Source organism: Enterobacter sp. 50793107 (genome assembly GCF_001463365.1).
Lineage (GTDB): Bacteria > Pseudomonadota > Gammaproteobacteria > Enterobacterales > Enterobacteriaceae > Enterobacter > Enterobacter cloacae.
This window is the reverse complement of the sequence record NZ_LNII01000166.1, coordinates 1-55878: the sequence shown is the minus strand read 5'-3', so window position 1 is coordinate 55878 and position 55878 is coordinate 1. Positions and strand designations below refer to the sequence as shown.

The 55878-nt window shown below is 56.1% G+C and carries 59 protein-coding genes (1 of these 59 only partly in view); 41 read left to right on the top strand and 18 right to left on the bottom strand.

The annotated features are described in order from the left end of the window. Nucleotides 1-872, top strand: the final stretch of a protein-coding gene (locus APU11_RS23630) for a DUF4153 domain-containing protein (RefSeq protein WP_058650513.1). It extends 877 nt beyond the left edge of the window; the window shows 872 of its 1749 coding nt (coding positions 878-1749); the start codon falls outside the window, past its left edge; the stop codon is at nucleotides 870-872. Nucleotides 873-906: 34 nt separating this feature from the next. Here APU11_RS23630 and hslO read toward each other — a convergent pair whose 3' ends face one another. The 4 genes from hslO to APU11_RS23610 all read right to left on the bottom strand — a co-directional run bounded on the left by hslO (nucleotide 907) and on the right by APU11_RS23610 (nucleotide 5092). Then, nucleotides 907-1785: an Hsp33 family molecular chaperone HslO gene (gene hslO / locus APU11_RS23625; protein WP_040022722.1), complete on the bottom strand. Its 879-nt coding sequence runs from the start codon at nucleotides 1783-1785 to the stop codon at nucleotides 907-909. 24 nt (nucleotides 1786-1809) lie between these two features. Then, nucleotides 1810-2211 (bottom strand): ribosome-associated heat shock protein Hsp15, encoded by a 402-nt coding sequence (gene hslR / locus APU11_RS23620; protein ID WP_013099083.1) that lies wholly within the window; start codon nucleotides 2209-2211, stop codon nucleotides 1810-1812. Then, nucleotides 2208-2891 carry a GMP/IMP nucleotidase gene (gene yrfG / locus APU11_RS23615; protein WP_013099082.1) on the bottom strand — a complete coding sequence of 228 codons (684 nt, stop codon included), beginning with the start codon at nucleotides 2889-2891 and terminating at the stop codon, nucleotides 2208-2210. The genes hslR and yrfG overlap by 4 nt, the downstream gene beginning before the upstream one ends. Before the next feature lie 62 nt (nucleotides 2892-2953). Continuing rightward, nucleotides 2954-5092, bottom strand: a complete 2139-nt coding sequence (locus APU11_RS23610; protein WP_013099081.1) for an intracellular growth attenuator family protein — start codon at nucleotides 5090-5092, stop codon at nucleotides 2954-2956. 325 nt (nucleotides 5093-5417) lie between these two features. On the opposite strand from APU11_RS23610, the gene nudE reads away from it, so the two are divergent. After that, on the top strand, nucleotides 5418-5978 hold the full coding sequence (gene nudE / locus APU11_RS23605) for an ADP compounds hydrolase NudE (RefSeq protein ID WP_029882167.1): 561 nt from the start codon (nucleotides 5418-5420) through the stop codon (nucleotides 5976-5978). Between the two features lie 82 nt (nucleotides 5979-6060). Here the strand turns inward: nudE and mrcA are convergent, their stop codons facing one another. Further along, a complete protein-coding gene (gene mrcA, locus APU11_RS23600; RefSeq protein ID WP_013099079.1) occupies nucleotides 6061-8613 on the bottom strand; it encodes a peptidoglycan glycosyltransferase/peptidoglycan DD-transpeptidase MrcA in 2553 nt (850 codons plus the stop codon). Between the two features lie 120 nt (nucleotides 8614-8733). Between mrcA and APU11_RS23595 the strand changes: the two genes are divergently transcribed. From APU11_RS23595 to trpS, 12 genes are all read left to right on the top strand, one after another. Next, entirely contained in the window at nucleotides 8734-9510 is a 777-nt protein-coding gene (locus APU11_RS23595; RefSeq protein WP_058650512.1) for a hypothetical protein, read from the top strand. Beyond that, nucleotides 9507-9995 (top strand): PilN domain-containing protein, encoded by a 489-nt coding sequence (locus APU11_RS23590; RefSeq protein ID WP_058650511.1) that lies wholly within the window; start codon nucleotides 9507-9509, stop codon nucleotides 9993-9995. The genes APU11_RS23595 and APU11_RS23590 overlap by 4 nt, the downstream gene beginning before the upstream one ends. 3 nt (nucleotides 9996-9998) lie before the next feature. After that, nucleotides 9999-10460: a HofO gene (locus APU11_RS23585; RefSeq protein ID WP_058650510.1), complete on the top strand. Its 462-nt coding sequence runs from the start codon at nucleotides 9999-10001 to the stop codon at nucleotides 10458-10460. Further along, a complete protein-coding gene (locus APU11_RS23580) occupies nucleotides 10450-10842 on the top strand; it encodes a HofP DNA utilization family protein (protein WP_058650509.1) in 393 nt (130 codons plus the stop codon). The genes APU11_RS23585 and APU11_RS23580 overlap by 11 nt, the downstream gene beginning before the upstream one ends. Then, complete coding sequence (hofQ, locus tag APU11_RS27805; RefSeq protein ID WP_058650508.1) at nucleotides 10757-11992, top strand: DNA uptake porin HofQ; 1236 nt, start codon at nucleotides 10757-10759, stop codon at nucleotides 11990-11992. The genes APU11_RS23580 and hofQ overlap by 86 nt, the downstream gene beginning before the upstream one ends. A gap of 286 nt (nucleotides 11993-12278) precedes the next feature. Further along, nucleotides 12279-12800, top strand: coding sequence for a shikimate kinase AroK (gene aroK / locus APU11_RS23570; protein ID WP_003861630.1), 522 nt, complete (start codon nucleotides 12279-12281; stop codon nucleotides 12798-12800). 57 nt (nucleotides 12801-12857) lie between these two features. Next, a complete protein-coding gene (gene aroB, locus APU11_RS23565; RefSeq protein WP_029882162.1) occupies nucleotides 12858-13946 on the top strand; it encodes a 3-dehydroquinate synthase in 1089 nt (362 codons plus the stop codon). A 92-nt stretch (nucleotides 13947-14038) separates the two neighbouring features. Then, nucleotides 14039-15340, top strand: a complete 1302-nt coding sequence (gene damX, locus APU11_RS23560; RefSeq protein WP_029882161.1) for a cell division protein DamX — start codon at nucleotides 14039-14041, stop codon at nucleotides 15338-15340. Nucleotides 15341-15407: 67 nt separating this feature from the next. Further along, a complete protein-coding gene (gene dam, locus APU11_RS23555) occupies nucleotides 15408-16220 on the top strand; it encodes an adenine-specific DNA-methyltransferase (protein WP_013099069.1) in 813 nt (270 codons plus the stop codon). 41 nt (nucleotides 16221-16261) lie between these two features. Then, a complete protein-coding gene (gene rpe / locus APU11_RS23550; protein WP_008503032.1) occupies nucleotides 16262-16939 on the top strand; it encodes a ribulose-phosphate 3-epimerase in 678 nt (225 codons plus the stop codon). Then, nucleotides 16932-17693 (top strand): phosphoglycolate phosphatase, encoded by a 762-nt coding sequence (gph, locus tag APU11_RS23545; RefSeq protein WP_038981450.1) that lies wholly within the window; start codon nucleotides 16932-16934, stop codon nucleotides 17691-17693. The genes rpe and gph overlap by 8 nt, the downstream gene beginning before the upstream one ends. Continuing rightward, entirely contained in the window at nucleotides 17686-18690 is a 1005-nt protein-coding gene (trpS, locus tag APU11_RS23540; protein ID WP_058650507.1) for a tryptophan--tRNA ligase, read from the top strand. Before gph ends, trpS begins: the two co-directional genes overlap by 8 nt. Nucleotides 18691-18835: 145 nt before the next feature. Here trpS and APU11_RS23535 read toward each other — a convergent pair whose 3' ends face one another. The 4 genes from APU11_RS23535 to nirB form a co-directional block, all read right to left on the bottom strand. Continuing rightward, on the bottom strand, nucleotides 18836-19006 hold the full coding sequence (locus APU11_RS23535) for a YhfL family protein (RefSeq protein WP_008503029.1): 171 nt from the start codon (nucleotides 19004-19006) through the stop codon (nucleotides 18836-18838). 145 nt (nucleotides 19007-19151) lie between these two features. Next, entirely contained in the window at nucleotides 19152-20525 is a 1374-nt protein-coding gene (gene cysG / locus APU11_RS23530; RefSeq protein ID WP_045902142.1) for a siroheme synthase CysG, read from the bottom strand. Between the two features lie 135 nt (nucleotides 20526-20660). Then, nucleotides 20661-20987: a nitrite reductase small subunit NirD gene (gene nirD / locus APU11_RS23525; protein ID WP_013099065.1), complete on the bottom strand. Its 327-nt coding sequence runs from the start codon at nucleotides 20985-20987 to the stop codon at nucleotides 20661-20663. Next, nucleotides 20984-23527: a nitrite reductase large subunit NirB gene (gene nirB, locus APU11_RS23520; protein WP_013099064.1), complete on the bottom strand. Its 2544-nt coding sequence runs from the start codon at nucleotides 23525-23527 to the stop codon at nucleotides 20984-20986. The genes nirD and nirB overlap by 4 nt, the downstream gene beginning before the upstream one ends. A 241-nt stretch (nucleotides 23528-23768) precedes the next feature. On the opposite strand from nirB, the gene APU11_RS23515 reads away from it, so the two are divergent. Further along, nucleotides 23769-25070 (top strand): cytosine deaminase, encoded by a 1302-nt coding sequence (locus tag APU11_RS23515; protein WP_029882157.1) that lies wholly within the window; start codon nucleotides 23769-23771, stop codon nucleotides 25068-25070. Nucleotides 25071-25088: 18 nt separating this feature from the next. On the opposite strand, the gene tsgA is transcribed toward APU11_RS23515, so the two are convergent. After that, nucleotides 25089-26273: an MFS transporter TsgA gene (tsgA, locus tag APU11_RS23510; protein ID WP_013099062.1), complete on the bottom strand. Its 1185-nt coding sequence runs from the start codon at nucleotides 26271-26273 to the stop codon at nucleotides 25089-25091. Nucleotides 26274-26551: 278 nt separating this feature from the next. On the opposite strand from tsgA, the gene ppiA reads away from it, so the two are divergent. From ppiA to APU11_RS23490, 4 genes are all read left to right on the top strand, one after another. Further along, on the top strand, nucleotides 26552-27124 hold the full coding sequence (gene ppiA / locus APU11_RS23505) for a peptidylprolyl isomerase A (RefSeq protein WP_013099061.1): 573 nt from the start codon (nucleotides 26552-26554) through the stop codon (nucleotides 27122-27124). Between the two features lie 105 nt (nucleotides 27125-27229). Further along, nucleotides 27230-27814 (top strand): putative adenosine monophosphate-protein transferase Fic, encoded by a 585-nt coding sequence (locus APU11_RS23500; RefSeq protein WP_013099060.1) that lies wholly within the window; start codon nucleotides 27230-27232, stop codon nucleotides 27812-27814. A gap of 30 nt (nucleotides 27815-27844) precedes the next feature. Then, complete coding sequence (gene pabA, locus APU11_RS23495; RefSeq protein ID WP_038981460.1) at nucleotides 27845-28408, top strand: aminodeoxychorismate synthase component 2; 564 nt, start codon at nucleotides 27845-27847, stop codon at nucleotides 28406-28408. Between the two features lie 86 nt (nucleotides 28409-28494). Then, nucleotides 28495-29715 (top strand): aspartate aminotransferase family protein, encoded by a 1221-nt coding sequence (locus APU11_RS23490; RefSeq protein WP_014833535.1) that lies wholly within the window; start codon nucleotides 28495-28497, stop codon nucleotides 29713-29715. On the opposite strand, the gene APU11_RS23485 is transcribed toward APU11_RS23490, so the two are convergent. After that, nucleotides 29712-31799 carry a YccS/YhfK family putative transporter gene (locus tag APU11_RS23485; RefSeq protein WP_058650506.1) on the bottom strand — a complete coding sequence of 696 codons (2088 nt, stop codon included), beginning with the start codon at nucleotides 31797-31799 and terminating at the stop codon, nucleotides 29712-29714. The two genes, APU11_RS23490 and APU11_RS23485, sit on opposite strands and share 4 nt — an antisense overlap. Before the next feature lie 57 nt (nucleotides 31800-31856). Beyond that, nucleotides 31857-32489, bottom strand: coding sequence for a cAMP-activated global transcriptional regulator CRP (gene crp, locus APU11_RS23480; RefSeq protein ID WP_000242758.1), 633 nt, complete (start codon nucleotides 32487-32489; stop codon nucleotides 31857-31859). A 310-nt stretch (nucleotides 32490-32799) separates the two neighbouring features. Here crp and APU11_RS23475 point away from each other — a divergent pair, with 310 nt between their 5' ends. Beyond that, nucleotides 32800-33204: an OsmC family protein gene (locus APU11_RS23475; RefSeq protein ID WP_058650505.1), complete on the top strand. Its 405-nt coding sequence runs from the start codon at nucleotides 32800-32802 to the stop codon at nucleotides 33202-33204. A 66-nt stretch (nucleotides 33205-33270) separates the two neighbouring features. Here the strand turns inward: APU11_RS23475 and APU11_RS23470 are convergent, their stop codons facing one another. From APU11_RS23470 to APU11_RS23460, 3 genes are read right to left on the bottom strand one after another with little or no spacing between them, the layout of a single operon-like run. Further along, nucleotides 33271-34140, bottom strand: coding sequence for a phosphoribulokinase (locus tag APU11_RS23470; protein ID WP_013099054.1), 870 nt, complete (start codon nucleotides 34138-34140; stop codon nucleotides 33271-33273). Nucleotides 34141-34170: 30 nt separating this feature from the next. Continuing rightward, the gene (locus APU11_RS23465; RefSeq protein ID WP_013099053.1) at nucleotides 34171-34389 is read right to left on the bottom strand and encodes a YheU family protein; all 219 of its coding nucleotides are present in this window, start codon (nucleotides 34387-34389) and stop codon (nucleotides 34171-34173) included. Then, nucleotides 34386-35408, bottom strand: coding sequence for a hydrolase (locus tag APU11_RS23460; RefSeq protein ID WP_045295038.1), 1023 nt, complete (start codon nucleotides 35406-35408; stop codon nucleotides 34386-34388). Before APU11_RS23460 ends, APU11_RS23465 begins: the two co-directional genes overlap by 4 nt. Nucleotides 35409-35636: 228 nt before the next feature. On the opposite strand from APU11_RS23460, the gene mdcA reads away from it, so the two are divergent. From mdcA to mdcH, 8 genes are all read left to right on the top strand, one after another. Beyond that, nucleotides 35637-37292 (top strand): malonate decarboxylase subunit alpha, encoded by a 1656-nt coding sequence (gene mdcA, locus APU11_RS23450; protein WP_013099050.1) that lies wholly within the window; start codon nucleotides 35637-35639, stop codon nucleotides 37290-37292. After that, nucleotides 37292-38149: a triphosphoribosyl-dephospho-CoA synthase gene (locus tag APU11_RS23445; RefSeq protein WP_013099049.1), complete on the top strand. Its 858-nt coding sequence runs from the start codon at nucleotides 37292-37294 to the stop codon at nucleotides 38147-38149. Before mdcA ends, APU11_RS23445 begins: the two co-directional genes overlap by 1 nt. Nucleotides 38150-38158: 9 nt before the next feature. Further along, complete coding sequence (mdcC, locus tag APU11_RS23440) at nucleotides 38159-38458, top strand: malonate decarboxylase acyl carrier protein (protein ID WP_029882152.1); 300 nt, start codon at nucleotides 38159-38161, stop codon at nucleotides 38456-38458. Further along, on the top strand, nucleotides 38451-39284 hold the full coding sequence (locus APU11_RS23435) for a biotin-independent malonate decarboxylase subunit beta (protein WP_013099047.1): 834 nt from the start codon (nucleotides 38451-38453) through the stop codon (nucleotides 39282-39284). Before mdcC ends, APU11_RS23435 begins: the two co-directional genes overlap by 8 nt. Beyond that, nucleotides 39284-40084 carry a biotin-independent malonate decarboxylase subunit gamma gene (gene mdcE, locus APU11_RS23430; protein WP_045295074.1) on the top strand — a complete coding sequence of 267 codons (801 nt, stop codon included), beginning with the start codon at nucleotides 39284-39286 and terminating at the stop codon, nucleotides 40082-40084. Before APU11_RS23435 ends, mdcE begins: the two co-directional genes overlap by 1 nt. 123 nt (nucleotides 40085-40207) lie before the next feature. Then, nucleotides 40208-41167, top strand: coding sequence for an AEC family transporter (locus tag APU11_RS23425; protein ID WP_058650504.1), 960 nt, complete (start codon nucleotides 40208-40210; stop codon nucleotides 41165-41167). Between the two features lie 2 nt (nucleotides 41168-41169). Continuing rightward, nucleotides 41170-41787, top strand: a complete 618-nt coding sequence (locus APU11_RS23420) for a malonate decarboxylase holo-ACP synthase (protein ID WP_047024195.1) — start codon at nucleotides 41170-41172, stop codon at nucleotides 41785-41787. After that, on the top strand, nucleotides 41787-42683 hold the full coding sequence (gene mdcH / locus APU11_RS23415) for a malonate decarboxylase subunit epsilon (RefSeq protein ID WP_058650503.1): 897 nt from the start codon (nucleotides 41787-41789) through the stop codon (nucleotides 42681-42683). Before APU11_RS23420 ends, mdcH begins: the two co-directional genes overlap by 1 nt. A 62-nt stretch (nucleotides 42684-42745) precedes the next feature. Here the strand turns inward: mdcH and APU11_RS23410 are convergent, their stop codons facing one another. Next, a complete protein-coding gene (locus APU11_RS23410) occupies nucleotides 42746-43678 on the bottom strand; it encodes a LysR family transcriptional regulator (RefSeq protein ID WP_058650502.1) in 933 nt (310 codons plus the stop codon). Between the two features lie 15 nt (nucleotides 43679-43693). Next, nucleotides 43694-45598, bottom strand: coding sequence for an ABC transporter ATP-binding protein (locus tag APU11_RS23405; RefSeq protein ID WP_013099041.1), 1905 nt, complete (start codon nucleotides 45596-45598; stop codon nucleotides 43694-43696). Nucleotides 45599-45736: 138 nt separating this feature from the next. Here APU11_RS23405 and kefG point away from each other — a divergent pair, with 138 nt between their 5' ends. From kefG to slyD, 4 genes are all read left to right on the top strand, one after another. Next, the gene (kefG, locus tag APU11_RS23400) at nucleotides 45737-46288 is read left to right on the top strand and encodes a glutathione-regulated potassium-efflux system ancillary protein KefG (RefSeq protein WP_029882146.1); all 552 of its coding nucleotides are present in this window, start codon (nucleotides 45737-45739) and stop codon (nucleotides 46286-46288) included. Then, a complete protein-coding gene (gene kefB, locus APU11_RS23395) occupies nucleotides 46288-48093 on the top strand; it encodes a glutathione-regulated potassium-efflux system protein KefB (RefSeq protein ID WP_020690480.1) in 1806 nt (601 codons plus the stop codon). Before kefG ends, kefB begins: the two co-directional genes overlap by 1 nt. Nucleotides 48094-48106: 13 nt before the next feature. Then, the gene (locus APU11_RS23390) at nucleotides 48107-48307 is read left to right on the top strand and encodes a YheV family putative zinc ribbon protein (protein ID WP_013099038.1); all 201 of its coding nucleotides are present in this window, start codon (nucleotides 48107-48109) and stop codon (nucleotides 48305-48307) included. Nucleotides 48308-48401: 94 nt separating this feature from the next. Further along, nucleotides 48402-48986: a peptidylprolyl isomerase gene (slyD, locus tag APU11_RS23385; RefSeq protein ID WP_013099037.1), complete on the top strand. Its 585-nt coding sequence runs from the start codon at nucleotides 48402-48404 to the stop codon at nucleotides 48984-48986. A 51-nt stretch (nucleotides 48987-49037) separates the two neighbouring features. Here slyD and APU11_RS23380 read toward each other — a convergent pair whose 3' ends face one another. Further along, nucleotides 49038-49256 carry a protein SlyX gene (locus tag APU11_RS23380; RefSeq protein ID WP_003861693.1) on the bottom strand — a complete coding sequence of 73 codons (219 nt, stop codon included), beginning with the start codon at nucleotides 49254-49256 and terminating at the stop codon, nucleotides 49038-49040. Between the two features lie 238 nt (nucleotides 49257-49494). On the opposite strand from APU11_RS23380, the gene fkpA reads away from it, so the two are divergent. The 9 genes from fkpA to APU11_RS23335 all read left to right on the top strand — a co-directional run. Then, on the top strand, nucleotides 49495-50316 hold the full coding sequence (gene fkpA / locus APU11_RS23375; protein WP_013099036.1) for an FKBP-type peptidyl-prolyl cis-trans isomerase: 822 nt from the start codon (nucleotides 49495-49497) through the stop codon (nucleotides 50314-50316). A gap of 166 nt (nucleotides 50317-50482) precedes the next feature. Further along, complete coding sequence (locus tag APU11_RS23370; RefSeq protein ID WP_003861697.1) at nucleotides 50483-51205, top strand: transcriptional regulator; 723 nt, start codon at nucleotides 50483-50485, stop codon at nucleotides 51203-51205. Continuing rightward, nucleotides 51205-51591, top strand: a complete 387-nt coding sequence (gene tusD, locus APU11_RS23365) for a sulfurtransferase complex subunit TusD (RefSeq protein WP_048972832.1) — start codon at nucleotides 51205-51207, stop codon at nucleotides 51589-51591. The genes APU11_RS23370 and tusD overlap by 1 nt, the downstream gene beginning before the upstream one ends. Beyond that, on the top strand, nucleotides 51591-51950 hold the full coding sequence (gene tusC, locus APU11_RS23360; RefSeq protein WP_048972831.1) for a sulfurtransferase complex subunit TusC: 360 nt from the start codon (nucleotides 51591-51593) through the stop codon (nucleotides 51948-51950). Before tusD ends, tusC begins: the two co-directional genes overlap by 1 nt. 7 nt (nucleotides 51951-51957) lie before the next feature. Then, nucleotides 51958-52245, top strand: coding sequence for a sulfurtransferase complex subunit TusB (gene tusB, locus APU11_RS23355; RefSeq protein ID WP_013099033.1), 288 nt, complete (start codon nucleotides 51958-51960; stop codon nucleotides 52243-52245). Nucleotides 52246-52369: 124 nt separating this feature from the next. Continuing rightward, on the top strand, nucleotides 52370-52744 hold the full coding sequence (rpsL, locus tag APU11_RS23350; protein WP_000246815.1) for a 30S ribosomal protein S12: 375 nt from the start codon (nucleotides 52370-52372) through the stop codon (nucleotides 52742-52744). 96 nt (nucleotides 52745-52840) lie between these two features. Next, complete coding sequence (gene rpsG / locus APU11_RS23345; RefSeq protein WP_003861706.1) at nucleotides 52841-53311, top strand: 30S ribosomal protein S7; 471 nt, start codon at nucleotides 52841-52843, stop codon at nucleotides 53309-53311. A 96-nt stretch (nucleotides 53312-53407) separates the two neighbouring features. Then, a complete protein-coding gene (fusA, locus tag APU11_RS23340) occupies nucleotides 53408-55522 on the top strand; it encodes an elongation factor G (protein ID WP_029882142.1) in 2115 nt (704 codons plus the stop codon). Between the two features lie 69 nt (nucleotides 55523-55591). Then, the coding region (locus tag APU11_RS23335) for a GTP-binding protein (RefSeq protein WP_029946957.1) at nucleotides 55592-55878 on the top strand (287 nt) is incomplete at its 3' end.

Sequence of the window (55878 nt, the reverse complement as noted above, 5' to 3'; positions counted from 1 at the left end):
TCGCCATCGCTATCGTTCCCGCCTATCCGGTGTTAGCAGGGTGGGCGTTATGGCTGCGCATTTCGCAATATGGCTGGTCGCCGGAGCGTCTGTATGGCGTGCTCATTATGCTGGTAGCGCTGGTCTGGGCGGTAGGATTTTGCATAAGCGTTGTCTTCTGTCGCCGCGAAGCACAAAAGCTGCAGGCGTCCGTTATCCCGCTAACGGGGTTAGTTGCGCTTATTCTCCTGATCCTGATTCATACGCCGGTGCTTGATCCGTGGCGTATCAGCGTTGAAAGCCATATGGTGCGCTACCACGACGGGCGCATCAACGCGGATCAGGTCAGCCTGTATATGCTCAGCAACAGCGGGCGTAAGGGACGCGAAGCCATGCAGACGCTGCAATACGATCGGCAGTTTATGGCTGAGCCAAAGCGCCAGCGTGAGCTGTACGGCCTTCTCAGCGGAAACCGGGACGGAGCAGGGAAGATGACAGCCGGGATGCTTGAGAAGCAGTTCACACTCGCACCGGGTACGTCTCGCCCCGACAAGGGGTTATGGCAGGCGATGCTGAATAACCAGTACCGATTTGATTCCTGCAGCCGCGAGCGGAAAACCTGTTTACTGATGTCACTGGATCTGAACGGCGACGGCAAGCCTGAAGCGGTGATTTATCAGTTTAGCGACCGCACGATTGTGGTGTACACGCAAACCGGTACCGGCTGGAAGCTGGCAGGCGATACCTGGAAAATGCCTGATGGTTTATCACGGGAAGAGCTGGAACGCGCAGTGCAGCAGGGGAAGGTGAAACCCGTTGTGAAGCCGTGGGCAGATATTGAGATCTTCGGTGAACGCGTAGAGATAAACTACGATAATGCACTGGTGCGTTAACAAAACGGCTCCTTGTGGAGCCGTTGCTTTATGATCAGTGAACCTGCGGATCCGCCGGAGAGGCGTTGTTGCGGATCTCAGCGATATCCATCGAGTTGAACACATAGTGCGTACCGCAGTAGTCACAGTGCATATCGATTTCACCGTCTTCAGCCATAATGCTGTCGATCTCTTCATCCGGCAGGGTTTTCAGTGCGCCAGCGCAGCGTTCACGTGAACAGGTGCACTTAAACTCCACGGCTTGTGGATCGTAAACCGTCACCTCTTCTTCATGATACAGACGCCACAGCACATCGGTCGCCGACAGGTTGAACAGCTCTTCCGCCTTGATGGTTTCGGTTAGCGTCGCCAGGTGCTCAAAATCATTGGTCTGCGCATCCTGTGCGGGCAGAACCTGCAGCAGCATACCGCCTGCAGCGGGTTGCCCGTCTACTTCACCGGTACGGATAAACAGGCGAGTTGGCAGCTGTTCTGAACGCATGAAGTAATCTTCCAGGCAGGCGGCCAGGGTATCGCCTTCCAGACCGACCACGCCCTGATAGCGTTCACCTTCTTCCGGGGAGATGGTGATCACCAGGTAGCCATTGCCCACCAGCGTTTTCAGGTCGGCATTATCAGGAACGTCGCCCTGAACGCGCGCGACGCCGCGCATCTGCTGCTGATTGTTACCGTTGATCACGGCCAGCGACATCGGGCCATCACCCTGCAGCTGCACGGTGATATCACCGGCAAACTTCAGCGTGGCGGTCAGCAGGCTGGTGGCAACCAGCAGTTCGCCCAACAGGGTTTTCACCGGCAGCGGGTAGTTGTGGTTTTCCAGAATCTGTTTCCAGGTTTCGGATACGGTGACCAGCTCGCCACGCACGGCGAATTGTTCAAACAGATAGCGGTGTAATTGGTCGTGTTGGGCCATAATAGTCTCTCGTGCAGGTGAGGGTTACTCGGTCTCACCGTGTTTAAATTTCATCAGATCGCGGCGCTCTTTTTTATCCGGTCGCCGGTCCGGGTGGGGCATGGTCAGCGCATTCATTTTGCGCGCCAGCGCGGTCTTCTCGCGCTTTTCAATGCTCTCAGCCGTCTCTTCATAAAGCTGTACGGCTTCAGATGCGGGCCGTCGTTGTTCGGTAATGGCTTTAATCACCACCGTTCGTTCATCGTTGCCCTGACGCAGCGTTAAGGTGGCATTCAGTTCAACCAGCTTACTCGGCTTGCTACGCTGGCCGTTGTAATGCACCTTTCCGCCGTCGATCATCTCGCGGGCAAGGGCGCGCGTTTTATAAAAACGGGCTGCCCACAGCCATTTATCCAGTCTTACCCCATCTGAGGGTTTTTCTTTCATGGCGTCTCCTTCACGGTCAGTGAGGGGATCATCTGACGATAGTCACCCAGCCCCGGATGCCGCAGATAGCTTTTGTCCGCCAGGCCGGAGTCAGGATTGGTCACGCCCAGGCAGTAGCGAATGCCAAACGCCGCGGCGGAATCCAGAATGGGCTCGCTGTCATCAATGAACAGCGTGCGTTCCGGCTGTAAACCGGTCTCTTCCTTCACCGCATGCCACAACCGCTGATCCTCTTTCGGATAACCAAATGTGTGGGTGGAAAGTAATAAATCAAGGTGTGACGCAAGACCCGTATGTTCCAGCTTCACGGCCAGATTATGCGGATGGGCGTTGGTCAGCAAAATACGGCGCTTGCCGCTTGCTTTCAGCGCATCCAGGAAGGGCACGGTGTCCTCACGCAGTACGGCGCGCGGGCCCTGGGCGGTGGTCATGGCACAAATATCCAAACCGAGTCGTTCGCTCCAGTAGTCCAGACAGTACCAGTTTAGCGTATGTTGCACCGCGCTATATTGCGAACGAATGAATTCCTGCGCTTCTGCCGGGGAGATACCCTGCTGTTCGCCATAGGTCTCCGGGACCAGCTTTTGCCAGAAGTAATTATCGAAGGCGAGATCGAGCAGCGTGCCGTCCATATCCAGCAGGACGGTATCAACCTCCTGCCAGGCGATATCAAGATGCATAGGGGAACTCCAGCCAGAAGAAACGTGCGCGACAGGGTAGCACAACTTGTCGCGCAGCGATGTTATCCGATCAGGCTCTCAGAGGAGGGGACCAGCTTAGGATTAAGGCAATTTTCGTAGTATTGCTGGATCTCAGCAAGCCGGGTGCGCGAACGCTGGTAACGGCGCAGAGCCATAATGCCGTTCCAGAAAATAGACACCAGCATGGCGATCATCAGCAGTGATGTACCGATATAACGCCATAAACCCGCGCTGTCAGGCATCCGGTGCAGGCCGATATGGCGCGTACCGTTGGCATCGGTAAAGATACTGGTCACAATCCCTTCGGCACTGAACGGCGTTTGCATCAGCATCTGCGCCAGGCGCTGGAACTGCCCCCATTGTTCCTGAGCCGGGTAGTCGTACAGGGCAATTTGCGGATAAGGCTGATCGACCAGATCGCTGCCTTCATCGCTGACAATCACAAAACCGCCAGGCGCCGGGCTATTCAGCGCCTGGGCCGCACGGGTGGTTTCACGCATCACAAACGGCGCGGTAGAGGTCGCCACCAGGTTATCCAGCGATTCGGCACTCACCGGGCGCAGCAGCACGTTCACCCCGTCCAGTCGACCCGCTTCGGCGCGCTTCACCAGCGAGTCCCAGTCTTTGCTGTTACCCAGGTTCACGAGCGCATTTTTAAGGCGAACGCACTCATCCTGTGCGGAACATAAATCCTGCGTTTTCAATACGATTTCGCCAAAGTCATCCAGCAGTACCATTCCGGATTTCTGAATGGCAGAACGCAGGGCAGGGCTGACGCGTGAATCATCATCGGTTTTCGGGTGCAGCTGGCGGTTGAGCGTCTGGGTGAGCGCAGTGGCTTTATTGACGACATCCGATTCCGGCAGCGGCAACGGCGGCGCATCGTTCCAGACGATTTGCGAGCAGTCGAACGGCATGAACGGCGAGTTCTGACGGGTATTCCAGGCCCCTGGGGTGTGGATGTTACACATCCCGGTACCCTTCAGACGGAGCGTATCACCCACCCGCACGCCAGCGTCATCCAGCTGCTTAACGCTGGTGGCCTCTACGGTTTGTGCCCCTTTGATCCACGACAGGGTGAATTTGATGGGCATATCCAGCGGCACGAACAGCAGCAACAGAGCAAAGACCAGCGCCGCGCCCCCGGCGATAACCGTACTGCGTAGCCAGTGCTGAAGCGGGAAGTTTTTCACTTCATCGTGCAGGGAGAGGAAGCGCCCCTGACGCACAACATGGCGGTCAAGGTAGATATCAATATCGGTTTTATGCCCCAAATCCTGTGCAATCCATGGCTGCCAGTGGCGCGGATAGATAAGGTCAATAATCCCGAGGGAGATATTGTTGATATGTTCCTGATCGTTCTCACCGAACAGGCCCCAGCGCTTAGGGGTGCCGCGCAGGCAGTGAATTTCACGCAAAGAGGTTTTGGCTGGAGGCGCAAACAGCCCCCACAGCCCGGCGGCCAACAGCAGCAGCGCACCGCCCGCGAGCCACGGGACAAACACATCCGGCGTCAGCAGACAGAAGAAAAAGAGCAGGAAGGCGGCCACAATCAGGACCGCCTCGCGAATGCCATCCGGACGACTCAGGGCATGCTCTTCATGAGTCTCCTGACGAATGTTCAGCAGTTCAATTTGCTCGGTCTCTTCACCGCGAATGGAGGCCTGCTTTGAACTCGCGCGTTCCAGCGCAAAGCGCGGTGCTTCATGAATATATTCATTCAGCGTATGGCCGTTCAGGGAGATGACCAGCGGCAGCGAATCGGTATGGATAAGCTCAACGCTGTTTTCGTCATTAATGTACTGCTCCCAGGAGGGAGGCAGATGCACTTCAACGGAGTCGAGGTAGTAACGCCATTTATTGGGATCGTCAGTCGTGATGCCATAACGGGTGATGGAGCGCGTCACGCAGAGCACGGTGTCGCTTTGTGCGTTCAGATTGAGGGTGACCGGCGCAGCCGTAGCCCCCGTTGGCCCGGGCGTTAACTGGGAACGGTTGAGGGTTTCGAGATAGTTCTCAACAGCATCGCGCTCTTCTTGCGTGAGTTTACGCGTTGTGGCACCGGCAAAGGCCGTTAAAAAGGGCAGCCTGAAACGACGCTGTACGCGACGCCTGTATACCCACCCTGCAACTAAAGCGCCGGCCAGCATAGCAGCGAGAACGATCAAAATGGTGCTCATGCTTTCCCCATCTTACTTTATCTTCTTACAGGTGTAGTCAGTGCACCTTTAACAATGAATGAGAGTCTGTGGTTGGCTATCGGCAAGCATGGAGTCGAACTTGAGCATTCTGCAGCGCATCCCAGTGACCGATGATGATAGCAAAGCCTGTCATGGCGCGATATCAGCAAATTCCTGGAAACATTTCAACCTCTTGACATTTGTTTTGATTTGAGGATTGATTCCTGTCAGGTTGCACAAATGTAAATAAAGAACAATTGACATTGCCGAAACCGTGCGGCGTATCGCACAATAAAGTCAGTTCACACTTCAAAGACCCGTCAAGATGAGCAAACCACTACAAAAACCCACCATTCTGAGTGTTGAAACTGTCGCGAAATCCCGGCTGTTTAATGTCGAAAGTGTGGACCTGGAGTTCAGCAACGGCGTGCGTCGCGTTTATGAACGTATGCGCCCCTCATCGCGTGAAGCGGTGATGATCATCCCCATTGTTGATGACCATCTGATTTTGATCCGCGAGTATGCAGTGGGCACGGAATCTTATGAACTGGGTTTCTCGAAAGGGCTTATTGATCCGGGTGAAACGGTCTTTGAAGCAGCAAACCGCGAGCTGAAAGAAGAGGTTGGGTTTGGCGCGAAAGAGCTATCGTTCCTGAAAAAGCTGAGCATGGCTCCCTCCTATTTTTCCAGCAAAATGAATATTGTGGTGGCTGAAGATCTTTACCCTGAATCGCTGGAAGGTGACGAGCCGGAGCCGCTGCCCCAGGTTCGCTGGCCACTGGCGCACCTGATGGATTTGCTGGAAGATCCTGACTTCAATGAGGCGCGTAACGTGAGCGCGCTGTTCCTGGTGCGGGAATGGCTGAAGGGGCAGGGGCGGCTGTAGTGGCCTGATGCCCCAACCCTCTTCCACGGGAGAGGGAGCAAACACAAAAACGGCAACCCGAGGTTGCCGTTTTGCTTTGGTGTCAGAACAGCTCGTGCGTCTCGCCGTTATCAATAATCTCTGTACCCACCTCATGTACCGCCTGCGTGGTTGGCTGCGTACCTTCGATGAAATACTCCTCACGGCTATTGCCACCGTTGGCTAACTGCCCGGTGCTGCGGTCGATATTGACCGTGACCACGCCCGGCGGTGGCGTCAGCGGCTGCTCCGGCACGCCCTCAAGAACGGATTTCATATAGGCATCCCAGGCCGGTTGCGCACTTTTGGCCCCACCTTCGTAGCCGGAAATCTGATCTTTGATCGCGCCAGACGCCGTGGTGCGGCCTAAATCGCGGCGGTGATCGTCAAAGCCGATCCAGACCGAAGTCACCACGCCCGGACCGTAGCCGGAGAACCAGGCATCTTTCGAGCTGTTGGTGGTCCCGGTTTTACCGCCGATATCGTGGCGCTGTAAATCACGCCCGGCACGCCAGCCGGTACCCTGCCAGCCCGGTTCACCGAAGATGTTGGTATTCAACGCGCTCTTGATCAGGAATGACAGCGGGGTGTTGATCACATGCGGGGCATACTCCTGCGCACCGCTCTGCGCCACCAGCGCCTGGTTTGCCTGTTCCAGCTGTGGCTGCGGCACCACGCCGTTCGGCTGCTCCTGCGACACGGCGACATCTTCCATGTCCTTGTTTTCAAGCACGTCAGACTTCGGCGTATTGCCGTAAATCACCGGAATATCGCACTCCGCACAGGCAATTTTCGGTTTCGCTTCGAACAGCACACCACCCTGGTCGTTTTCGATTTTACTGATGAAGTACGGGTCGATCAGGAAGCCGCCGTTGGCCATGACCGAATACCCCCGCGCCACCTGCAGCGGCGTGAACGATGCCGAGCCTAACGCCAGCGATTCGGTGCGCACGATGTTCTGTGCCGGGAAGCCAAAACGTTGCAGATATTCTGCCGCGTAATCGACGCCCATTGCACGCATTGCACGCACCATCACCACGTTTTTCGACTGACCCAGCCCCTGACGAAGGCGAATAGGACCTGCGTATTCCGCCGGCGAGTTCTTCGGCTGCCAGTCGGAACCGGCACCGGCATCCCAGCGAGAGATCGGCACGTCATTGAGGATACTGGCAAGCGTTAAGCCTTTATCCATCGCCGCCGTGTAGAGGAACGGTTTGATATTCGAACCGACCTGACGCAGCGCCTGCGTCGCGCGGTTGAATTTGCTCTGGTTGAAATCAAACCCACCCACCAGCGCCAGCACGGCACCGTTTTGCGGGTTAATGGAGACCAGCGCGGAGTTGACGTCTGGCACCTGCGCCAGCCACCAGGCATCGCCCACCTGACGCACCCAGATTTGTTGTCCGGTTTGTACGACATCGGTCACTTTGCGTGGCGTTGGTCCCTGTAAGGTGTCAGAGCGGTACGGACGCGCCCAGCGGATCCCGTCCATGCGCAAGGAGACTGAGGTGCCATCCGCAAGCGTTGCAACGGCTTCCTGAGGCGTGGCCTGCGTCACCACCGCAGGCAGCAGCGGGCCGTAGGTAGGCAGCGCTTTCAGCGTACTGGTGATTTTTTTACTGTCCCAGGCGCTTTCGCCCACCTTCCACAGCACGTTGGACGGGCCGCGATAGCCGTGACGCATATCGTAGTCCATCACGTTATTTCTCACCGCATCCTGTGCTGCCTGCTGCCCTTTACGGGTAACCGTGGTGTATACGCGATAACCATCTTCATAGGCCTTATCCCCATAACGGCTGACCATTTCCTGGCGAACCATTTCGGTCAGATACGGGGCAGAGAAGGCGATTTCCGGCGCATGGTAGTTAGCGTCGATGACATCGTTGCGTGCCTGCTCATATTCACTCTGGCTGATGTAGCCTTCGCTCAGCATACGTGACAGAACGACATTGCGACGTGCGGTGGCGCGATCGAGCGAGTAGAGCGGGTTAAACGTGGACGGGGCTTTAGGCAGGCCGGCAATGGTCGCCATTTCGCTTAAGGTCAGTTGCTCCACGGGCTTGCCGAAGTACACCTGTGCCGCAGCACCCACGCCATAGGCGCGATAACCGAGATAGATCTTGTTGAGGTAAAGCTCAAGGATTTCGTCTTTACTCAGCAACTGCTCAATGCGGATCGCGAGGAACACCTCTTTTATCTTACGTATCAGCGTCTTTTCAGGGCTGAGGAAGAAGTTACGCGCCAGCTGCTGCGTAATGGTACTTGCCCCCTGAGAGGCATGCCCGGAGAACAGCGCAACGCTTGCGGCACGGAAAATCCCCACCGGGTCAACGCCGTGGTGCTCGTAAAAACGGCTGTCCTCTGTGGCGATGAAGGCCTTCACCATCACAGGGGGAATTTGGTTTAAGGTCAGCGGGATACGGCGTTTTTCGCCGTACTGCGCCATCAGCTCGCCGTCGGCGCTGTAGACCTGCATTGGGATCTGGAGCCGCACATCACGAAGCGTAGCGACATCAGGTAGCTGCGGCTCAATATATTTGTACAAACCATAAATCGAGCCTGCTCCCAGCAGAATGCAACACACTGCAAGGATTAATAAATACTTTACGAACTTCACCGGAGATTTCCCATCTGGTTTCACTTGGGCAGTTTCTAAACAATCGCGCGGTAGTATAAAGGCAAGCCTGATTCATTGATATAGCCGTCACGGCGACGGGCGATAAGGAGATCGTGAAGCATGGCTTTCAAAACATGGCAAACGGGCGTTCATATTCAACAAGATAGGGTGCTGATTGTCGCGCTGGTTCGTGAGCGTCTCAGCTGGTGTCTGCGCCGCTGGTGGGCGATACCGCTGACGGAAGGCATCATCCTCGACGGGAAAATTTGTCAGCCAGAACAATTGCTTGACGCATTACGCGGCTGGCGGCGTACGTTGCCGCATCAGCACCGGGTGTTTCTCTCATTTCCGGCGGCGCGTACCCTGCAAAGATCGTTGCCCCGCCCGGCTATCGCCCTGCGCGACAGCGAACAGCTCTCCTGGCTAGGGGCTGCGCTCTCGCGTGAGCTGGAGATGTCCCCTGATGCGCTGTGCTTCGATTACGCGCAGGACACGTTCAGCAACACATTTCATGTCACCGCAGCGCAAAACAAAGAGGTTGAAACACTTCTGACGCTCGCGAAAACGCTGCATTTACGGCTGGTGACGATTACTCCGGATGCCAGCGCGCTGGCAAATTTTCTTCCTGCGGTGGCACCAGCGCAGTGTGTCGCGTGGCGAGACGAACATCAGTGGTTGTGGGCAATGCGCCACCAGTGGGGGCGCCGCTTCGTTACCGAGGCCAAAAGCGTGGCTGAACTGGCGGCACTGCTGGCTCTCGCGCCGGACGATATCGCGCTGTTTGATAGCCAGCGCGACCCGTGGGAGATCGTCTCTCGCTGTCAGCCCCCGCTGCCGGAGTGCGGTGCCGATTATGCCGTCGCGCTGGCGCTGGCCATGAGCGAGGTGCCTGAATGAGCATGACCAATCTTCTTCCGTGGCGACAGCAACGACGCGCGCGCCGCGTGCGGTTCTGGGGAGGGCTGTCTGCGGCCACCTGTATTCTGACGCTGGCAACGGTCTTCAGTCTGAGCATGCACGCCCACCTGAAACTGCACGGCCTGCAGGCTGAACTGGCGGGCATGCAGACCGTGCAGCGCGCGCTGTCTTCTCGTCTACCTCTTGCCACACCCGCTCCCACGCGCCAGCCACAGCGTATGGCGTGGCACCCGGTGCTGGCGTCACTTTCCGATGCCATTCCGGCGCAGGCCTGGTTCACTGAGCTTCGTTACCAACCGCCCTCTTTGATGATTAACGGCTATGCCTCAGCACTGCCCGCCCTGTCGGCAATGGGTGATGCTCTGCGACAAATAGCGGGTTTTACCCCAGGGTCAGCAGGGGAGATACGGCAGGATAATCACGGGCGCTGGATGTTCACTTTTCAGCTCACAGGCCAGGGGTAACGTGTGAACAGAATATTTGAACGCTGGTCTGAGAGCCGTCGCCGGTACCGGCTCCTGTGCGGTGGGCTGGGCGTTGCCTTGTTGTGGGGAACCGCATGGGGCCTGTTCCTGAGGCCGCTTAATTCACAGCTTGCTGCGCTTCAGAAGCAAATGGCCGACGCCGTCCAGCGCCATGCGACGCTCTGGCCTGTCGCCAGCAACGCGCCGCGCCGGACACCTGAGCCTGACGCACGCCCGGTGGTGCGCTTTTCCCCGCTGGATTTTCAGACTCATGGCGCAACGCTGGTGCACTGGAACCCCCTTCCGGGCGGTGGAGAGCTGGCGCTGGATGCCGAGTGGCCAGCAATCCTGATGGTTTTCGCCCGGCTGGCGCAGCAAGATGTCCGGATTGCCGCCTTTACGCTTGCGCCTCAGGGCGCGGCGTTACGTCTGCGAGTGCAGCTGGAGCAAGACCATGCGAAATAGCCTGCGCTACCTGCTGCTCTGCTCAGTGCTGTTACTCACCGGGATGCGCGATCCGTTTCATCCGCCCGACGACCCCTGTGCCGTTGGCGAGCTGACGCAGTGGCACTATCGCGGCATGGTCGGCGGGGTTGCCCTGTTGCAGGACGGGAAACAGCGCTGGTATCGCCTGCACTTAGAGGAACGTTTACCGGCGGGCTGGCGGGTCAGCGCAATGAATGAGACGCAACTCGTCATAAACGTGGGTGAAACCTGTGAGCCAGCGCAATGGACATGGCAACGAGAAGGAACGAAAAAATATGAATTTAAGGATAACGCTGCTGTTACTGACGATCGTCACTCCGCTGGCCGCCGCACCGAAGCCGGTCACGCTGGTGGTGGATGACGTTCCTGTGGTTCAGGTTCTGCAGGCGCTGGTGGCGCAGGAGAATCGTAATCTGGTGGTGTCACCCGACGTAAGCGGCACTTTATCGCTCAGTCTGACGCATGTTCCGTGGCGACAGGCCTTACAGACGGTGATCGCCAGCGCAGGGCTGGTTCTGCGCGAGGAGGGCGGCATTTTCTATGTCCATACGGCGGCCTGGCAGCGCGAACAGCAGGAGCGTAACGCACAGGACCGGGCCCGCAGGCAGCTTGAGGCTCCGCTGCTCTCGCAAAGCATTTCGTTTTCATACGCAGATGCCGGGGAGCTGCAAAACGCAGCGGAAAAACTGCTCAGTCCTAAGGGCAGTCTGTCTCTTGATAAACGCACCAACCGGCTGCTGGTCAGGGATAATAAAGCCGTACTGGATACGCTACAGCGCTGGGCAACACAGATGGATATTCCCGTCGAGCAGGTCGAACTGGCGGCGCATATCGTCACCATCAACGAAAAAAGTCTGCGGGAGCTGGGGGTGAAATGGAATCTTGCCGAGGCCAGCGAAGCGGGCAAGGTTGGGCAAATGACAACCCTTGGCAGTGATTTGTCCGTGGCCAGCGCCACCAGCCATGTGGGGTTTAACATCGGGCGTATTAACGGCAGGCTGCTGGATCTGGAGCTGTCAGCACTGGAGCAAAAACAGCAGGTCGATATCATCGCCAGCCCGCGACTGCTGGCCTCACATATGCAGCCGGCCAGTATCAAACAGGGCAGTGAGATCCCGTATCAGGTCTCCAGCGGGGAGAGTGGGGCTACCTCTGTGGAGTTCAAAGAGGCGGTATTAGGTATGGAGGTCACCCCAGTGGTGCTACCGGGCGGGCGCGTGCGCCTGAAATTACATATCAGTGAAAATATGCCGGGGCAGGTGTTGCAACAGGCCGATGGCGAAACGCTGGCTATCGACAAACAAGAAATAGAGACTCAGGTGGAGGTAAAAAGTGGAGAAACGCTGGCGCTGGGCGGTATTTTCTCGCAAAAGAATAAAACCGGGAGTGATAGCGTACCCGGGCTCGGTAAAATCCCCTGGCTTGGGCACCTTTTTCGTCATGACGGTAAAGACAACGAACGGCGTGAATTAGTGGTGTTTATAACACCACGTCTGGTGGCTATTCACTGACGGGTAACGATCCCCGCAATGATTTTGCATTCAGTTTGTTGCAGATGTTTGACGTGGGGCATGAATTAGCATACAAGGAGTACCGATTTGAGTTGGACTGACGTCTTGTTGTCTTATGCGTCTGGTGCGGTGATTTAATCAGTTGCCAAACAAGCCGGAGTATTGAGATAATTTTTAGTCTGACTCTCGCTCTATTGCATATGAGGTTTCAGTTCATGTCCTGCTACGCCGGGTGTCTGCGAAGCGGGGATTACCATTAACGAATAGTCTTAGTAGTACCGAAAAAATGGCAGAGAAACGCAATATCTTTCTGGTTGGGCCTATGGGTGCCGGCAAAAGCACTATTGGGCGTCAGTTAGCTCAACAACTCAATATGGAATTTTACGATTCTGATCAAGAGATTGAGAAACGAACCGGAGCTGATGTGGGCTGGGTCTTCGATGTAGAAGGCGAAGAAGGTTTCCGTGACCGAGAAGAAAAAGTGATCAACGAACTCACGGAAAAACAGGGCATCGTGCTGGCGACCGGCGGCGGTTCTGTAAAATCTCGCGAAACCCGCAACCGTCTCTCCGCCCGTGGCGTAGTGGTCTATCTTGAGACGACCATTGAAAAACAGCTGGCACGTACGCAGCGCGATAAAAAGCGCCCGCTGCTGCAGGTTGAAACGCCACCACGCGAAGTTCTGGAAGCGTTGGCCGATGAACGCAATCCTCTGTACGAAGAGATTGCTGATGTGACCATTCGTACTGATGATCAGAGCGCTAAAGTGGTTGCAAACCAGATTATTCATATGCTGGAAAGCAACTGATTCTGGCTTTATATACACTCGCCTGCGGGTAAAAGCATTAAAGGTGGATGTCGCGTCATGGAGAGGATTACAGTTACTCTCGGGGAACGTAGTTACCCTATCACCATCGCGGCTGGTTTGTTTAACGACCCAGCTTCCTTTTTACCACTGAAAGCGGGTGATCAGGCGATGCTGGTCACCAATGAGACGCTGGCTCCGCTTTATCTTGACCGCGTTCGCCACCTGCTTGAGCAGGCGGGCGTGAAAGTCGACAGTGTAATTCTGCCCGATGGCGAGCAGTATAAAAGCCTGACGGTACTGGATACCGTCTTTACCGCATTGTTGCAAAAACCCCATGGTCGCGATACGACACTGCTTGCTCTCGGCGGCGGTGTTGTGGGCGATCTGACGGGCTTTGCGGCAGCAAGCTATCAACGTGGTGTCCGTTTTATTCAGATTCCGACCACCTTACTGTCTCAGGTCGACTCTTCCGTTGGCGGCAAAACCGCGGTCAACCATCCGCTCGGCAAAAACATGATTGGCGCGTTCTACCAGCCTGCTTCGGTGGTGGTGGATCTCGACTGTCTGAAAACCCTGCCAGCACGCGAACTGGCCTCTGGCCTGGCTGAAGTGATCAAATACGGCATTATTCTCGACGGTGAGTTCTTTAACTGGCTGGAAGAGAATATGGATGCGCTGCTGCGCCTGGATGAGGCTAAACTGGCATACTGCATTCGCCGTTGTTGTGAGCTGAAAGCAGAAGTTGTTGCAGCAGACGAGCGTGAAACGGGCTTACGTGCTTTACTGAATCTTGGGCATACGTTTGGCCACGCGATTGAAGCCGAAATGGGTTACGGAAACTGGCTCCACGGTGAAGCTGTCGCTGCTGGCATGGTGATGGCTGCCCGTACCTCCGAACGTCTGGGTCAGTTCAAACCGGAAGAGACGGCACGTATCATCGCACTGCTGGAACGTGCTGGCTTGCCGGTAACCGGGCCGCAGGAGATGTCGGCGCAAGCGTATTTACCCCACATGATGCGCGATAAAAAAGTATTGGCAGGTGAGATGCGTCTTGTACTCCCGCTTGCAATAGGGAAGAGTGAAGTGCGCGGCGGAGTGCCGCACGATGTCGTTCTTGGCGCTATCGCTGATTGTCAGCAGGCGTAACAACTAGAAAGGTCAGGCCACTGTTACCGGTGGTCGTTTAGCTTCAGGCGAAATGCAAAGTCGTAGGCATAAGCCTTTGAGTGGGGTGTTAAATGGATGAATTCAAACCAGAAGACGAGCTGAAACCCGATCCCAGCGATCGTCGTACTGGTCGTTCTCGTCAATCTTCAGAACGTGATAACGAGCCGCAGATCAACTTTGACGATGTTGATCTGGATGCAGACGATCGTCGCCCTTCACGTAGCCGCAATGCGCGTGATGAGCGAGAAGAAGAGGATTATGAGTCCGAAGAAGATTCAATGGACGAAGAGCCAGTAGAGCGTCGCCCGCGTAAACGTAAAAAAGCGGCCGCGCAGAAACCGGCCTCCCGCCAGTACATCATGATGGGACTGGGCGTTCTGGTGCTTGTGCTGCTGATTGTCGGCATTGGCTCCGCGCTGAAAGCGCCTTCCACGAATTCTGGCGAGCAAACGGCTTCCACTGAGAAGAGCATCAACCTCTCCGGTAACGATGCGGCAGATCAGGCAAATGGTGCACAGCCAGCGCCGGGGACCACCTCCGCAGAGCAGACCGCCAGTAACACAACGACGCCGCAGGATGTTTCCCTGCCGCCAGTCTCTTCTACCCCCGCTCAGAATCAGGCACCTGCCACGCCAGAAGGCCAGCAGCGTGTAGAAGTTCAGGGCGATCTGAACAACGCGCTGATGCAGCCGCAAAACCAGCAGCAGGTGGATAACGTCGTGGTGAACTCTACGCTGCCAACTGAACCTGCAACCGTTGCGCCTGTTCGCGGTGGCAACGCTCAGCCACAAACCGCAGCAACGGAAAGCAAGCCGCGTCAGACTCAGACTGCACCACGTCAGGAACGTAAGCAGGCGGTCATTGAACCTAAGCGTGAAACCAAACCTCAGGCTGTGGTAAAAGCACCAGAAGTCAAAGCAACCCCGGTGCAGCCGAAACGGACTGAAACCGCTGCGGCAAGCGAGCCTGCAAAAGCGCCAGTGACGCAGACTGCACCGAAAGCCACGGCCACCACCACTGCACCTGCGGCGACAACGGCTCCAGCTGCAACCGCCACAGCATCGGCTGGCACAACCGGTAAAACGACGGGTAACGTCGGTTCACTGAAATCTGCGCCATCCAGTAACTACACGCTGCAGCTGAGCAGTTCGTCCAACTATGACAACCTCAACGGTTGGGCGAAGAAATCGAATCTGAAAAACTACGTGGTTTATCAGACGACCCGTAACGGGCAGCCGTGGTATGTGCTGGTGAGCGGTGTGTATGCTTCTAAAGATGAAGCGAAACGTGCCGTGGCGACACTGCCAGCAGACGTTCAGGCGAAAAACCCGTGGGCGAAGCCCATTCATCAGGTTCAGGCCGATCTTAAGTAATGTTTAAAGCGCAGGATGCTGTCGGAGCTTTCTCCACAGCCGGAGAAGGTGTAATCAGTTAGTCAGCATGAAAAAAAATCGCGCTTTTCTGAAATGGGCAGGGGGGAAATACCCCCTGCTTGATGATATTAAAAAGCACCTGCCTAAAGGCGAGTGTCTTATCGAGCCCTTTGTGGGCGCAGGATCGGTGTTCCTGAACACCGATTTTTCTCGTTATATCCTGGCGGATATCAACAGCGATCTCATCAGCCTCTATAACATCGTCAAACTGCGTACCGATGAGTATGTGGAAGAGGCGCGCAAGCTGTTTACGCCCGAGAACAATCACCCGGATGTTTACTACCAGCTGCGCACTGAGTTTAACCAGAGCCAGGATCCGTTCCGTCGGGCACTGTTGTTCCTCTATCTCAACCGCCATGGTTACAACGGCCTGTGCCGGTATAATCTGCGTGGGGAATTCAACGTGCCGTTTGGCCGCTATAAGCGCCCTTACTTCCCGCAGGACGAGCTGTATCACTTTGCTGAAAAAGCGCAGAATGCAGAATTCCACTGCCTCTCATATGAAGAGTGTATGGAACTGGCGGGCGTAGACTCGGTGGTTTACTGCGATCCGCCTTACGCCCCGCTGTCTGCGACGGCGAATTTTACCGCCTATCACACCAACAGCTTCAGTCCGGCCGAGCAGGCCCGTCTGGCGGAGATGGCGGAAAAGCTGGTCAGCAAAAGAATTCCGGTGTTAATTTCGAATCACGATACCCCTGATACGCGCGAATGGTACAAAGCCGCGAAGCATTTTCAGGTCAAAGTGCGGCGTAGCATTAGCAGCAACGGCGGCACACGTAAAAAGGTGGACGAACTCCTGGCTCTTTATCGCCCCTGAGCCGTTTTGCCCGCCGGTAAACACATTTCAAGGAGATGCGGATGAAACAGTTTTTGATTGCTCCCTCAATTCTGTCGGCCGATTTTGCCCGCCTGGGTGAGGACACTGCTAACGCGCTCGCCGCGGGTGCGGATGTCGTCCATTTCGACGTTATGGATAACCACTACGTTCCTAATCTGACCATTGGCCCCATGGTGCTCAAGGCGCTGCGTAACTACGGTATTACCGCGCCCATTGACGTCCATCTGATGGTGAAACCGGTTGACCGCATCGTGCCTGATTTTGCCGCGGCGGGCGCCAGTATCATTACTTTCCACCCGGAAGCGTCTGAACACGTTGACCGCACGCTGCAGCTGATTAAAGAAAACGGCTGTAAAGCGGGCCTGGTCTTTAACCCGGCAACGCCGCTGAGCTATCTCGACTATGTGATGGATAAGCTGGACGTTATCTTGCTGATGTCCGTTAACCCGGGCTTTGGCGGGCAGTCATTCATTCCTCACACGCTCGATAAACTGCGTGAAGTGCGCCGTCGTATTGATGAGTCAGGTTATGACATCCGTCTGGAAGTGGATGGTGGCGTGAAGGTGAATAACATTGGTGAAATTGCGGCTGCGGGCGCGGATATGTTCGTTGCAGGTTCGGCAATTTTCGACCAACCGGATTACAAAAAAGTTATAGATGAAATGCGCCGCGAGCTGGCGAAGGTAAGTCATGGATAAATTGCAGGCAACCCGGGGTATTGCATTTGACCTCGATGGCACGCTGGTTGACAGCGCGCCGGGCTTAACGAGCGCCGTCGACCAGGCGCTGTATGCCCTTGAACTGCCCGTCGCGGGCGAAGATCGCGTCGTGACGTGGATTGGTAATGGCGCAGATGTCCTGATGGAGCGCGCCCTGACGTGGGCTCGCCAGGAGCGTGCGTCACAACGTTCCGCACAGGGTAAACCGAGCGTTGATCACGCGGATATCCCGCAGGAAGAACAACTGCGTATTCTGCGCAAACTGTTTGACCGTTTCTACGCAGAAACCGTTGAAGAAGGCAGCTTCCTGTTCCCGGACGTGAAGGAAACGCTGAGCGCGCTGAATGCGAAAGGCATTCCGTTGGGGCTGGTTACCAACAAGCCGACGCCGTTTGTTGCGCCATTGCTGGACGCGCTGGATATCGCGAAATACTTCACCGTGATTGTGGGCGGTGATGACGTACAGAATAAAAAGCCGCACCCGGAACCGCTGTTGCTGGTGGCAGGAAAATTATCCTTAACACCTGCTGAGCTGCTCTTTGTCGGTGATTCACGCAATGATATTCTGGCTGCCAGAGCGGCGGGTTGTCCCTCCGTGGGGTTAACCTATGGCTACAACTACGGTGAGGCCATTACCCTGAGTGAGCCGGACGTCGTGTTCGATCGCTTCAAAGATTTGTTGCCCGCACTCGGGCTTTCATACAGTGAACATCAGGAATTGAAAAATGACTAAGCCCATCGTTTTTAGTGGCGCCCAGCCGTCAGGTGAATTGACCATTGGTAACTACATGGGTGCGTTACGTCAGTGGGTTAGCATGCAGGATGACTACCATTGCATTTACTGCATTGTGGATCTGCATGCTATTACCGCCCGTCAGGATCCTGAGAAGCTGCGTAAAGCCACGCTGGACACCCTGGCGCTCTATCTGGCCTGCGGGATCGATCCTGAAAAGAGCACCATCTTCGTTCAGTCTCACGTGCCGGAGCATGCACAGCTTGGCTGGGCGCTGAACTGCTACACCTACTTTGGTGAACTGAGCCGCATGACGCAGTTCAAGGATAAATCCGCGCGCTATTCCGAGAACATCAACGCCGGTCTGTTTGACTATCCGGTGCTGATGGCGGCTGACATTCTGCTGTATCAGACTAACCAGGTGCCGGTGGGTGAAGACCAGAAGCAACACCTGGAGCTGAGCCGTGATATCGCCCAGCGCTTTAACGCCCTGTATGGCGAAGTGTTCAAAGTGCCAGAGCCATTTATTCCAAAATCTGGTGCACGCGTGATGTCGCTGCTGGAGCCGACCAAAAAGATGTCCAAGTCTGACGATAACCGCAACAACGTTATCGGCCTGCTGGAAGATCCGAAATCGGTGGTTAAAAAGCTCAAGCGTGCCGTGACCGACTCCGACGAGCCGCCTGTTGTGCGCTACGATGTACAGAACAAAGCGGGGGTTTCCAACCTGCTGGATATCCTCTCCGGTGTGACCGGCCAGAGCATTCCTGAGCTGGAGCAGCACTTTGAAGGCAAGATGTACGGCCACCTGAAAGGCGAAGTGGCGGATGCCGTTTCCGGTATGCTGACCGAGCTGCAGGAGCGTTATCACCGCTACCGTAACGATCAAGCCTTCCTGCAGAAGGTGATGAAAGAGGGCGCTGAAAAAGCCAGCGCGCGCGCGTCAGAAACCCTGAAAGCGGTGTACGAAGCGATTGGGTTTGTGGGTAAGCCGTAGGTAAAAGCAAAACGGTAACGACGTTACCGTTTTTAGGGTTTGTACCCTCTCCCTGTGGGAGAGGGCCAGGGTGAGGGCATCAGGCCGCACTTTTCTAAACAAAAAAACCGGGGAATCCCCGGTTTTTTTACACCTGTAAAACAGCTTACTGCTGTGCCGCCGGGCCACAACCCCCGATGATCTTCGAAATGGAGATCGCCGGGTGCAGCAGGTAATCGTAGCTGCAGTTGTTTTTGGTGTTTTGCACGTGGCCAGTGCAGGCCGTCAGAGTCGATAACAGGCCTACCAGAACGGCAGCTTTAGCCAGTTTGAACATACGCATTCCTTGTCTTAAAAAAACTAAATTGGATGTAACACGAGGGAATAAATGGAAAAGTTCCATTTCGCGGGAGGTATGTTATCGACAGCAGTAACAGGGGAGTAGTCCGGTTAAGGACTACTCGAAGAAGGGAGAATATGCGCTAGTGATTTGAGAACCAGTTGAGTTTATCGCGCAGCTCGACCACGCGGCCGACTATTATCAGCGCCGGGCTTTCAACCTGCTGCGCCAGCTCACCCAGCTGTGTCAGCACGCCATTTACCACGCGCTGCTTAATGGAGGTGCCGTTTTCCACCAGCGCGACGGGCATATCCGCTTCCATGCCGTGTTCCAGTAATTTCGCCTGGATCGTAGCGGCCTGATTCAGCCCCATATAGAAGACCAGCGTCTGCTTTTCGGCGGCCAGGTTGTGCCAGTCCAGTTCGCTGCCGGTTTTCAGGTGCCCCGTCACCAGACGCACGCTCTGCGCGTAATTACGATGGGTCAATGGAATGCCGGAGTATGCCGAACAACCGGATGCCGCCGTAATGCCAGGCACCACGGAGAATGGAATACCTGCGTTGCACAGGGTTTCCAGTTCCTCGCCGCCGCGACCAAAGATAAACGGATCCCCGCCCTTCAGGCGCACCACACGTTTTCCTTTTTGCGCTTCCCGCAGCAGGATCTGATTAATCTCTTCCTGCGGCACGCAGTGATAACCCGCACGTTTACCCACAAACACCCGGTCCGCATCGCGACGTACCAGATTCATGATCTCATCGGAGACCAGACGGTCATACACAACCGTATCGGCCTGCTGGATCTGCTGGAGTCCTTTCAGCGTCAGTAATCCCGCATCGCCGGGGCCTGCGCCTACCAGCACCACCTCGCCACGATGATCCAGCGGTTCAGAGAGTAACTGCTCGGTCGTCTCTTCAACCGCCTTCACGTCCTGATTGGCCAGCGACTGGGCCAGCCGGTCATTGACGAAGAATTTTTCCCAGAAGCGACGGCGCTCGCCCACGGTCGCGAAGGTTTGCTTCACTCGTGAACGCAGTTGCCCTGCATAGTGGGCAATTTGCCCAAGATGTTGCGGCAGCAGTGCTTCCAGTTTTTCCCGCAACAGGCGGGCGAGAACCGGCGAGCGGCCACCTGACGACACCGCAATCATCAGCGGTGAACGGTCGATTATCGACGGCATGATAAAGCTGGCTTCTTTCGGCGCATCCACCACGTTGCAGAATATACGGCGCGCTTCGCAGGCATCGCTGACGCGCTGATTCACTTCATCGTCATCCGTCGCGGCAATAGTCAGCCAGCAGGTATCCAGCAGGGACTCGTTAAACTCCCCCTGATTCAGCGTGAGCATCCCTTCCTTCGCCCAGGCTTCAAACTGTGGTGCGAAGGCGAGGGCGTTAACCGTAAGACGGGCTCCTGCCTCTAACAGCAAGCGGGCTTTGCGTTCAGCCACATCGCCGCCACCCACAAGCAGGCAGTCGCGATGGCGTAATTGACAGAAAATCGGCAGGTGGTCCACGACATTACCTCACAGCATTCATGGAGGGGGTAAGAATTGACGTCAGAATAACAGCAGGAATCGCCGGAAACATACGGTTTTTCCTGCCGTTACCCATAAGGGGTCATAAGCCTTTCCTATAGGAAAGGCGGGGGGTTAGGCTTTTAACTGCACCTGGCCGTCCTTCACGCGAACGTCGTAGTGCTTCACCGAGTAGCTTTCATCTTCCATGCACAGTCCGTCGCTTAAACGGAAACGCTGTTTTTTCAGCGGACTGGCGACCCACAGTTCACCCTGATGCTCGGCAATCAGCCCGCGGGAGAGGACGCTGGCCTCAAAAAACGGGTCGATATTGCTGATGGCAAAAACCTGTTCGTCGTGGCGAGGGCGGAAAATCGCGACCTGCTCGTTTCCCAGCAGCGCACAGACGCCGGTTGCCGGCAGAATGTCGTTAATGTTGCAGATGTTTACCCACTGGCTCATGCGTTTTCCTCCACCAGCGTCACCGGAATACGTTCATAAGGTGTCGCCGGACGATGCTGTTCGCGCTCTGCTACTACCTGCACGTTCGGGTCGCGCTGGGTGCTGTTGATGAAGTGTTTGAAGCGTGTCTGTGCCGCTGGCGTGTTGACGGTTTCCGTCCACTCGCAAATCACCGCCGCGCGCAGGCGCGCCATCTCGGCTTCCAGATGTTCGTTAAGCCCCAGCTTATCGTCGATGATGACCGACTTCAGGTAGTCGATGCCACCCTCCAGATTATCCAGCCAGGAAGCGGTACGGGTCAGTTTGTCGGCGGTACGGATGTAGAACATCATGAAGCGGTCGAGATACTGAATCAGCGTGTCGTGGTCAAGATCGGCCGCCAGCAGGTCAGCGTGGCGTGGTTTCATCCCGCCGTTACCGCAGACGTACAGGTTCCAGCCTTTCTCGGTGGCGATGATCCCCACGTCTTTCCCCTGCGCTTCGGCACATTCACGCGTACAGCCGGAGACGCCGAACTTCATTTTGTGCGGGGTACGGATGCCTTTGTAGCGGTTTTCCAGCTCGACGCCGAAGCCCACACTGTCGCCCACGCCGTAGCGGCACCAGGTGCTGCCCACGCAGGTTTTCGCCATGCGCAGCGCTTTGGCATACGCGTGACCGGTTTCGAAGCCCGCCTCAATCAGCTGACGCCAGATCTCCGGCAGGTCATCTTTCTGTGCACCAAACAGGCCGATACGCTGGGAACCGGTGATTTTGGTGTAGAGGTTAAATTCACGCGCGATACGGCCCACGGCCACCAGCCCTTCCGGGGTGATTTCACCGCCCGCAGAGCGTGGGATAACGGAGTAAGTCCCGTCTTTCTGGATATTTGCCAGGAAGTTGTCGTTGGTGTCCTGCAGCGGCGTATGTTCTGGTTTGAGGATGTACTCATTCCAGCAAGAGGCCAGCAGGGAGCCGACGGTCGGTTTACACACTTCGCAGCCATAGCCCTGGCCGTGCTTGGCCAGCAGTTCGTCGAAGGATTTAATGCCTTCCACGCGGATCAGGTGATACAGCTCCTGGCGAGAGTACGCGAAGTGCTCGCACAGGTTGTTGTTCACTTCGATGCCCTGTTTCGCCAGTTCGGCGTTCAGCACCTGAGTGACCAGAGGAATACAGCCGCCGCAGCCGGTCCCGGCTTTGGTTTCCGCTTTCAGCGCCGCAACGGTGTGACAGCCTTTGTTGATGGCGGAGATCAACATGCCTTTGGTGACGTCGAAGCAGGAGCAGATCTGCGCGCTGTCCGGCAGTTTATCGACGCCGATAGACGGCTTGCCGCTGGAAGCGTGCGCCGGGAGGATCAGCGCGTCCGGATTCTCCGGCAGTTCGATGGCGTTCAGCACCAGTTGCAGTAGGTTGCCGTAGTCGCTGGTGTCGCCCACCAGCACCGCACCGAGCAGGGTTTTGTTGTCTTGGCTGACGATCAGGCGTTTATAGATCTCTTTGCTCTCGTCGAGATAAACGTAGCTGCGCGCGCCCGGCGTGCGGCCATGCGCATCGCCGATGCCGCCCACGTCCACGCCCAGCAGCTTCAGCTTGGCGCTCAAGTCCGCGCCTTCGAAGGCGTTTTCGTTTCCGAGAATATGGTCAACGGCGACCTGCGCCATTTTGTAGCCCGGCGCCACCAGACCGTACACGCGGTTATTCCAGCTGGCACATTCGCCGATAGCATAGATATCCGGGTCGGAGGTCTGGCAGGTATCGTTCACCATGATCCCGCCGCGCTGGGCAACCGCCAGACCGCACTGGGTGGCCAGCTTGTCGCGTGGACGAATACCGGTGGAGAAGACGATAAAGTCAACTTCGAGCTCGCTGCCGTCGGCAAAGCGCATGGTTTTACGCGCTTCGGTGCCTTCCTGCACAATCTCTTTGGTGTTTTTGCTGGTATGGACTTTCACGCCCATGCTTTCAATCTTACGGCGCAGCTGATCGCCACCCATGTGGTCCAGCTGTTCGGCCATCAGCATCGGGGCAAATTCGATGACGTGCGTTTCAACGCCGAGGTTTTTCAACGCTCCGGCTGCCTCCAGACCCAGCAGGCCGCCCCCGACCACCGCGCCGCGTTTACTGCGACGTGCGCAGGATTCGATGGCGTTGAGATCTTCAATGGTACGGTAAACGAAGCAATCCTGCGTTTCCGAACCTTTGATAGGCGGGATCCACGGATATGAGCCAGTCGCCATGATCAGCTTGTCGTAAAAAACCGTACGGCCAGCGCTGGAGTGGATCACTTTCTCCTGACGGTTGATGGTGATAGCGCGTTCGCCCACCAGCACTTTTACGCCATGCTTCTCATAGAAACCTTCACGCACCAGAGAGAGCTCTTCGGCGGTATGATGGGAGAAGTAGGAAGACAAGTGCACACGGTCGTACGCCTTGCGGGGTTCTTCACAGAACACGGTAATATCGAACTGCTCAGCGCTGGCTTTATCGAGAAGATCCTCAATAAAGCGGTGGCCGACCATGCCGTTACCGATGATAGCGAGTCTGACTTTGCTCATTTTTGCCTCGATTTCTTTTCTATTACTGCCTACCTTAACGATTCAGCAGGGGCACTTATTGATGCAAATCAAATACGCCTTCGCCTACTCCCTAGGTGGTAGATGTATGATTTGTCAGGATTTTTATAAGTTATGGAAATCGCTGGCTTTTCGTTGTCGTCGATTTTATGTACAAAAAGAGTGGCTATTTTTGGAAAAACAGGTACTCCTTAATTTCAGCCGCGTTTTTCAGGGGAAAGGTATGTCTACAACACCGCTTTGGCTTGTGCAGAATGTTCGTTTACCGGATCGCGAAGGGCTGTGGCAGATCGCCATCGAGAACGGTCGGTTTGGTGCTATCACGCCCATGGACGAGACTCACAGCGAAAGCTATGAGGTCTTGAATGCCCGCGGCGGACTTGCCATTCCACCGTTTATTGAGCCGCATATTCACCTGGATACCACGCAGACGGCGGGCGAGCCACACTGGAACCAGTCCGGCACGCTGTTTGAAGGGATTGAACGCTGGGCGGAGCGTAAGGCGCTGCTCAGCCATGAAGATGTCAAAGCGCGCGCATGGAAAACGCTGAAGTGGCAAATTGCCAACGGGATCCAGTTTGTCCGCACCCACGTGGATGTCTCCGACCCGACGCTTACCGCCCTGAAGGCGATGCTGGAGGTTAAACAGGAGGTCGCCCCGTGGGTGACGCTGCAAATCGTGGCATTCCCGCAGGAAGGCATTCTCTCTTACCCGAACGGCGCGGCGCTGCTGGAAGAGGCATTAACGCTGGGCGCGGATGTGGTGGGTGCCATCCCGCACTTCGAATTCACCCGGGAATACGGCGTGCAGTCCCTGCATATCGCTTTTGACCTGGCGAAGAAATACGACCGTCCGCTGGATATTCATTGTGATGAAATCGACGATGAGCAGTCCCGCTTTGTGGAGACGGTCGCCACGCTGGCCTATGAAGCTGGCATTGGCGCGCGGGTCACGGCCAGCCACACCACCGCCATGCACTCTTACAACGGCGCGTACACCTCGCGGCTGTTCCGCCTGCTGAAGATGTCGGGCATTAACTTTGTGGCGAATCCGCTGGTGAATATCCACCTGCAGGGGCGTTTTGACGACTATCCGAAGCGTCGGGGCATTACCCGCGTGAAGGAGCTACAGGCGGCGGGCATTAACGTCTGCTTTGGTCATGATGATGTGTTTGATCCATGGTATCCGCTCGGTACCGGCAATATGCTGCAGGTGCTGCATATGGGGCTACATGTTTGTCAGATGATGGGCTACCCGCAAATTGACAGCGGCCTGAACCTGATCACCCATAACAGCGCCCGCACGTTTGGCCTGAGCGATTACGGTATTGAGACGGGTAACCCGGCGAACCTGGTGATTTTGCCTGCAGAGAGTGGGTTTGAGGCGGTACGCTGTCAGGTGCCGGTGCGCTGGTCCATTCGGCAGGGGCGGATTATTGCCACCACGCAGCTGGCGCAGACCTGGATCCAGATGGATAGCGGGGGAGAAGAGATAAGTTTTGCCAGAAACAGCCCCTCTGCGTAGCGCAGAGGGGCGCAGGGATTAGTGCGACGCCGCTGCAGCGTTATGCTGGCGGTGGCGGGTTACAAAGCCCAGGATGAAGCACATGATGAACACCACGGCGTACAGGCCGTTAGCGGTGTGCAGCGCCGCCAGCGGACCGCTGTGGGCGACGATCGGGCCCGTCACCACAAAGGTCAGCATGGTGCCGATGGTGCCGCAGGTCAGTACGAAGTTCACCAGCTTCGGCGAGGCCACTTTGGTCTGCAGGGAGCCCAGGGTGATGATCGACGTATAAATGGCGCTGGAGAAGAAGCCCAGGGTCAGAATGAACCACGGCATGTGGTCCGGGGAACCGTTGATGAACAGATACATCAGCACGGTAGCCAGGCCTGCCAGCACGGTCAGGATGCGCTGCAGATCGAAGAAGCGCAGGATGAAGCTAAACGCCCACATGCCAAACATGTAAGACATCCAGAAATCGCTCACCAGTTTACCCGCGTCGTTCAGGCTCATGCCCAGACCTTTGGCGTATTCCGGCACCCAGGAGATAAAGCCCAGTTGACCCAGGATGTAGCACAGTGCGGCAATGGAGAGGAACAGTACGCCGATACCCCATTTCTCTTTCGCCACAGGCTCTGCCGTGGTCTGTGCTTTTTTACCCAGAACCGGGAATTCGCAGCCGAAGGTCAGGATGAAGATGGCCACGTAAACCAAGCCGATACAGGCGTAGACCCAGTACCACTCAATGCTGCGCGCCAGCAGAACGGCCGCGACCATCGGGAAAATCATCCCGGCCATGCTGAAGAAGGAGTCGGTAAACAGCAGGCGCGCGCCGCGCTGACGGCCTTCATACATATGGGTAATCAGGAAGGTACCAATCGACATGGTGATCCCGCTGACCAGACCGAGCACGAACATGGCGGCGGAGAACAGGGCGATGCTGTGGCTCAGCATCAGACCCGCCACGGCGGCGACCATCAGCACAAAACCAAAACGCAGCTGCGTTTTCAGCGGAACAATTTCCATCAGCCAGGCATTCAGGAAAATGGAGATCAGGATCCCCGCGTTGAGGAAGGTGAAGGTGTTACTCATGCTGGAAACGGGCAGCTGGAAGTAGTCTGCGATATTTCCCATCACCATCCCGGTGACGATCACCAACGCGCCGGTCAGGGCGTAGGAGAAGAAGCTGATCCATGTGAGCTTGATACGATTGCTGTTAGTCATGTCTGGCCTGTTCAGGAAAAGAAAAGCGCCGGATAGGCGCTGAGAGCGGGCAGATTTTAGTCGTGAAAGTGATCCATTCATATCTTTTAAAGAAAATATGAGCTTCATTGCAGGTTTTTATGTGATCGCGATCACATAAAATTGCGTCATAACCAATCGTTTGCGCGGTAACAACTGTTTCAATTTCGTAAAATTAGGTAAAAGGCTGGTCTCCGTTCATACTGCTCTTTAGAATCAAGCCATTCGCTTTTTATACTGCGCTTTGTTAAGGAATTCTCATGCTCAAATCAACACTGGCGGCTGTCGCAGCTGTGTTTGCTCTTTCTGCCGTTTCCCCGGCTGCGCTGGCAGCAAAAGGGGACCCTCATGTTCTGCTGACCACCTCCGCAGGGAATATTGAGCTGGAACTGAATAGCCAGAAAGCCCCGGTTTCTGTGAAAAACTTCCTCGACTACGTAAACAGCGGCTTTTACAACAACACCACCTTCCACCGCGTGATCCCAGGCTTTATGGTGCAGGGCGGCGGTTTCAACGAGCAGATGCAGCAGAAACAGCCGAATCCACCGATCAAAAACGAAGCGGACAACGGCCTGCTGAACACCCGTGGCACCATCGCCATGGCGCGTACGGCGGATAAAGACAGCGCTACCAGCCAGTTCTTTATCAACGTGGCGGATAACGCCTTCCTCGACCACGGCCAGCGTGACTTCGGCTATGCGGTGTTTGGTAAAGTGGTAAAAGGGATGGACGTGGCGGACAAGATTTCTCAGGTACAGACCCACGACGTTGGGCCATACCAGAATGTACCATCCAAACCGGTCGTGATCCTCTCTGCAAAAGTACTGCCGTAATCCTCTTTGACACGGGCGCGTCTCGCCCGTGTTGTTAGCCCTCCCTGCGAAAGCGCGTTTTGCTGCTTATACTTTGGCAAACGGACATATTCAGGGAGGCGTTAAGTGAAAAAACTCACCGATAAGCAAAAATCCCGTCTCTGGGAGCAGCAGCGTAACGTCAATTTTCAGGCCAGTTGTCTCCTTGAAAAGGGTCATGGTCCTTCAGATCCCCAGATTGAGACGCTGGAACTTGGGCCTTCAGCGCCTGGGTTGCCCCATCTGTGCCTTATTCACCGCCATCTGTATCGCAGAGAGATGAAACGGGCAGGTGAATACCGTACGGACGATATTTTCAAAGGGGACATTCCTTTTTGCCATTTCGAATACATTGAGAAGATGGGCAATGAATTGATGTCGGCACTGGAAAGCGACCGGTACCTGGTGGGTCTTCAGAAAGAGGAGTTTATCGAGCGGATAAGTCATTACTATTGTGAAATCAATATGCTGCATCCTTTTGCGAGCGGTAATGGCATTGCGCAGCGCGTTTTCTTTGAACAGCTGGCGATCCATGCGGGTTACCTGCTGGACTGGCGCGATATCGATCCTGAGCAGTGGGTCGCGGCTAACCAGAGCGGCGCAACGGGAGATTTGTCCGCCCTGAACGCTATCTTTGCCAAAGTAGTGAGCGAAGCGCGGGAATCTGAGTAGAATAGGGCGGCATTTTTTTCGGGAGCCGCCATGATTCTGCTGATTGATAACTACGATTCCTTCACCTGGAACCTTTACCAGTATTTTTGTGAACTGGGTGCAGAGGTGGTTGTCCGCCGTAACGACGACATCAGCCTGACCGAGATTGACGCGCTGGCCCCAAAGAAAATCGTTATCTCGCCGGGGCCGTGTACCCCATCGGAATCGGGAATCTCTCTGGATGTGATCCGCTACTACGCCGGCAGGCTGCCGATTCTTGGCGTCTGCCTTGGCCATCAGGCCATCGGGCAGGTGTTTGGCGCCACCATCGTCCGTGCTGCCAGGGTGATGCACGGTAAAACCTCACCGGTTACCCACACCGGCACGGGCGTGTTTAGTGGGTTAAATAACCCGTTAACCGTCACGCGCTACCATTCTCTGGTGATTGACCCGCCGACGCTGCCCGACTGCTTTGAGGTGACCGCCTGGAGCGAGACGCAGGAGATCATGGGCATTCGCCATCGTGAATGGGATCTCGAAGGGGTGCAGTTCCACCCGGAGAGTATTCTCAGCGAACAGGGGCACCAGCTGCTGGCTAATTTCCTTAATCGCTGAATATCTGTTGCCTTGCTGTGATTTTTTATGCATATTTTGTGATTATATTTTCACAATCAATGTGACATAAAATGGATGGTCATGACATGGCAACTGAACAATCTGCAATTACCCGCGCGACATTCGATGAAGTCATTCTGCCGATTTATGCACCGGCCGAGTTTATCCCGGTAAAGGGAAAAGGCAGCCGCGTCTGGGATCAGCAGGGGAAAGAGTACGTGGATTTCGCCGGGGGGATTGCGGTGACGGCGCTGGGGCATTGCCATCCTGCACTGGTCGAGGCACTGAAAACCCAGGGCGAAACCCTGTGGCACACCAGCAACGTCTTTACCAACGAACCGGCGTTGCGCCTGGGGCGCAAGATCATTGACGCGACTTTCGCCGAGCGCGTGCTGTTTATGAACTCCGGGACCGAAGCCAACGAAACCGCCTTCAAGCTGGCGCGCTACTACGCTTCCACACGCCACAGCCCATACAAAACCAAAATCATCGCTTTCCATAACGCTTTCCACGGTCGTTCACTGTTTACCGTTTCCGTTGGCGGCCAGCCGAAGTATTCCGACGGCTTTGGTCCGAAACCCGCCGATATCATTCATGTGCCGTTTAACGATCTGCATGCGGTGAAAGCGGTGATGGATGACCATACCTGCGCGGTCGTGGTTGAGCCGATTCAGGGTGAAGGTGGCGTGACGGCGGCAACGCCGGAATTCCTCAAAGGGCTGCGCGCGCTGTGCGATCAGCATCAGGCGCTGCTGGTGTTTGATGAAGTCCAGAGCGGGATGGGGCGTACCGGCTCCCTGTTCGCCTATATGCACTACGGCGTGACGCCGGATATTCTGACCAGCGCCAAAGCGCTCGGCGGCGGCTTCCCGGTCAGCGCGGTGCTCACCACCCAGGAGATCGCTTCCGCGTTCCACGTCGGCTCACACGGCTCCACCTACGGTGGAAACCCGCTGGCCTGCGCCATCGCCGGTGCGGCGTTTGATATCATCAATACGCCGGAGGTATTAAGCGGCGTTCAGGCGAAGCGCGAGCTGTTCGTGAAACATCTGCAGCAGATCGACGAAACGTACGACGTCTTCAGCGAGATCCGTGGCATGGGACTGCTGATTGGCGCAGAGCTGAAGCCGCAGTACAAAGGCCGCGCGCGCGATTTCCTGCACGCCGCTGCTCACGAAGGGGTGATGGTGCTCAACGCCGGCCCGGACGTGATGCGCTTTGCGCCGTCGCTGGTGGTCGAAGAGAACGATATTGAAGATGGATTAACCCGCTTTGCTGCGGCGGTCGCGAAGATCGTTAAAGGCTAATACTCGGTTCGTTTTAACCGCCGCGTTAACCAGATGCCGTGATGCGGACGCTGACGCCATGCCACCGACGAAATGGTGTGCATGGTGTTCAGATGCCCCAGAATGCGCTGCAGATGCTGCTCCAGGGTGCTCATTGGCCCGTGGGTGAGCGTTTCCGGCGCTTCCAGAATGTTCGAATCCCCCGATTCACCCGGCGCGTCATACTCCAGACGCTGCTGACACCGCTGCAGGGCAATCTCACACGACTGCAAATAGCGCTGCGCCAGGTCTGGCGTTAGCATGGTATGTTCACGCGCCAGCGTGGTCATCGCGTTGATATGTTCGACGATGAACTGGCTGTGCGTCACCCAGAGCTTCATATCCGCCAGATAGTGCGAGTTAAAGCCGGGCTCCTGCATCGCCTGATTCAGCGAGTTGAACAGGGCGTTATGTGCCTGGTTGACCTTCATCCGCTGATACGCCAGCGGGGAGGGCTGCGGATCGTCGCTCAGGATCAGGCGGATAGCCTGCTGGTCGGCCTCCAGCGCGTCGTGGGCGTTCTGCCTGAGCAGGCCGCTTTGCCATTGTGGCCACAGCCAGACCATACCACCAAAGGCAATCAGACAGCCAATCAGGGTATCGATAAGTCTGGCGACAATAAACTGTTCGCCATTGAGCGTAAGCAATTGCAGGGTGTATACCGCCGTGACCGTAAAGCCCACCATCGCCCAGCCGTAGTTTTTGCGGATGATCAGGTAGCTCACCAGGGTAATCAATAGCATGCCTGCCAGCGTATAGCCTTCCGGCACGTGGAAGTGCAGCGTTACGCCCGCGATAATCAACCCCGCCATGGTTCCGCCCGCCCGGTGCAGAATACGCACTCGCGTGGCGCCGTAGCCGTTCTGGGTAACAAACAGTACCGTCATTAATATCCAGTAGGGTTTGGGCAGATGCAGCGCCATGCCCATCAGGCTGGCGATGCTCAGCATCACGCTAATCCGGGCGGCGTTGCGCAGGGCGGAAGATTTAAACGAGAGATAGCTTTTAAGCGCAGGCAGCAGCGGCAGGCGCTTTTGCTTATCCGCCATCAGATCGCGGGGATAGAGCGGGCGCTGGGTACGCAGGACGCGGGCAATACGGCTGAAGTGCCAGGCGGCAAACTGGCCTACCGGGTTATCCTCGTGCTGGCGGGCGATTTTCTCCAGTGCGCCGAGCTGCTTGTCCATGTTAAAGCGGGTGGGGTAACGGTGATAAAGAATGTCGTCGGCCAGTACCCGCAGGCGTGCGGACACGGTTTGCGCGTTCCAGCGGATCACCGCTTCGGCATGGCTGCGCTCCACCAGCTTTTGCACCTCCTTCGGGTGGTGCAGGCTCACGGAGATATGCTCCTGCAGATCCAGCCCCACCTGGAAGGTGCGCAGCAGCCGTCTATATTCGTGGTTCTTGTTGGCGGCCAGCATATGCAGTTGCTGGTAGCACTGGCTTATCAGATCCACCACCTTCTGCTGGCGCGTCAGCAGCGGCGGCAGTGATTTTTCCGGGTCGGTATGCTGAGTCAGCAGCGTGTATTTGGCTTCGCAGTACTCCGCAAGCTGGACATAGAGCAGGCTCAGGGATTCACGCAGCGGCTGTTCCCGCCACAGCCAGAACCAGAACCAGTTAAACAGGCCATACCATAGCGTACCGAGGGCGTAGATCAGCAGCGGCTCCCACACTGGCATATTACCTGCGAGACTCAGGGTAAAGATGGCCGCGATGAGTGAGGCGGGCAGTAACCGCGCGTGCAGCGAACTGATTTCGGCGGTCACCCCCAGCGTCATCGCCAGCACGCTCAGGATCAGCGGCAGCGGAATATCGCGGGCCAGCAAAAGCTGCACGGCCAGGCTACACCCGGCAAACAGCGAACCGCCGATAATCAGACGTTTGAAAAAACGCTTATGCGGGGTGTCGAGACCGGCAATGTTGCAGCAGGCGGGAACCAGTGAAAACAGCAGCCCCTGCTGAAGATGCCCAAGGATCAGGCCCACGGCCACAGGAAGGCACAACACCAGCGTTTGTCGCAGTGCGTAGTTAACTTCCGGGTGATAAATCAGCCTGCGCCACATGGGGAGTAGAGACAAAAACGGCGTGACACCTTGCGATGGCACGCCGTTTTATCGGGATTAACGGGTTCCGTAAACCACGATGGTTTTACCGTGGGCGGAGATCAGGTTCTGATCTTCCAGCATTTTCAGGATACGGCCCACTGTTTCACGGGAGCAACCGACGATCTGGCCAATTTCCTGGCGGGTAATTTTAATTTGCATGCCGTCAGGGTGGGTCATAGCGTCTGGCTGTTTCGCCAGGTTCAGCAGGGTCTGCGCGATACGGCCGGTCACGTCCAGGAAGGCGAGGTTACCCACTTTCTCTGATGTCACCTGCAGACGGCGAGCCATCTGCGAAGAAAGACGCATCAGGATGTCAGGGTTAACCTGAATCAACTGACGGAATTTCTTGTAGGAAATTTCAGCCACTTCACATGCTGTCTTTGCACGAACCCAGGCGCTACGTTCCTGGCCTTCTTCAAACAGGCCCAGTTCACCGATAAAATCGCCCTGGTTCAGATAAGAAAGGATCATCTCTTTCCCTTCTTCATCTTTGATCAGCACTGCCACCGAGCCTTTGACGATGTAATACAACGTTTCCGCTTTTTCACCCTGGTGAATCAGCGTGCTCTTCGATGGGTACTTATGAATGTGGCAATGAGACAAGAACCATTCGAGAGTCGGGTCTGTTTGCGGTTTGCCAAGCACCATGCGCTGTTATCCTCTGTTATAAGCTGTCACCAGAGTCATAAGATGCATCCGGACTCTGGGGTTGCAATCGAATTCTTACCCATACCTGGGAAGTCGGCTGTCGTAACGTTTCGCAGCCAGTAAAGTTTGATGTCCTCTGCATACATGTGTAACGTCAATGTATTACTGTAGCATCCAGAGTGTTTTAGCATAGCTTTCGCCGCGTGTCTCCTGGTGTCTCGCTTCAGCATGACGCAGGTCGCCTTCCATTGCGAGAAATGTAACGCACGCGTAATCTGTCACCAAAAATGCAACGTTGGAGCTAATGAATATGCAAGCGCGCGTGAAATGGGTAGAAGGTTTAACGTTCCTGGGCGAGTCCTCGTCGGGACACCAGATTTTGATGGACGGTAACTCCGGCGATAAAGCACCCAGCCCAATGGAGATGGTGCTGATGGCGGCAGGGGGATGCAGCGCGATTGACGTGGTGTCGATTCTGCAAAAGGGGCGTCATGATGTGACCGACTGTGAAGTCAAGCTCACGTCAGAACGTCGCGAAGAGGCGCCACGCCTGTTCACGCACATTAACCTGCATTTTGTTGTCACCGGGAACGCGCTGAAAGATGCTGCCGTCTCACGCGCGGTGAATCTGTCTGCGGAAAAATACTGCTCTGTGGCGTTAATGCTGGAGAAAGCGGTAAAAATTACCCATTCGTATGAAGTGATCGAGGCGTGATTAATGGGGCATCGTGCGTGTTGATGCCCTCACCCTAACCCTCTCCTACCGGGAGAGGGAATATGATTATGCGATCTGTTTCCCTTCCATCAACCGCTGCACCAGCGGCGTCATGATCAGCTCCATCGCCAGCCCCATTTTTCCGCCGGGCACCACTAACGTATTCATGTGAGAAATAAACGAACCCTGCAGCATCGCCAGCAGCCAGGGGTAATCGATGCCGTCGAGATTGCGGAAATGGATCACCACAAAGCTTTCATCCAGCGACGGGATACTTTTGGCCGCGAACGGGTTGGAGGTGTCCACCGTCGGCACACGCTGGAAGTTGATGTGGGTGCGGGAAAACTGTGGTGTCAGGTAATTGATGTAATCTTCCATTGAGCGAACGACCGAATCCATCACCGCCTCACGCGAATGGCCGCGTTCGCTGATGTCTCGCGTCAGCTTCTGGATCCACTCCAGGTTAACGATTGGCACCACGCCGACCAGCAGATCCACATGTCGCGCCACGTCGTGATGCGGCGTCACCACGCCGCCGTGCAATCCTTCGTAAAACAGCACGTCGGTAGGTTCCGGCAGCGGCTGCCAGGGGGTAAAGGTGCCCGGGACCTGATTCCAGGGAACGGCTTCGTCGTAGGTGTGCAGATACTTGCGGGACTGGCCTTTGCCGCTTAGGCCGTACTCCTGAAACGTTTGCTCCAGCAGGCCGAAGTCATTGGCCTCCGGGCCGAAGTAGCTGATGTGTTTGCCCAAATCACGCGCTTTGCGGATGGCCATATCCATCTCCGGGCGCGTATAGCGGTGAAAGCTGTCGCCTTCGACCTCCGCCGCGCGGAGATTCAACTGGGCGAAAATCTTGCGAAACGCGAGGCTGGTGGTGGTGGTTCCCGCACCACTCGACCCCGTAACGGCAATAACCGGATGTCTGGCAGACATAGCAACTCCCTGACTGGAAAGGTTGAAAGATCAGCCGTGAAACGCGTTGCGGGGCATGATATTGACCGTCTCATGCAGTTCAGACCACACCAGCACCACGTCGCCGCTTTTAAGCTGGCGTTTAACATCGTTGACCTTTTGCTCAAGCGAGCGTTCATGTTCACCATAATCGGTGCCTTCACGCAAGACAAAGCTTTCAATCAGATTATCGAGCGTTTCGGGCGCCAGATCCTGCCAGGGGATAATCATGTTGCACCGTCCAGGTAAGGGGTTAACCAGTCAGGAATGCGCGTCTCCAGCCACATTTTCGGGCGACGCAGCGTTCCGCCGACAAACCCCACGTGACCGCCGTGCTCGGTCAGCTGGTAGTGAACGTTGTCGGGCAGAAATTCCTGTGCAGGGATGGAGTGATGATCCATAAACGGGTCATCTTTCGCGTGAATGATCAGCGTCGGCTGAGTGATCTTGCTGAGCAGCGGCATGGCGCTGCACTGACGATAGTAGTCAATGGCATCGGCGAACCCATGAATTTTGGCGGTGATCAGGTCGTCGAACTCACGAATGCGGCGGACCTTTTTCAACTGTCGCAGGCTTACTGGCAGGGTATCCGGATAGGCCTTCAGCTTGCGCGCCGCATTGGCTTTTAGCAGGTTGAGCAGATAGCGCTGATAGACCCGGGAAAAGCCTTTCTCCATGTGGTAGCTGCACTGTTCCAGCATGAAGGGGGCAGAGACAATCACCGCGGCATTCAGCGGTACCGCGTCTCCCTCTTTAGCCAGCAGACAGGCCAGCATATTTCCGCCGAGCGAATAGCCCACCGCCGCCGTCGGCACAGTGCCGAAATTATTCCGCAGCCAGTGCAAAAACCAGGTGCCATCTTCGGTTTCGCCGGAGTGATAGATGCGTTTCTGACGATTCGGCTCGCCGCTGCATCCCCGAAAATGCATCACCACGCCCAGCCAGCCGCGCGCTTTTGCCGCCTGGATTAACCCATGGGCATACGGGCTATGCAGGCTGCCTTCCAGACCGTGAAACACCACCAGGCGGGGTTTATGGCGCGCCTGTTCGGGATCTTCGCTCCAGGCGAGATCCAGAAAATCACCGTCCGGCAAATCCAGCCGCTGCCAGTGCGGAGTGAACTGCACCTTGCGGCGGATCAGGCGCGGCAGCATGGTCTGCAGGTGGCAGTTGGCCACGCCGCGCATGGGCACGAAATCAGTGCTGTCTTCGGCGGTGAGGTCGAAGTCTGAGGGAATGATTTGGGTCATAAGGGCGATGCTGATTCTTGTCAGAAATTTACTATACCTTCCGAATTGTACCCCGTTTAGCCTGGTTTTCCGAAGCATGAACTGATCCCGATCACAAATATTTACCTTGATTATTACTCTCAGGCTAATGATTCCACTCTACGCTTAATTGATGCCTTTTCCGCCAGGGTGCAGACTTTACTCAGCGTTAAGCAAATCAAAATGATGTGCTGAATCAGGAGGTTAATAATGTTATCTGGGCAAATACCCACCCGGCAATGGAACACCCGACGCAGCGAAAAAGCGCGTCGTCTGGCCTCCGTACCGGTGCAGGGCAAGGTTCTGCCAACCGGCGACCTTGTCGCCATGCTGGAAAAGCTGATCGCGCCAGGCGATAAGGTTGTTCTGGAAGGCAACAACCAGAAGCAGGCGGATTTTCTTTCCCGCTCGCTGGCCGAAGTAAACCCGCAAATTGTGCATGACCTGCACATGATCATGCCAAGCGTTGGCCGCAGTGAACATCTGGATATCTTTGAGAAGGGCATTGCCCGTAAGCTGGACTTCTCCTTCTCCGGCACACAGAGCCTGCGCATCTCCCAGCTGCTGGAGGATGGTCAACTCGAAATCGGTGCTATTCATACCTATATCGAACTGTATTCGCGTCTCTACGTCGACCTTTCACCAAACGTGGCGCTGATCGCCGGGTTTAAAGCAGACCGCAAAGGCAATCTCTACACCGGGGCAAGTACCGAAGATACTCCAGCGCTGGTGGAGGCCGCCGCGTTCCACGATGGCATCGTCATCGCACAGGTTAACGAGCTGGTGGACGACGAATGCGACCTGCCGCGCGTTGATATCCCAGGCTCCTGGATTGACTACGTGGTGGTGGCCGACAAGCCATTCTTTATCGAACCGCTGTTTACCCGCGACCCGCGCCTGATCAAACAGGAACATATCCTGATGGCGATGATGGCCATCAAAGGCATCTACGCTGAACACCAGGTGCAGTCTCTGAACCACGGGATCGGTTTTAACACCGCGGCAATTGAGCTGCTGCTGCCCACCTACGGTGAACAGCTCGGCCTGAAGGGCAAAATCTGTAAACACTGGACGCTGAACCCGCATCCGACGCTGATCCCGGCAATTGAAAGCGGCTGGGTGGAGAGCGTGCACTGCTTCGGCGGCGAACTGGGGATGGAAGAGTACATCCGCGCCCGTCCGGACGTGTTCTTCACCGGTGCTGACGGCTCCATGCGCTCCAACCGCGCCTTCTGCCAGCTGGCGGGCCAGTACGCCGTGGATATGTTTATCGGCTCAACCCTGCAGGTGGATGGTTACGCCAACTCCTCAACGGTGACCCGCGGTCGTCTCTCCGGCTTCGGCGGCGCGCCGAACATGGGCCATGATCCACACGGCCGTCGCCACGCCACTCCGGCCTGGCTGAACATGATCACCGAACCCGACCCGATGCAACGCGGTAAAAAACTGGTTGTGCAGATGGTGGAAACCTTCCAGGCGGGCGTGAAGCCCACCTTCGTGGAAAAACTGGACGCCGTTGACGTGGCGAAAGCCTCCGGCATGCCGCTGGCACCGGTGATGATTTACGGCGATGACGTCACCCACGTGCTGACGGAAGAGGGGATTGCCTACCTCTACCGGGCAAAAGATCTGGAAGAGCGTCGCGCCATGGTCGCAGCCGTGGCCGGTATCACCGATATCGGTCTGGGCGTGGATGCCAGACGCGTGGCGGAACTGCGCCAGAGCGGCAAGGTCGTGTACCCGGAAGACATGGGGATTCGCCGTACCGATGCCACCCGCTCTCTGCTGGCGGCGGGCAGCGTGGCTGACCTCGTTGAGTGGTCCGGCGGTCTCTACAACCCACCTGCGAAATTCCGGAGCTGGTAATGACACTACTGCCCCAGATTCAGGTTGAAGGCGGTGCCGAATGGTTGGCGCGAACCGCCACGCAGTGTCTGATTGACGAAGCACGCTTAAGCCCGAAACCCGGTCTGGTGGACAGTCGGGGGAACGGTGCGCACCACGATTTATCGCTTGCGCTGATGGAGCGCTCCGCGCACAGCCTGACCTCCACGTTTCAGGCGCTGGCGCAGCAAAGCTGGCAGCGTCCGGCGGATATTGCCCTACGGCAAACCGTTGGCCGCCTTGGCCGTGAAGGTGAACGGCAGATGATGATCGCCACCGACGGCGTGAATACGCACCGTGGCGCAATCTGGGCGCTGGGACTGCTGGTGAGCGCGGTGGCGATGCTGGGCGGCGATGCCCGCGCGCAAACCGTCGCTAACACCGCCGCACAGCTGGCGAAACTCCCGGACGACGCGGCACCGAAGGTGTTCAGTAAGGGGTTACGCGCCACGCACCGCTACCGCGTACCTGGCGCGCGGGAAGAGGCTCAGCAGGCGTTTCCGCACATCATGCAGCGCGCGCTGCCGCAGCTTCGCCTGAGCCGCCTCAACGGCAGCAGCGAAACAAACGCCAGACTCGACGCGTTGATGGCAATCATGACCTCGCTCACCGATACCTGCGTGCTGTCGCGCGCTGGAATGGAGGGGCTGGACGCCATGCAGAACGGCGCCCGGGCGGTACTGAACGCCGGAGGATGCGCAACGCTCGCGGGGCAGCAGGCGCTGGCGCGGTTAGATCGCCAGATGCTGACGCTCAATGCCTCACCGGGCGGTGCCGCCGACCTGCTTGCCGCCACGCTGTTTCTTGACCGTGTCGAAACGCCCTATTCAAAGCATTAAGAGGATGTTATGGAAAAAATCACATTGACCATGCCAGCCAGCCGCACGTTAAGCGGCCGGGCGCTGGCAGGGGTAGTTGGATCCGGGGATATGGAGGTGCTGTTCACCGCCGAACCGGGCCAGACCTTAACCATTGATATCACCACCTCCGTCGACAACAGCCGCGGACGCTGGGAGGCATTATTCAGCCGCCTGGAGACCGTCAGCAGTCTGCCCGCAGGCAAACTGACCATCCACGACTTTGGCGCGACGCCGGGCGTGGCGCGCATTCGTATCGAACAGGTTTTTGAAGGGGTGAGCCATGCGTGATGACAGCAGCTTTATCGAATTAAAAGCGCGCCAGCGTGCGCAGGCGTTGCTCGACGAGGGCAGCTACCGCGAACTGCTGGATCCGTTTGCAGGCATTATCTCTCCGTGGTTGGGGCCACAGGGCATTGTGCCGCAGGCCGATGACGGCATGGTGGTCGCGAAAGGGACTATCAACGGCCAGCCTGCGGTCGTCGTGGCGATTGAAGGCGCGTTCCAGGGCGGCAGCATGGGCGAGGTCTCCGGCGCGAAAATGGCAGCAGCGCTGGAGCTGGCGGCGGAAGATAACCGCAACGGCATTCCGACTCAGGCGGTGCTGTGCCTCGAAACCGGCGGCGTACGCCTGCAGGAAGCTAACCTCGGCCTGGCGGCGATTGCCGATATCCACGCGGCGATTGTTGACCTGCGTCGCTACACGCCCGTTATCGGGATTGTGGCCGGGACCGTGGGCTGCTTCGGCGGCATGTCCATCGCCGCGGCGCTTTGCAGCTACCTGATTGTGACCCGCGAAGCGCGTCTGGGGTTAAACGGCCCGCAGGTTATTGAGCAGGAAGCGGGCATTGAAGAGTACGACTCCCGCGACCGTCCGTTTATCTGGAGCATGACCGGCGGTGAGGTGCGCTATCAGAGCGGGCTGGTGGACGCGCTGGTCGGCGATGGCGTGAATGCGGTGAAAGCCGCGATGAACGAGGCCATCGCCAAAGGCGTACCGGCAAAACATCGCACCGATAACTACGACGATTACCTGAACCGCCTGATGAATTTCGACACCCGCAAACAGGCCGATGCCGAACAGATTAACGCGCTTTTTGCCCGGGAGGTGAAATGATGAGTAACGCAATGAGCCGTGGCGCACGCTGGCTGGAAACCCTCGCCCCGAACGCCAAACGTATTGAGGGGCTGTGCCCGTCCGTGCAGGCGGCAGACGGCGAGCTGAACGGTGAAACGGTGCGTTTTATCGCCGTAGTGCCGGATGCCAACAACCACTTCCCGCGCGCGGCGAAAGGGGAAGTCGGCCTGCTTGAAGGCTGGACGCTGGCGAAAGTGGTCAGCGAAACCGTCGCGGCAGATGCTGATAAAGCCGTTAAACGCCCGATTGTGGCGGTGATCGACGTCCCAAGCCAGGCTTATGGCCGTCGCGAAGAGGCGTTTGGTATCCACCAGGCGCTGGCAGGCGCTGCGGCCGCCTACGCCAACGCGCGCCTGGCGGGTCATGCGGTGATTGGCCTGATTGTGGGTAAAGCCATGTCCGGCGCGTTTCTGGCGCATGGCTACCAGGCCAACCGCCTGATTGCTTTTAACGATAAAGGCGTGCTCATCCATGCCATGGGGAAAGCGTCTGCCGCGCGGATCACCCTGCGCAGCGTGGAGGCGCTGGAAAAACTGGCCGCCACTATTCCACCTATGGCGTATGACATCAGCAACTACGCCACGCTGGGGCTGCTCTCAAGCCTGCTGGATATCAGCAACCCGGATGCCCCATCCGATAGCGACCTGACGCTGGTGAAAACCACCCTGCAACAGGCCATCAGTGACGCTCGTCAGGATCCGACGCTGAAAAGCCGTCTGGGTGCTGACAATCGCCGCAGCTCGGCGCTCGTTCGCGAACGTATGCGCGCCAGCTGGTAAGTAAAAAGAGACCTGCCAGATGCACAACCTCACGGGCGTATCCGTTACGCCCGTGCGGGAAGCTGCATCCTGAAAATAATAATCATCGCGCCAGTGCTACTTCTTTTTAATCACAGGTGATTTATGACTTACGTAATTGTTCATGCTCTCGCACCGATTTTCGTCATCATGCTGCTGGGATTCTGGGCCGGTAAGGCAAAGATGGTCGATAACAAAAATGTTTCCCTGCTCAATATCTTCGTCATGGATTTTGCGCTGCCTGCCGCGCTGTTCAGCGCGACCGTGCAAACCCCGTGGACCGGTATCGTGGCGCAGTCGCCGCTGATCCTGGTACTGACTCTGGCGATGTGGATCACCTACGCAGCCATCTATTTCCTTGCCACGAAGGTCTTTAAAAAATCCCCTCAGGATGCGGCCGTGCTGACGCTCACCGTCGCGCTGCCAAACTATGCGGCGCTTGGTCTGCCGATTCTGGGCAGCGTGCTGGGTGAAGGATCTACCACGTCTCTGTCTGTGGCGGTCTCTATTGCCTGCGGGTCCGTGCTGATGACGCCGTTCTGTCTGCTGATCCTGGAGCGGGAAAAAGCGCGCGCTGAGGGCAATACCTCCGGCTCAACCCTCTCTATGCTGCCGGTGCTGATGTGGCGATCCATTAAAAAACCGATCGTGATGGGGCCTCTGCTGGGTGTGATTTTATCCGCCATCGGCATCAAAATGCCGGAACTGATCCTCGCTGCAATTAAACCGTTGGGGCTGTCTGCCACCGCTGCGGCGCTGTTCCTGACCGGGGTGATCCTCTCTGCCCGTAAGCTGCAGATCAACACCATGGTGATTACTTCCACCATCGCTAAGCTGCTTATCCAGCCAGCCATTGCCTGGGGTATCGTTTTAATCTTCGGTCTGCACGGCTCCGTGGCGATCACCGCTATTCTGATGATTGCGCTGTCCGCGGGTTTCTTCGGGGTCGTGTTTGGTAACCGCTTTGGCGTGCAGTCACCGGATGCAGAAGCGGTACTGCTGTTAAGCTCAGTCCTGTGTATCCTGTCGCTGCCGCTGTTTATCTCGCTGACTTCAGGAATGTAATCATGACCACAACATTACGCCCCCACGACCTCATCTGGCTTACCTCGCGCGACGCGCTGGAAGGTATTACTGAAACCTGGGTGGATGCCGCCTGGCATACCGGCCTGCCGGTGGTGGTGCGGCGTGATGTTGATAACGATGACCGAATCCCCGTTGGCGTGCGCGGACTGCGCCGCGACCAGCGGGCGGCTGGATGGGTGAAGCCCGGGAATGTGTTACGCGTGGTGTCACCTGAAGAGCTGTGCGTCACCGCCGATCTGCTGCGTTCGCCGTTTGTCACCCAGCCACCGGTTCAGGTGGCGTTACAGCTTGCGCAGCAGCCATGGCCTTGGACATGGGGCATAACCGGCAGCACCGGCTATGCGCTGGCGACTGGCATTCCGGTGATCCATGCCGACAGCGATCTTGATCTGCTGATCCGCGCCCCGCAGCCGATATCTCCCGACGCGTTCACCGCCTGGCAGTCGCAGTTGAGTGGTGCGCTGTGCCGGGCTGATACCCAGGTGGATACACCAGAGGGCGGATTCGCGCTGGCGGAGTGGCTGCGCGATGGCAAAACGCTGCTGAAAACCCGCCGTGGGCCACGCCTGGTGGCAGACCCATGGCGCAGGGAGGAATGATGAAAATACTGTTTACCTTTCCGGGGCAGGGTACGCAGCATGAAGGTATGCTGCAAAACCTGCCGGGAACGGAACTGGCTCAGGCGCGTGAGGTGCTGGGTGCCGAAGTTGATACGCTGGACAGTGCCGCCTCGTTAACCCATACCCGTGCGGTTCAGCTTTCCCTGCTCATTGCTGGCGTGTCCTGGGCGCGCGAGCTGGAGCGACGTGACGTGTCGCCTGACATCGTCAGCGGTTTATCGATTGGCGCTTATCCCGCGGCGGTAGTGGCAGGGGCGCTGGAATTTTCGGACGCGCTTAAGCTGGTGGCGCTGCGTGGCGACCTGATGGAGCAGGCCTGGCCCCACGGCTACGGCCTGACGGCCATCATGGGCTTAACCCTGCCGCAGGTGGAACAGCTCATCGAGGGTAGCGGAACGTATATTGCTAACCTGAATGCCGAAACGCAGATCGTCATTGCCGGATCCGATGAAGGGATGGCGCAGGTGGCAAAACGCGCTCTGGAAAAGGGGGCGAGCAAAGTGCAAAGGCTGGCAGTCAGCGTGCCATCCCATTGTGAACTGCTGGCGAAGCCGGCACAAAAGCTGGCCTCGGCGTTTGAAGCCGTCACCCTTTCCCGACCGCGCTGTGCGTATCTGAGCGGCAGCACCGGACGCGTGCTCTGGCAGCCGGAAAAGATCGCGGACGATCTGGCGATGAACATGGCGCGTACGGTGCGCTGGCAGGAGGCGATGATTTCCGCTAACGAACGCGAAGCCCGGCTGGCGATCGAGATGCCGCCCGGTGGCGTCCTGACCTGCCTGACACGTCAGGCGGCGTGGGAAGGGGAGACCATATCACTCGAGCGCAGCGGTGTGGATGTGGCGGTGCATCTGGCAGGAAGGCTTCGTGCGTGAATTTTTATCCCGGTGGCGGCTACGCCTTACCGGGCCTACGGGTTCGGTTGCCTTGTTTTGTATCACACACTTTCCTGCAGGCTGCGCGCATACATCCGCCCTTCGGCGGCTAATGCCCGCAGGCTCGGGTCCTGCTCGCGGTTGCGGGCAAACACAATCGCGATTAGCTGCTGCATTTGGTATGGTTCTGCCAGCTTCAGTAGCTGCACCGAATTTTCGTAGACCTTCTTCATCCTGCCCGGCATCAGCGTAAAGCCGACGCCCGCCTGAACCAGGCTGAGCATTGAGAAAATGTCATTCACGCGGGTGACGATTTCCGGTTCAAATCCGGCGATATGAAATGCTTCCTGGAACCCCGCATAGGTGGCAAACCCTTCTGCCAGCGATACAAATTTCTGTTCTTTATAATCGCGTAAATCCGCCAGCCCGCTGGTATTCAGCGTGGCAGAGGCAGGCGCGGCCAGGAAAATGTCATCATGAAATAGGGGGAGGACTTCAAGGCTGTTGCGGTCGATATTGCTTTCGGAAATCGAGATGAGGATCGCGTCCAGCGTACCGTCGTCAAGCATATGCAGCAACGTATCGTTAGAGCCCATCGTCAGATCCATCTCCAGATCCGGGCGGCGCAGCTTCATGCCCATGATCAGGCGCGGCACGGTTTCCAGCGTCAGCGAGTAGAGCGTGCCGACGCGCAACCGTCCCTGACCAATACCGGCGACTTTACGGGACTCTTCCAGCCCGCGCTCCATCACCTGCATAACTTCCTGACAATACTCCAGCAGCGTCCAGGCGGACGGAAGGGCAATCAGGTTACGTCCCTTATGGGTAAAGAGCGGACAGCGGACGTTCTCTTCCAGAGTATGCAGTGCACGATGCACGCTGACGCCGCTCAGACCCAGCGTTTCGGCAGTACGCGCGATATTGCCCTTCTCCATAAACGTCATGAAGATGCTGAGCTTACGGAATGTAATGTCGCTCGTGATATCGAAACCCATAACCCTCCCGACGTGTCAGTCAGCCTGCAGCATCGCTTCCAGCTGTTCCTGGGCATCCAGCCATGCCATTTCGCACTCTTCGAGGCTGGATTTGGTCTTCGCCTGGGTTTGCAGACAGTCGGTCAGCTCCGCTTTACGGCTCTGGTCATACAGTTCGCTGTCGCCCAGCTTCTCTTCAACGGCGGCAAGCGTGGCGTTGAGCTTTTCCATCTCTTTTTCGAGACGGGCAATCTCTTTACGCAGTGGTTGAGTCTGAGTACGCAGTTCAGCTTCACGACGCTTCTGATCTTTACGCGCCTGCGCGCTGTTGGCGTTCTCTTTCGCCGACTCTTCCGGCTGGTTCTCTTGCTTCTGCACGTCCGTCAGCCACTGCTGATAGTCTTCCAGGTCGCCGTCAAACGGCTCGACTTTACCGTCGTGCACCAGATAGAGATCGTCCGTGGTGGAGCGGATCAGGTGCCGATCGTGCGAGACCACAACCAGCGCGCCCTCAAACTCAATCAGCGCTTCGGTCAACGCCTGACGCATGTCGAGGTCGAGGTGGTTGGTCGGTTCATCGAGCAGCAGCAGGTTCGGGCGCTGCCAGACGATCAGCGCCAGCACCAGACGCGCTTTTTCGCCGCCGGAGAAACGCTCTGTGTTTTCAGTGACCTTATCACCCTGGAAGCCAAAGCCGCCGAGGTAGTCGCGCAGCTTCTGCTCCATCTCCTGCGGCGCCAGACGTGCCAGATGCTGGATAGGGGATTCATCCGCGCGTAAAAATTCCAGCTGATGCTGGGCGAAGTAGCCAAGCTTGATGCCTTTCGCCAGGCCGATTTCGCCGCTTACCGGGTTAAGCTCGCCCGCCAGCAGTTTGATGAGCGTTGACTTACCGGCACCGTTACGCCCCAGAAGACCAATGCGCGAACCCGGCACCAGGTTGAGTTTGATGGAGTCGAGGATGATGCGATCGCCGTATCCGGCGCTCACTTTTTCCATCTTCAGCAGCGGGTTTGGCAGGCTCTCCGGCTCGCGGAAGCTAAAGTGGAACGGGTTATCCACATGCGCCGGGGCAATCATCTCCATGCGTTCCAGCATCTTGATGCGGCTCTGGGCCTGCTTGGCCTTCGAGGCTTTGGCCTTGAAGCGGTCAACAAAACTCTGCAGATGCGCCACGCGCTGCTGCTGACTTTCGTACATCGCCTGCTGTTGAGCGAGGCGCGTTGCGCGCTGGCGTTCAAAAGAGCTGTAGTTACCGGTGTACTCGAACATATTTTGCTGTTCGATATGAATGATTTTATCCACCACCGGATCGAGGAAGTCGCGGTCGTGGGAGATCAGAATCAGAGTGCCCTGATAGCTCTTGAGCCACTTCTCCAGCCAAATGACCGCATCGAGATCGAGGTGGTTGGTCGGTTCATCGAGCAACAGCAAATCGGAGCGGCAGATCAGCGCCTGCGCCAGGTTAAGACGCATACGCCAGCCACCGGAGAAGTCGCTGACGGGACGTTCAAGCTGTTCGTTGCTGAACCCCAGGCCGTGGAGCAGGCTGGAAGCGCGGGAGCGAATGGTCCACGCGTCGATGGCGTCCAGCTTGCCGTGGACGGTGGCGATGGCGTGGCCATCGTTGCGCTCGTTGGCGGCGTTCAGTTCCGCTTCCAGCTTACGGTATTCACGATCGCCATCAATAACATAGTCGAGCGCCGGCTCACTCAGGGCGGGCGTCTCCTGGTTTACCCAGGCGAGCTGCCAGTTTCCCGGATAAGTAAAGTTACCGCCATCCGCGCTAATCTCGTTTTTCAGCAGCGCCAGCAGGGTGGATTTACCGCAGCCATTTTTGCCGACCAGACCCACTTTTTGACCTGGATTAATGGTGGCGGTGGCGTTATCCAGCAGGACGCGCACGCCGCGGCGAATTTGTAACGAGGAGAAAACAATCATAGAAGCGCCGTATGTTCCGACTATGTTAATTTGTCATTATGATAATGTAAGGTGTGGGCCATTTTCCGCACCGGGCCGCCATGGTAGCCCAAAACAACGACGATACACAAAAACAGAAACAGAACCGGGAGGGGAGTGATGTCTCAGACAGCAAAAGTGCTGCTGCTGTATGCCCATCCGGAATCTCAGGACTCGGTGGCAAACCGCGTCCTGCTTAAGCCGGCTACTCAGCTCAGTAACGTGACGGTGCACGATCTCTACGCGCACTACCCTGATTTCTTTATCGATATTCCGTACGAGCAGGAATTGCTGCGTCAGCATGATGTGATTGTGTTCCAGCATCCGCTCTATACCTATAGCTGTCCGGCCCTGCTGAAAGAGTGGCTGGATCGGGTGCTGAGCCGGGGGTTTTCCAGCGGGGTGGGGGGCAACCAACTGGCGGGAAAGTACTGGCGTAGTGTGATTACCACCGGTGAGCCGGAGAGCGCCTACCGCTACGATGGCCTTAACCGTTATCCGATGAGCGATATCCTGCGACCGTTTGAACTGACGGCGGCGATGTGCCGAATGCACTGGATGAGCCCGATTATTGTCTACTGGGCACGGCGTCAGGATCCGAAGGCGCTGGCGAGCCACGCCAGAGCGTATGGCGAATGGCTGGCATCACCGATTCCGGCAGGAGGGCGTTAATGGAAGGATCGAATTTACTCCTCGCCGGGGTGCTGTTTTTGTTTGCCGCGGTGGTGGCTGTACCGTTGGCCGCACGGCTCGGTATTGGCGCGGTACTCGGATATCTGCTGGCGGGGATCGCGATTGGCCCCTGGGGGCTGGGATTCATCAGCGATGTCGATGAAATTCTCCATTTCTCCGAGCTGGGCGTGGTCTTCCTGATGTTCATCATTGGCCTGGAGCTTAATCCGTCAAAGCTGTGGCAGCTCCGGCGCTCTATCTTTGGCGTTGGCGCGGCGCAGGTGCTGTTCAGTGCGGCCATTCTGGCCGGATTGCTGATGCTCACTGACTTTTCGTGGCAGGCGGCGACCATCGGCGGTATTGGCCTTGCCATGTCCTCAACGGCGATGGCATTGCAGCTGATGCGGGATAAGGGCATGAACCGCAGTGAGTCGGGGCAACTGGGGTTTTCGGTGCTGCTGTTTCAGGATTTAGCGGTGATCCCGGCGTTAGCGCTGGTGCCGCTGTTGGCCGGGCCGGGTGACGATCACTTTGACTGGGCAAAAGTCTCCATGAAGGTGCTGGCTTTTGCGGGCATGCTAATTGGGGGACGTTTTCTGCTGCGGCCGGTGTTCCGCTTCATCGCCGCGTCAGGCGTGCGTGAGGTGTTTACCGCCGCAACGCTGCTGCTGGTATTAGGCTCTGCGCTGTTTATGGACGCGCTGGGGCTGTCGATGGCGCTGGGTACGTTTATCGCCGGGGTGCTGCTCGCCGAGAGCGAATACCGCCACGAACTGGAAATTGCGATCGAACCCTTTAAAGGGCTGCTGTTAGGGCTGTTCTTTATTTCGGTGGGCATGGCGCTCAATCTCGGTGTGCTCTATACCCATCTGCTATGGGTTATTGTGAGCGTGGCTGTGCTGGTGGCGGTGAAAACGCTGGTGCTGTATGTCCTGGCGCGTATATCCGGGCTGCGCAGTTCGGAACGTATGCAGTTTGCCAGCGTGCTAAGCCAGGGGGGAGAGTTCGCGTTTGTGCTGTTCTCTACGGCATCGTCCCAGAAACTGTTCAAAGACGATCAGATGGCGCTTCTGCTGGTGACGGTCACGCTGTCGATGATGACCACACCGCTGCTGATGAAGCTGGTGGATAAACTGCTGTCGCGCCGCTTAAACCCGGCTGATGATGAAGACGAAGCCCCGTGGGTGGAAGACGATAAGCCGCAAGTGATTGTGGTGGGGTTTGGCCGCTTCGGGCAGGTGATTGGTCGTCTGCTGATGGCGAACAAAATGCGCATCACGGTGCTCGAGCGGGATATCAGCGCGGTCAACCTGATGCGCAAATATGGTTATAAGGTTTACTACGGCGATGCGACGCAGCTCGAACTGCTGCGATCCGCAGGTGCGGAGGCGGCGGAGTCGATCGTCATAACCTGTAACGATCCGGAAGATACGATGAAGCTGGTCGAACTCTGCCAGCAGCATTTCCCGCATCTGCATATTCTGGCGCGTGCGCGGGGACGTGTTGAAGCGCACGAACTGTTGCAGGCGGGTGTGAAACACTTCTCGCGTGAGACGTTTTCCAGTGCGCTGGAGCTGGGGCGCAAGGCGTTGATTTCGCTGGGTATGCACCCGCATCAGGCGCAGCGGGCCCAGATGCACTTCCGACGGCTGGATATGCGAATGCTGCGCGAGCTGATGCCCGTACACACGGATACGGCGCAGATTTCCCGCGTGCGGGAAGCGCGTCGCGAGCTGGAGGAGATTTTCCAGCGCGAGATGCAGCAGGAACGACGCCAGCTGGACGGCTGGGACGAATTTGAATAAAGGGTAACCAAATATGGCTGTACGTAAACGCTTTATTGCGGGCGCAAAGTGCCCCTCCTGCCAGGCGCAAGATACTCTGGCAATGTGGCGTGAAAATAATATTGATGTTGTTGAGTGTGTTAAGTGCGGCCACCAGATGCGTGAGGCCGACAAAGAAGCGCGCGATCATGTACGCAAAGAAGAGCAAGTGATCGGCATTTTTCATCCGGACTAGCGATATGCCCTGAGTTTTTTTAAGCTAAAGGGTACACGGGTGCAGATTTCCGCTACAATCTGCGCCAGCAATTTTCCCACGCTCAGGAGATATCATGAAAGTAGCAAAAGACCTGGTGGTCAGCCTGGCCTATCAGGTACGTACAGAAGACGGTGTGTTGGTTGATGAGTCTCCGGTGAGTGCGCCGCTGGACTACCTGCATGGTCACGGTTCCCTGATTTCCGGCCTGGAAAACGCGCTGGAAGGTCATGAAGTTGGCGATAAATTTGACGTTGCTGTAGGTGCGAACGACGCATACGGCCAGTATGACGACAACCTGGTTCAGCGCGTTCCTAAAGACGTGTTCATGGGCGTTGACGAACTGCAGGTTGGCATGCGCTTCCTGGCGGAAACTGACCAGGGCCCGGTTCCGGTTGAAATTACTGAAGTTGAAGACGACCACGTTGTGGTTGATGGCAACCACATGCTGGCTGGCCAGAACCTGAAGTTCAACGTAGAAGTTGTCGCTATCCGTGAAGCAACCGAAGAAGAGCTGGCTCATGGCCACGTTCACGGTGCGCACGGTCACGACCATGACCACGATCACGGCCATGACGGCTGCTGCGGTGGCCATGGCCACGACCATGGTCACGACCACGGTAAAGGTGGTTGCGGTAACGGCGGCTGTGGCTGCCACTAATTCCGTATAACGGAAAATAAAAAAGCGGGATTATCCCGCTTTTTTTTCGCCTCAATAGTGAGGTGGTGGCGTCTCTTCAGACTGTGAGGCGATGTTTGACGGCTGCGTAGCCTTCAGCTTTTCCGTCAGCAGGCGCATATGATCCCGCAGTTTCGCCATTTCGAGTTCATGCGCGGTCACGGTCTGGTTAAGCTCTTCGATGGTGATGTCCTGAAAAGCCAGGCGGCTTTCCAGTTCAGCCAGTCTCGCTTCAATCGTTGTGTCCTTCATCATTCACCTCGTCTGTTTCTGATTCGCCATAATGGGCCAGCGGCGGCGAAGTTTAACTGAGTTTGTTCCTTAGTGCAGTATCCATCCCTTTGGCAAGAAACTTATTTAAACAAAAATAGTCTTAAAAGTGGCGAGAATCGGGAGAGTCTGTCTGTAGATTTCTTCCACAACGTTTTATAGTACGTAGCTCATTTACGTTTAATGCTGGGGTGAGAGTCCCCAGGCCCTGGAGATATGGATGAAATCACTGTTTAAAGTAACGCTGCTGGCGACGACGATGGCTGTTGCGCTGAACGCGCCGCTGTCCTTCGCTGCTGATACTGCTGCGAAGCCTGCTGCAACTGCAGACAGCAAAGCGGCGTTCAAAAATGACGACCAGAAATCTGCCTACGCACTGGGCGCATCTCTGGGTCGTTACATGGAAAATTCTCTGAAAGAACAAGAGAAACTGGGCATCAAACTGGACAAAGCTCAGCTGATCGCGGGTGTTCAGGATGCGTTTGCTGATAAGAGCAAACTGTCTGACCAGGAAATTGAACAGACTCTGCAGGCGTTCGAAGCGCGTGTGAAAGGTGCCGCTCAGACGAAGATGGAAGCGGACGCGAAAGACAACGAAGCGAAAGGCAAAGCCTACCGCGATACCTTTGCTAAAGAGAAGGGCGTAAAAACCTCTTCTACCGGTCTGGTATACAAAGTTGAGAAAGAAGGTACCGGTGATGCACCGAAAGACAGCGATACTGTCGTGGTGAACTACAAAGGTACGCTGATCGACGGTAAAGAGTTCGATAACTCCTACACCCGCGGTGAGCCGCTCTCCTTCCGTCTGGATGGTGTGATCCCAGGCTGGACTGAAGGTCTGAAAAACATCAAGAAAGGCGGTAAGATCAAGCTGGTTATCCCACCGGATCTGGCCTATGGCAAAACCGGCGTTCCGGGTATCCCTGCCAACTCTACGCTGGTGTTTGACGTAGAGCTGCTGGATATCAAACCGGCACCGAAAGCCGATGCGAAACCAGAAGCGCAGGCAGATCAAAAAGCTGCCGCAGACGCGAAGAAGTAATGTAATGAAAACCGCCGCCTTTAAGGCGGCGGTTTTTTTTATTGTGGGGCAGATATAATTAACACTGGAAAGTGCCAGGTACGCTGTATTAATTTAGTTGTCCGTGTAGATAATGAGCCTGCCCTGAAAACCTAACGACAGGCTCCTGAAAAGGAGTGTTTTTTTCATGTCCAGGTCGCTTTTAACCAACGAAACCAGTGAACTTGATTTGCTGGATCAACGTCCTTTCGACCAGACCGACTTCGATATTCTGAAATCCTACGAAGCGGTGGTGGACGGGTTAGCGATGCTCATTGGGTCCCACTGCGAAATCGTATTGCACTCCCTGCAAGATCTGAAGTGTTCCGCCATCCGCATTGCTAATGGTGAGCATACTGGCCGTAAAATTGGTTCGCCAATTACCGACCTTGCATTGCGTATGCTGCATGACATGACCGGCGCGGACAGCAGCGTCTCCAAATGCTATTTCACTCGCGCCAAAAGCGGCGTGCTGATGAAATCAGAAACCATTGCTATTCGAAATCGCGAGCATCGTGTGATCGGACTGCTGTGCATCAACATGAACCTTGATGTGCCATTCTCGCAAATCATGAGCACCTTTATTCCGCCTGAAACGCCAGACGTGGGCTCTTCTGTTAACTTTGCCTCTTCAGTTGAGGATCTCGTCACGCAGACGCTGGAGTTCACGATTGAAGAGGTGAATGCCGATCGCAACGTATCGAACAACGCCAAGAACCGTCAGATCGTGCTGAATCTCTATGAAAAAGGCATTTTTGATATCAAAGACGCCATCAATCAGGTGGCTGACCGCCTGAACATTTCCAAACATACGGTCTACCTCTATATTCGCCAGTTCAAAAGCGGTGATTTCCTGGGGCAAGATAAGTAATGCGTTTTGCGTTAATGGTGACAGGCCCGGCGTATGGCACTCAGCAGGCCAGCAGCGCGCTGCAATTTGCCCAAGCGCTGCTAAAAGCCGGACACGAACTGGTGAGCGTCTTCTTCTATCGGGAAGGGGTTTATAACGCGAACCAGTTTACGTCGCCGGCCAGCGATGAGTTTGATCTGGTGCGCGCCTGGCAGGCGTTAAATGAGACGCAGGGTGTTGAATTGCATATCTGCGTGGCAGCGGCCCTGCGTCGCGGTGTCGCTGATACAACCGAAGCCGCGCGTCTTGGTTTAGCCGGTTCCAACCTGCAGCCCGGATTTACGCTAAGTGGTCTGGGCGCGCTGGCGCAGGCTGCGCTCACCTGTGACCGAGTGGTGCAATTCTGATGAAACGCGTAGCGTTTGTTTTTACCACTGCCCCGCACGGTAGCGCATCGGGCCGAGAAGGGCTGGATGCGCTGCTCGCGACATCTGCATTGACCGAGGAGATCGGCGTCTTCTTTTTAGGGGACGGGGTGTTTCAGCTTCTGGCGGGCCAGCAACCGCAGGCGATTTTGATGCGGGATTACATCGCCACCTTTAAAGTGTTGCCGCTGTACGACATTGAAACCTTCTATGTGTGTGCCGACTCGCTGGCCGCTCGCGGATTAGATGAGAAGACGCCTTTTGTTCTGGATGTCACGTGCCTGTCTTCTGCTGCGCTGCGCGAACAACTCTCTCACTACGACACTGTTCTGACTTTCTGAGGCTGCCATGCTCCATACCCTGAGCCGCTCACCGTGGCAATGTGATATCGACACGCTACTGAGCATGCTGCGCGAAGGTGATGACCTGCTGCTGATTCAGGATGGCGTACTTGCTGCGCTGGAAGGCAGCCGTTTCGTTGAAATCCTTACAAATGCCCCCATAACTGTCTCTGCGCTAAAGGACGATCTGGATGCGCGGGGTCTTTCTGGTCAAATTTCAGCCAAAATTGACGTGGTTGGCTATACTGATTTCGTCAATCTTACTGTGACGCACGCCAGTCAAATGAACTGGTGATTTGAGATCGCTGTATATTTCTTGACACCTTTTCGACGTAGCCCTAAAATTTCGCGTCCTCATATTGTATGAGGTCGTTTTATTACGTGTTTACGAAGCAAAAGCTAAAACCAGGAGCTATTTAATGGCAACAGTTAACCAGCTGGTACGCAAACCACGTGCACGCAAAGTTGCAAAGAGCAACGTGCCTGCGCTGGAAGCATGCCCGCAGAAACGTGGTGTATGTACTCGTGTGTATACCACCACTCCTAAAAAACCAAACTCCGCACTGCGTAAAGTATGCCGTGTGCGTTTGACTAACGGTTTCGAAGTGACTTCCTACATCGGTGGTGAAGGTCACAACCTGCAGGAGCACTCCGTGATCCTGATCCGTGGCGGTCGTGTTAAAGACCTTCCGGGTGTTCGTTACCACACCGTTCGTGGTGCGCTGGACTGCTCAGGTGTTAAAGACCGTAAGCAGGCTCGCTCCAAGTACGGCGTGAAGCGTCCTAAGGCTTAATGGTTCTCCGTTAAGTAAGGCCAAACTGATTTATCTTAATGTCAAACTAAACTCGTAGAGTTTTGGACAATCCTGAATTAACAACGGAGTATTCCCATGCCACGTCGTCGCGTCATTGGTCAGCGTAAAATTCTTCCAGATCCGAAATTCGGATCAGAACTGCTGGCAAAATTTGTAAATATCCTGATGGTAGATGGTAAAAAATCTACTGCAGAAGCAATCGTATACAGCGCGCTGGAGACCCTGGCTCAGCGTTCTGGTAAAAATGAACTGGAAGCTTTCGAAGTCGCTCTCGACAACGTTCGCCCAACTGTAGAAGTTAAGTCCCGCCGCGTTGGTGGTTCTACTTATCAGGTTCCAGTTGAAGTTCGTCCGGTTCGTCGTAATGCCCTGGCAATGCGTTGGATCGTTGAAGCTGCTCGTAAACGCGGTGATAAATCCATGGCTCTGCGTCTGGCGAACGAACTTTCTGATGCTGCAGAAAACAAAGGTACTGCAGTTAAGAAACGTGAAGACGTTCACCGTATGGCAGAAGCCAACAAGGCGTTCGCACACTACCGTTGGTAATCCCTTCGGAGTATTAGTCACCAGGCGGGCGCTTCAGAGAAGCTGCCCGCTCTGGGTTACTTAACTGAACGCCTAAAGAAACAAACGAGGAATCAAATGGCTCGTACAACACCCATCGCACGCTACCGTAACATCGGTATCAGTGCGCACATCGACGCCGGTAAGACCACTACTACCGAACGTATTCTGTTCTACACCGGTGTAAACCATAAAATCGGTGAAGTTCATGACGGCGCAGCCACCATGGACTGGATGGAACAGGAGCAGGAGCGTGGTATTACTATCACCTCCGCAGCGACTACTGCATTCTGGTCAGGTATGGCTAAGCAGTACGAACCGCATCGCGTAAACATCATCGACACCCCAGGGCACGTTGACTTCACCATCGAAGTAGAACGTTCCATGCGTGTTCTTGACGGCGCGGTAATGGTTTATTGCGCAGTTGGTGGTGTTCAGCCACAGTCTGAAACCGTATGGCGTCAGGCGAACAAATATAAAGTTCCACGCATCGCGTTCGTTAACAAAATGGACCGTATGGGTGCTAACTTCCTGAAAGTTGTTGGTCAGATCAAAACCCGTCTGGGCGCGAACCCTGTTCCGCTGCAGCTGGCAATTGGTGCTGAAGAAGGCTTCACCGGCGTTATCGACCTGGTGAAAATGAAAGCCATCAACTGGAACGATGCAGACCAGGGCGTTACCTTCGAATACGAAGATATCCCGGCTGAGATGCAGGACCTGGCTGACGAATGGCACCAGAACCTGATCGAATCCGCTGCTGAAGCTTCTGAAGAGCTGATGGAGAAATACCTGGGTGGTGAAGAACTGTCTGAAGAAGAGATCAAAAAAGCTCTGCGTCAGCGTGTTCTGAACAACGAAATCATCCTGGTAACCTGTGGTTCTGCGTTCAAGAACAAAGGTGTTCAGGCGATGCTGGATGCGGTAGTTGACTACCTGCCATCCCCGGTTGACGTTCCTGCGATCAACGGCATCCTGGACGACGGTAAAGATACTCCGGCTGAGCGTCACGCAAGCGACGACGAGCCGTTCTCTGCACTGGCGTTCAAAATTGCTACCGACCCATTCGTGGGTAACCTGACCTTCTTCCGCGTTTACTCTGGTGTGGTTAACTCCGGTGACACCATCCTGAACTCCGTGAAAGCGGCGCGTGAACGTTTTGGCCGTATCGTACAGATGCACGCTAACAAACGTGAAGAGATCAAAGAAGTTCGTGCGGGCGACATCGCTGCAGCTATCGGTCTGAAAGACGTGACCACCGGTGACACCCTGTGTGACCCGGATCACCCGATCATTCTGGAGCGTATGGAATTCCCTGAGCCGGTAATCTCCATCGCGGTTGAACCAAAAACCAAAGCTGACCAGGAAAAAATGGGTCTGGCTCTGGGCCGTCTGGCGAAAGAAGACCCATCATTCCGCGTATGGACTGATGAAGAATCTAACCAGACCATCATCGCAGGTATGGGTGAACTGCACCTGGACATCATCGTTGACCGTATGAAGCGCGAGTTCAACGTTGAAGCGAACGTGGGTAAACCTCAGGTTGCTTACCGCGAAGCGATTCGCGCGAAAGTTACCGATATCGAAGGTAAACACGCTAAGCAGTCTGGTGGTCGCGGTCAGTACGGTCACGTTGTGATCGACATGTACCCACTGGAGCCGGGCTCTAACCCGAAAGGTTACGAGTTCATCAACGACATCAAAGGTGGTGTAATTCCTGGCGAATACATCCCTGCCGTTGATAAAGGCATCCAGGAACAGCTGAAAGCGGGCCCTCTGGCTGGCTATCCGGTTGTTGACATGGGTATCCGTCTGCACTTCGGTTCTTACCACGACGTTGACTCCTCTGAACTGGCGTTTAAACTGGCTGCGTCTATTGCCTTTAAAGAAGGCTTTAAGAAAGCAAAACCAGTTCTGCTTGAGCCAATCATGAAGGTTGAAGTAGAAACTCCTGAAGAGAACACCGGTGACGTTATCGGTGACTTGAGCCGTCGTCGCGGTATGCTGCGCGGTCAGGAATCCGAAGTAACTGGCGTTAAGATCCACGCTGAAGTTCCGCTGTCTGAAATGTTCGGATATGCAACGCAGCTGCGTTCTCTGACCAAAGGTCGTGCATCATACACCATGGAATTCCTGAAGTATGATGATGCGCCTAACAACGTTGCTCAGGCCGTTATTGAAGCCCGTGGTAAGTAATCCACAGGATTAAAACCTAAGTCCCGTGCTCTCTCCTGAGGGGAGAGCACTATAGTAAGGAATATAGCCGTGTCTAAAGAAAAATTTGAACGTACAAAACCGCACGTCAACGTTGGTACTATCGGCCACGTTGACCATGGTAAAACTACCCTGACTGCTGCAATCACTACCGTTCTGGCTAAAACCTACGGTGGTTCTGCTCGTGCATTCGACCAGATCGATAACGCACCAGAAGAAAAAGCTCGTGGTATCACCATCAACACCTCTCACGTTGAATATGACACCCCGACTCGCCACTACGCACACGTAGACTGCCCAGGCCACGCCGACTATGTTAAAAACATGATCACCGGTGC

Bases quoted from the DNA above. Each gene is read 5' to 3' on its own strand.
- tusC (WP_048972831.1), top strand. From the start codon at position 51,591: ATGAAACGCGTAGCGTTTGTTTTTACCACTGCCCCGCACGGTAGCGCA.
- APU11_RS23515 (WP_029882157.1), top strand. From the start codon at position 23,769: ATGTCTACAACACCGCTTTGGCTTGTGCAGAATGTTCGTTTACCGGAT.
- aroB (WP_029882162.1), top strand. From the start codon at position 12,858: ATGGAGAGGATTACAGTTACTCTCGGGGAACGTAGTTACCCTATCACC.
- kefG (WP_029882146.1), top strand. From the start codon at position 45,737: ATGTCTCAGACAGCAAAAGTGCTGCTGCTGTATGCCCATCCGGAATCT.
- trpS (WP_058650507.1), top strand. From the start codon at position 17,686: ATGACTAAGCCCATCGTTTTTAGTGGCGCCCAGCCGTCAGGTGAATTG.
- APU11_RS23445 (WP_013099049.1), top strand. From the start codon at position 37,292: ATGACACTACTGCCCCAGATTCAGGTTGAAGGCGGTGCCGAATGGTTG.
- hslO (WP_040022722.1), bottom strand. From the start codon at position 1,785: ATGGCCCAACACGACCAATTACACCGCTATCTGTTTGAACAATTCGCC.
- APU11_RS23405 (WP_013099041.1), bottom strand. From the start codon at position 45,598: ATGATTGTTTTCTCCTCGTTACAAATTCGCCGCGGCGTGCGCGTCCTG.
- gph (WP_038981450.1), top strand. From the start codon at position 16,932: ATGGATAAATTGCAGGCAACCCGGGGTATTGCATTTGACCTCGATGGC.
- kefB (WP_020690480.1), top strand. From the start codon at position 46,288: ATGGAAGGATCGAATTTACTCCTCGCCGGGGTGCTGTTTTTGTTTGCC.
- tsgA (WP_013099062.1), bottom strand. From the start codon at position 26,273: ATGACTAACAGCAATCGTATCAAGCTCACATGGATCAGCTTCTTCTCC.
- APU11_RS23595 (WP_058650512.1), top strand. From the start codon at position 8,734: ATGGCTTTCAAAACATGGCAAACGGGCGTTCATATTCAACAAGATAGG.
- APU11_RS23370 (WP_003861697.1), top strand. From the start codon at position 50,483: ATGTCCAGGTCGCTTTTAACCAACGAAACCAGTGAACTTGATTTGCTG.
- tusB (WP_013099033.1), top strand. From the start codon at position 51,958: ATGCTCCATACCCTGAGCCGCTCACCGTGGCAATGTGATATCGACACG.
- dam (WP_013099069.1), top strand. From the start codon at position 15,408: ATGAAAAAAAATCGCGCTTTTCTGAAATGGGCAGGGGGGAAATACCCC.
- APU11_RS23475 (WP_058650505.1), top strand. From the start codon at position 32,800: ATGCAAGCGCGCGTGAAATGGGTAGAAGGTTTAACGTTCCTGGGCGAG.
- mdcE (WP_045295074.1), top strand. From the start codon at position 39,284: ATGAGTAACGCAATGAGCCGTGGCGCACGCTGGCTGGAAACCCTCGCC.
- APU11_RS23490 (WP_014833535.1), top strand. From the start codon at position 28,495: ATGGCAACTGAACAATCTGCAATTACCCGCGCGACATTCGATGAAGTC.
- fkpA (WP_013099036.1), top strand. From the start codon at position 49,495: ATGAAATCACTGTTTAAAGTAACGCTGCTGGCGACGACGATGGCTGTT.
- nirD (WP_013099065.1), bottom strand. From the start codon at position 20,987: ATGAGCCAGTGGGTAAACATCTGCAACATTAACGACATTCTGCCGGCA.
- APU11_RS23410 (WP_058650502.1), bottom strand. From the start codon at position 43,678: ATGGGTTTCGATATCACGAGCGACATTACATTCCGTAAGCTCAGCATC.
- APU11_RS23485 (WP_058650506.1), bottom strand. From the start codon at position 31,799: ATGTGGCGCAGGCTGATTTATCACCCGGAAGTTAACTACGCACTGCGA.
- APU11_RS23425 (WP_058650504.1), top strand. From the start codon at position 40,208: ATGACTTACGTAATTGTTCATGCTCTCGCACCGATTTTCGTCATCATG.
- crp (WP_000242758.1), bottom strand. From the start codon at position 32,489: ATGGTGCTTGGCAAACCGCAAACAGACCCGACTCTCGAATGGTTCTTG.
- APU11_RS23580 (WP_058650509.1), top strand. From the start codon at position 10,450: ATGCGAAATAGCCTGCGCTACCTGCTGCTCTGCTCAGTGCTGTTACTC.
- APU11_RS23420 (WP_047024195.1), top strand. From the start codon at position 41,170: ATGACCACAACATTACGCCCCCACGACCTCATCTGGCTTACCTCGCGC.
- slyD (WP_013099037.1), top strand. From the start codon at position 48,402: ATGAAAGTAGCAAAAGACCTGGTGGTCAGCCTGGCCTATCAGGTACGT.
- APU11_RS23435 (WP_013099047.1), top strand. From the start codon at position 38,451: ATGCGTGATGACAGCAGCTTTATCGAATTAAAAGCGCGCCAGCGTGCG.
- hslR (WP_013099083.1), bottom strand. From the start codon at position 2,211: ATGAAAGAAAAACCCTCAGATGGGGTAAGACTGGATAAATGGCTGTGG.
- nudE (WP_029882167.1), top strand. From the start codon at position 5,418: ATGAGCAAACCACTACAAAAACCCACCATTCTGAGTGTTGAAACTGTC.
- fusA (WP_029882142.1), top strand. From the start codon at position 53,408: ATGGCTCGTACAACACCCATCGCACGCTACCGTAACATCGGTATCAGT.
- mdcH (WP_058650503.1), top strand. From the start codon at position 41,787: ATGAAAATACTGTTTACCTTTCCGGGGCAGGGTACGCAGCATGAAGGT.
- mdcC (WP_029882152.1), top strand. From the start codon at position 38,159: ATGGAAAAAATCACATTGACCATGCCAGCCAGCCGCACGTTAAGCGGC.
- rpe (WP_008503032.1), top strand. From the start codon at position 16,262: ATGAAACAGTTTTTGATTGCTCCCTCAATTCTGTCGGCCGATTTTGCC.
- yrfG (WP_013099082.1), bottom strand. From the start codon at position 2,891: ATGCATCTTGATATCGCCTGGCAGGAGGTTGATACCGTCCTGCTGGAT.
- APU11_RS23390 (WP_013099038.1), top strand. From the start codon at position 48,107: ATGGCTGTACGTAAACGCTTTATTGCGGGCGCAAAGTGCCCCTCCTGC.
- pabA (WP_038981460.1), top strand. From the start codon at position 27,845: ATGATTCTGCTGATTGATAACTACGATTCCTTCACCTGGAACCTTTAC.
- APU11_RS23460 (WP_045295038.1), bottom strand. From the start codon at position 35,408: ATGACCCAAATCATTCCCTCAGACTTCGACCTCACCGCCGAAGACAGC.
- rpsL (WP_000246815.1), top strand. From the start codon at position 52,370: ATGGCAACAGTTAACCAGCTGGTACGCAAACCACGTGCACGCAAAGTT.
- APU11_RS23465 (WP_013099053.1), bottom strand. From the start codon at position 34,389: ATGATTATCCCCTGGCAGGATCTGGCGCCCGAAACGCTCGATAATCTG.
- APU11_RS23610 (WP_013099081.1), bottom strand. From the start codon at position 5,092: ATGAGCACCATTTTGATCGTTCTCGCTGCTATGCTGGCCGGCGCTTTA.
- APU11_RS23470 (WP_013099054.1), bottom strand. From the start codon at position 34,140: ATGTCTGCCAGACATCCGGTTATTGCCGTTACGGGGTCGAGTGGTGCG.
- APU11_RS23535 (WP_008503029.1), bottom strand. From the start codon at position 19,006: ATGTTCAAACTGGCTAAAGCTGCCGTTCTGGTAGGCCTGTTATCGACT.
- hofQ (WP_058650508.1), top strand. From the start codon at position 10,757: ATGAATTTAAGGATAACGCTGCTGTTACTGACGATCGTCACTCCGCTG.
- mdcA (WP_013099050.1), top strand. From the start codon at position 35,637: ATGTTATCTGGGCAAATACCCACCCGGCAATGGAACACCCGACGCAGC.
- aroK (WP_003861630.1), top strand. From the start codon at position 12,279: ATGGCAGAGAAACGCAATATCTTTCTGGTTGGGCCTATGGGTGCCGGC.
- ppiA (WP_013099061.1), top strand. From the start codon at position 26,552: ATGCTCAAATCAACACTGGCGGCTGTCGCAGCTGTGTTTGCTCTTTCT.
- tusD (WP_048972832.1), top strand. From the start codon at position 51,205: ATGCGTTTTGCGTTAATGGTGACAGGCCCGGCGTATGGCACTCAGCAG.
- nirB (WP_013099064.1), bottom strand. From the start codon at position 23,527: ATGAGCAAAGTCAGACTCGCTATCATCGGTAACGGCATGGTCGGCCAC.
- APU11_RS23590 (WP_058650511.1), top strand. From the start codon at position 9,507: ATGAGCATGACCAATCTTCTTCCGTGGCGACAGCAACGACGCGCGCGC.
- rpsG (WP_003861706.1), top strand. From the start codon at position 52,841: ATGCCACGTCGTCGCGTCATTGGTCAGCGTAAAATTCTTCCAGATCCG.
- APU11_RS23380 (WP_003861693.1), bottom strand. From the start codon at position 49,256: ATGAAGGACACAACGATTGAAGCGAGACTGGCTGAACTGGAAAGCCGC.
- damX (WP_029882161.1), top strand. From the start codon at position 14,039: ATGGATGAATTCAAACCAGAAGACGAGCTGAAACCCGATCCCAGCGAT.